Origin of the sequence: Corynebacterium sp. 11A (assembly GCF_008930935.1) — a bacterium.
Classification (GTDB): Bacteria; Actinomycetota; Actinomycetes; order Mycobacteriales; family Mycobacteriaceae; genus Corynebacterium; species Corynebacterium megadyptis.
In genome coordinates this window covers 55488-112746 of the sequence record NZ_PQMR01000007.1, presented here as the reverse complement: position 1 = coordinate 112746, position 57259 = coordinate 55488, and the positions used below count along the sequence as shown (strand labels likewise).

Sequence of the window (57259 nt, the reverse complement as noted above, 5' to 3'; positions counted from 1 at the left end):
TGATCGCTTTGCCCCTCGCTCCTCCTATCCGGAGATCGGCTTGAACGAAAAGCCCTTGCTGCGCCCAGTGGATGGTTCCCCCAGCCACTCCTACGCTGCCACCGATCAGCTACTGAATAGCTTGAAGGGAGCCTAGATCACGATGGCTAAGAAGAACGCTGCAGCTGCCACAGCGCCGCTGATTCAGCTCAAGGACATCAACGTTATTCACAAAACCCGCACGGGTAAGCTCTTCCGCCCCGATAAGGTGCACGCCAATAAGGACGTGAATCTGAGCATTCGCCGCGGCGAGGTCGTGGGAATCGTGGGCGAGTCTGGCTGCGGTAAATCCACTCTCGCCAGGGTGATGGTGGGGCTGCAAAAGCCCACCTCCGGGGAGGTGTTCTTCAGGGGGCAACCGATGAAGAACTCCGCCAAGATGCGCAAGGAGCTTGGCCGCTCAGTATCGGTGGTGTTCCAAGACCCAGCGACAGCCCTCAACCCGCGTATGAGCGTGCGCGATCAGCTGCTGGACCCGCTGCGTGTGCACAAGATTGGCTCCGAGAACGCCCGCCTCAAGCGAGTGAAGAAGCTATTGGATCTCGTGGGCCTGCCACAATCGGCTCTCGAGGTGCTGCCGCGGCAGATCTCCGGTGGTCAGCGCCAGCGCGTGGCGATCGCGCGCGCCTTGGCTCTCGAACCCGATCTGATCATCGCCGATGAGCCCACCTCCGCTCTCGACGTGTCGGTGCGCGCCCAGGTGCTCAACCTGCTCACTGATCTACGCAATGAGCTGGGCCTTGGCCTGGTGTTTATCTCACACGACATCAACACTGTCCGATATGTCTCGGACCGTATGTGCGTGATGTACAAGGGCGAGATCATTGAGGAGCAGCCCACCGACGATCTTTTCGCCTCCCCGAAGCAGGACTACACACGGACTCTGCTCGCCGCAACCCCTTCGCTACTGTAATTTTGTAGCGTCTAGAAAGGTAATAATGACTGCTATGTCGCGAATTTCCCACGGCATTATTCCGCCGCTGTTGACTCCGCTGAGTGCAACGGGCGACATTGATATTCCGGCGCTGAAAAAGCTGATCGATAGGCTCATCGAGGCGGGCGTAGACGCCATATTCGCTCTCGGTTCCTCCGGTGAGGTGGCTTTTCTTAGCGACGCCGACCGCACTCAGGTGCTCCGCACGACCGTTGAATACGTTGCCGGTCGAGTCCCCGTGTATGCCGGCTGTATTGATACCCAAACGAATCGCGTGATCGAGCACGTGCGCCAAGCCGAGTCCTGCGGTGTGGACGCCGTGGTGGTCACCGCCCCCTTCTATGCCATCACTGGCCCGGAGGAGATCACCCAGCACTTCCGTTTAGTGGCGCAGTCCACCGAGCTGCCGGTGATCGCCTATGACATCCCCGTGTGCGTGCACACCAAGCTTGCTCCGGAAATGCTCGTGGCTCTCGGAAAAGAAGGCGTGCTTGCGGGAGTGAAGGATTCCTCCGGCGACGATGTATCCTTCCGCCGCCTCGTGCAGCTCAACGAGGCCGCCGGCCACCCGCTGGTGGTGCTCACCGGCCACGAGGCAGTGGTGGATGGTGCCTTCGCCGCGGGGGCCGATGGCTGCGTACCGGGGCTGGGAAACGTGGATCCCGCCGGCTATGTGCGGATGTGGCAGGCCTATCAGGCCGGCGATTTCCCCACGGTGATCGCCGAGCAGAACCGCTTGGCCGCGCTCTTCGAGATCGTATTCCAGCCGGTGGGCAAGGTGGGCCCCGCCGCAGGAGTGGGAGCATTTAAGACGGCCCTCGAACTGATGGGCGTGTTCTCCTCCAACCTCATGTCCTCGCCCTTGCCACAGATCACGGATACCCCCTCGCGCGAGGCGATCCGCTCCATCGTGGAACGCGCCGGTCTGCTCTAGCAGCACACCGCTTATCGACGCACACCCTCCCGTTGCTCACGCTCGGGAGGGTGTGTGCAGGGTAGGCGGGGCCGACCTAGAATAATGAGCCATGTCCCAGCCAACCCGCACGTCATCCACCACCGGCCGGGTTCTCCGCCGGCTCCGCGTCCCCAGCAGTCTCTCGGGCCGCGTTAAACGCGCCATCACCCAAGGCACTCACCGCCTGAACGATTCGTGGCTGAGTATCGTTCAATCGGCGCTCGGCGCCGGCCTAGCATTCTTTATCGCGCTGCACATCACCCACCACAACGTTCCCTTCTTCGCCCCTATGGCGGCGGTGATCGTCACTGGTATCTCTGGGGTGGGACGTATGCGTCGTGCCATCGAGCTGATGGTGGGCGTGGTCATTGGCGTCGGTATCGGTGATCTTCTCATTGTGCAAGTGGGCTCGGGTCCCGTGCAGATCGCGGCCGCGGTAGTCATCACCCAAGCGGTGGCCCGCTTCATGGATAAATCCCCGCTGGTCTCTAACCAGGCGGCGATTGGTGCGGTGCTGGTGGCCACCCTTCTCCCGCCGGGCGACGCCGGCGGCTTCGACCGCATGATTGACGCGGTGATCGGCGGGCTGGTCGCCATCCTCATGATGGCACTGATCCCTGCCTCCCCGCTCAAAGCGGGGCGGCGGGAAATCGCCAAAGTACTCGGCATCGCCTCCGATGTCCTGGCCGATGTGGCGGCGGCATTGCGCACTAATGATGCCCGCGCCATCGCGGAAGCGTTGGACGAGGTGCGTGGCACCCAGGGACATATCAACTCCATGATTGCCGCCGCGAAGGAAGGCAAGGCCTCGGTAGAAGTATCGCCTTTCCTCTGGGGCGACGCTTCCCGCCGCGTCAATACTCTGCTGACTACTTTGGAACAGGTAGATAACGCGGTGCGTACTACTCGCGTGCTGGCGCGCCGGGCCCAAGTGCTCATTGAAGATGGTGATGCGGTCAGCGATGAGCAGCTTGCCCTCATTGATGAGCTCTCGGACATCACCCTGCAACTTTCCGAGCTTTTCGACCGCGGCGAGAAAAACGTTCGGTCCCAGCAAATCCCACAGGTGGTACGACGGCTCCGTCGCCTCGGTGCTCGCATGGGCCTCGCCGTGGCCGAGGGGCGCGTGCTCTCGGCTCACATGATGCTTGGGCAGTCCCGCTCGCTAGTGGTTGATTTGCTGCAAGTCTGCGGCCTGTCGCGTGATTCGGCACAGGCAGTACTTAAGCCCACCTCCGATACACCGCATGTGCCGCCCGAGCTCTGGGAAGACTAGGGCACACGAGTACCCGCGAGCAGCTTCTACGTGGCGGCCACACTAAAGACGAATAATCTGCGCATCACGTAAATGCCGATAGAACGTAACAGCCTCCACCGGCTTCGGGCGGGCCACCCCATCAATACTCACCCGCAGCTGCGGCCCACCGGCCTGCACGGCGCGACCCGTGAGTAGAGAGGAGGCATCGCGTTCACCGGCAGTGCTGCGGCGGAGCCACCAGCGCCCTCGTGCGGGTGCAAGGGAAGTACTCAGCCGTACCGCCGCTATCCCAGGCGCATCCACCATGGGAACCACGCGGGCACCAAAAAGCCCGCGACGGGCAGGGGAGTGGTTCTCGTTATGGTGCAGGCGAGCATCATCCACGATGATCTCTCCCACGAGTTGCAGATCCTCGGGGTCGCTGATCGTCGCATGCCCAGCTATCACGCTGCCTTTATCGTCGCGGATGAGACAGCTCGGCCGCGGCGAGCCATAGCACGCCAGCCGCCAGGCGGCCGTTGGCTCGGTGGGAATCCCGAAATTCCGGGCGGCCACCGAGTCCGGATCCGTGGGCACAAAACCGATCTCAGCCCAGAGCGCGTCGATCTTCATCAACCGGCTGAGCACAGCTGACAGGGCGGCATCGCTGCCTACCACGATGATCCGCCACGGCTCCGCTGGCTGCTGCGGGGCGGGTTGGGGCTGGCCAAGGTGCTCCACATCGGGGCGTGCCTGGATCTCGGCCAGGCTCGGGGTGGGATCCTCGGGCAGAATATCCCGCGCCCGCGCGCCGAGAAACATCAGGTCACGCCGTTGCGGCAGCGCCGGAAGCTGTATGAGCTCGCCGGCGTCGAGGGGGCAGGAGTGAGCACCACAATTGAGCACAAGGGTGGACATGACTGTCATAGTATCTGGCTACACTGGGGGACTATGATTTTGGTGTGGTACCGCGATGACCTGCGCACAATCGATCACGCTCCGCTCGAATGGGCAAGAGAGCAGGACGAGGACATCTGCGCGGTGTACGTCTGGGAAACCCCGCCACCGGGGCTGCGGCCGCTGGGGGAGGCAAGCCGCTGGTGGTTGGCCTATTCGCTGCAGGCTCATCGCCGCCGCCTCGCCGATCTCGGCATTCCTCTCCATATTGCATCCGGCGATCCCGCGCAGCGCATACCGCAGCTCGCGGCGGAGCGCGGTGCACACACGGTTGTATGGCAGCGCCGCTACGTGCCGCAACTCGCGGAGCGCGATGCGGCCATAAAATCCGATCTCTCCACCACCTATGGCGTGCGCAGCTTTCCCGGCTATCTTCTCTCTGAGCCGTGGGAGGTAAAGAATAATACGGGCACAGCCTATGCGGTGTATTCCCCCTATGCCCGTAAAGCGGGCGAGATGCTCGATGAACAGTTCGGTGTAGATCAGGTGCAGCCGCCGACGCCGCAGGAACCGTCGTGGCAGCTCGATGAGGATATTCGCACTCTCGGACTGGTCAGTGAGATCGACTGGGCGGCAGAGTTTCGGGAGCAGTGGCAGCCCGGCGAGGTGGGCGCGTGGGCGGCGCTGCGCCGCTTCGAGCAGCGCTGTGCATCCTACGGCGACTATGCAGATAAGCGCGACTACCCAGCCGTGCCCGCTACGTCGCGGCGTTCACCCCACCTGCGGTTTGGTGAGATCAGTCCAGCGATTCTGTGGCGGAGCATTTCTGATTCCACGTTCCGTTCCGAACTCTTGTGGCGGGACTTTGCTTGGACCCGGCTGTGGGAGCATCCGGATCTCGCTACTACTAATGTGCGGCGACAATTCGATTCCTTCCCATGGGCGTGGAACGGCAGCGCCACCGCCTTCCCGCTGACCCCGCCCCACGAGGAGTATGCGGACGAGCTCACTCAGTGGCAGCGCGGCACCACCGGCGTGCCCCTTGTAGACGCCGGCATGCGCGAGCTCTGGGCCACCGGCACCATGCATAATCGCGTGCGGATGGTGGTGGGATCGTGGCTTACAAAAAACTTGGGTATTCACTGGCGTCATGGCGAGGAGTGGTTCTGGAATAGCCTTGTCGACGCAGACTATGCCGCCAACCCCTTCAATTGGCAGTGGGTAGCAGGCTGCGGGGATGACGCTGCCCCGTACTTCCGTATTTTCAACCCCCTCACTCAGGAAAAGAAGTTCGATGCCGACCACCGCTATATCCAACGCTGGATTCCCGAATGGGGAACACCGCTGTATCCCGAGCCACATGTGGACGTGAAGGAGTCACGCGCCCGCGCCCTTGCCGCCTACAAAGACACCACACACCGCTGAGATAGAGGTGATGTAGACTGATTCCGGCTCTTCAGAGGGCTAGGACACTCCATACCTCTCAATAGACATAAAGGGAAGTGACACACCATGGCGGTTGTGGTCATCGTCGGCGCCCAATGGGGCGATGAAGGCAAGGGAAAAGCCACCGATATCCTCGGCGGACAAGTAGATTATGTGGTCAAGCCCAATGGCGGCAATAACGCTGGGCACACCGTGGTGGTGGGCGGTGACAAGTACGAGCTCAAGTTGCTTCCGGCGGGCGTACTGTCAGAGAACGCCACCCCTGTGCTGGGTAACGGCGTGGTTATCAACCTTGAGGCGCTTTTCGACGAGATTGATGGCCTTGAGGCGCGCGGCGCCAATGCCTCACGGCTGCGCATCTCCGCGAACGCCCACGTGGTGGCTCCCTACCATCAGATCATTGATCGAGTGGGGGAGCGCTTCCTAGGTAAACGTGCCATCGGTACGACTGGCCGTGGCATTGGCCCCACCTATGCGGACAAGGTCTCCCGCGTGGGCGTGCGAGTACAGGACATCTTCGATGAGTCCATCCTGCGTCAGAAGGTGGAGTCGGCCCTCGACCAGAAGAATCAAATCCTGGTGAAGATGTACAACCGTAAAGCCGTGGATCCTGAAGAGGTTGTGCAGTACTTCCTCTCCTATGCCGAGCGCTTGAAGCCCATGGTGATCGAGTCCGAATTGGAACTCAACCGTGCTATCGACGAAGGCAAGCATGTGCTCATGGAGGGCGGCCAAGCCACCATGCTGGACGTGGATCACGGCACCTACCCCTTCGTTACTTCATCGAACCCTTCAGCGGGCGGCGCCTGCGTGGGATCCGGAATTGGCCCCACCAAGGTCACGTCCTCTCTGGGCATCATCAAGGCCTACACCACGCGCGTGGGCGCCGGACCGTTCCCCACCGAGCTTTTTGATAAATGGGGCGAATTCCTGCAGACCACAGGTGGAGAAGTGGGAGTAAATACTGGCCGGAAACGGCGCTGCGGTTGGTACGACTCCGTGGTGGCTCGCTACGCCTCCCGCGTGAATGGCTTCACTGATCTCTTCCTCACCAAACTCGATGTGCTTACGGGCATAGGAGAGATCCCCATTTGTGTTGCCTATGACGTAGACGGCACGCGCTTCGACGAGATGCCGATGACGCAATCTGACTTTCATCACGCCACGCCCATTTACGAGACCATGCCGGCGTGGGAGGAAGATATCACCAGCTGCCGTAGCTTTGAGGATCTCCCTCCCAAGGCTCAAGACTATGTGCACCGACTGGAAGAACTGTCCGGGTGCCGCATCTCCTATATCGGTGTGGGCCCTGGGCGCGACCAAACCATCACGCGCCATCATGTGATAGAGCAAGCATAAAATTAGCCTAAGCAGCCTCCTCCCGTCCCCAAACGGGGGGAGGCTTTGTGCTACCTACAGTGGGGCGAGGGGTGTGGATCGAATATGCTTCGAAAGCTCCTATGGCTGAGAAGATGCAGGTGATAGCCCTATGTGTAGTGTTTTGTTAGCAGACTCTTAAGAAACTTGTCAGCAACATGAAACGAAACCGCACGTCTGCACGATCTACCCAGTAGATACGCCGTCGCTATACCTTAAAGAAAGATAAATTTTCTATCTTGTGGCTTCGTGTTGGGTGCTATAGCATGAGTGCCAACGCTGATTATTACAGCTACGAACTGCAGGAACGCTTAGTTCACCCAAGAATGTTTCATTCTTGGTGCTTTTTCGTGTTAATCCTCTAGCTTTCCGAGGTCAATAAATTGAATCCTTCACAACCCTCCAGGCAGCGGCTCATGAGCGCCATGGCGGTACTCATGGTGCTCATGCTTGTGGTCGGCGTAGTTACGTATGGTGCCGGTACTGCAGCTTATGCTGAGGATATTGAAGATACCTCCATAGCAACGGCCTCGGAGACCGAGAGTGACAACTCTGAGGCGGCTCAAGAAACAAAGCCCAGTAGCTCACCTGCGCCCGCTCCTTCCGTGACTAAGGCGCCCTCCACTACCTCCCAAGCTCCTCAAACTAAGCCCAAGGAGACGCGAGTAGAAGAGGGATCCACAAGCGACGAGGAAACTGTAGAGACCACGTCGAAAGAAACGGACGCCGTCGAGGATGAAGCTGACTCTGAGGATGAGCCCGTTGATATGCCACCCCTGAGGACCCTGAACCGCAAGCCGCGTGCGGCAGGTGATCCCTATCAGAAGCTGTGTGGCCAGAGAGTCGGCATTCTTGTCGATGTCTCCGGTTCGACACGCGACCATGTGGGCGAATATCAGGAGGCACTTAGAGCTGTGCGAGACAATCTCGCAGGTACCGGCACGGAAGTGGGTGTGCGTCCCTTCGCTACCAAATCACCCGCCATATCTGGAAGAGGGTTCGCGCCGCGGGAGCTGAATGACGCTGGTGTAGCCGAATTCAATTCGTTTATCGATAACCTCGGCAGTGAATGGCCCCTGCAAGAGGTTGACAGTGCCTCAAACTACGATCTAGCCCTTAAGAGTGCCCTCGGTACGGGCTATGACCAAATCATTCTCATTGGTGATGGAGCCATCGAAAGCGGTAGTGCTACTGGCAAACGGGCAGGAGTCTACAGCCATCGGGTCTACGACTCCTTTACCTATGCTGACCAGCTACGCGCTCAGGGTACCCGCCTCGTGGCTCTGAAAATGGGTAACGCCGTCACCGACGGAAACGCCGTATACTGGTCTGAAAGCCCTTATAAACTAGATACCTACTTCCGAGATGCGGAAAATCCTCCCCCGGGCTTTGAACGTGGCACTCGTGGCGCGGTGAAAAAGCAGAAAGAAGATCAGCTCGTAGCGGTCGAGTGGAGCAAGGTTCAAGGCCAAGTTGGTAGCCGAACTGGTTTTGGTGATGGCCATCGCGCACCTCTTTATGTCACGTGGGTATTTAAGAGTACGACCAAATATCTCGAGCGCTTGACTGATCGTGTGGTGGAGAGTGATTATCGCGAGTTGACTGAGGATCTAGACGAACTCACTTCCGGTTGTGTCGGAACTATCAACGTGCACAAGAAGATCGTTGATGCCAATGGCAAGGTTGATAATCAAGCCGATACCGGCGGTTTCACCTTCCGCGCGGACCGTGCCCTTGTTAACGACAGGGAACAGCGTAACGTGCAGCAGTCTACCGGTAATGACGGTATGACCGAGTTCAAATACCCAGTCGCCAAAAACGGGACGGCCACCATCACGATCCAAGAGATCCTAGATGAAGGCTCTTCCTATAAGCTGCGCCCCCAGGATGTCTCCGGTAACAAGAAAGCTGTTGCTACCTGCAAAGTGATCAACGCCGGCGCCAACGTCCCCGTCAGCTATGGCAGTGGCTCCGGCCGCGTGGTGACGTCCGATGTGTCCAACAACAGCTTTAGTATTAGCGGGCTGAAGGAAAAGGATATCGTCGACTGCACAGTCCATAACACTCTCGGTGACCCTGAGCTGAGCATCGCTAAATCGGCAAGCACTGAACCTCGAGTTATCACCGGTGACGGCCAAGAATTTAAAGCCGAATACCAAGTGGACGTGAAGAATGACGGCACCGCGGAGGGAACGCCCGACAGTATTCGGGAAGTCCCCGCCGCACCGCAGGGGCTTCGTATCCTCAAGGTTGAGGTGGATCATCCCGACAATGCGGATAACTCCTTGATCAAGAAGCCTATTGAGCTCAATAAAGACGGAGCTGCGTGGGTTCTGCCGAAGAGCGCCATGAAGAACGTCCCCGCGAAGCAGACGCGCTCGGCCAAGGTCAATGTGACCTACCGTGTGGACAATGTCAATGACCTGAAGGGCAACGTGGAATGCCCGGCTGGTGGACTGACTAACCGAGTGGAGTTGGACCGCGACCATAACGCTGAAGCCTGCGTTGGTCTCTCCATTCCCAGCGTCGCGATAGCGAAGTTCCTCAACGGTGAAGATGCAGACACCCGCGAAGACGCAGCCAGCACGACTGGCGGCGGCGACACAACTATTCGCTACGACATCCGCAATGACGGAACTGCTCCGCTGGAAAGGTTCACCATTGCTGATGCGCAATTGGATCCGGATACAACAACGCCCAACGGAAAAATTGTGCCTGAAGGGCTCAAATGTGATCGCGGCGCGCAAGTAGAAAAACAAGAGAATACGGTCCGAATTGTGCCCAACCGGCCTTTGGCTCCGAACGATGTCCTCACCTGTACGTGGACATCCCAGTCACTTGCCGCAGAACCGGGGCAGTATCACGCTAACCGCGCGACAGTGATGGCTAGCTTTAATGTGCCGAAGGGCCAAATGGTAAATGGAGACCCCATTAGTTCGGTCACCGATACCAATGATGCGTGGATGTTCACCCTGCCTATCTTGACGGGAAACATGCCACTTACCGGTGGCAAAGGAGTATGGCTGTTGCTTCTTGCAGGCGTAGCTCTCGCTCTCGGTGGAAGCCTAGCTCTTCGCCGCACACCCTAGAACGCAGCTGCTAATCGCAGTGGCAACACTATTAGCTTGATTAATTAAGGAGTGACAATGGGAATCGACCGCCCTCGGTGCAATAGCGAATGATAAGGGGCACCGCCTTGCCTGTATCCCTACATTCACCTCGTGGCCGTGGGGAACAGCTGGAACCATCCCGTCGGGATTTTTCGGCGGGGCCACCCATCGCCAAAATACTAGGTGTTTACAACCGGTAGCTCCTAGTACTATCTCCAACTTTCGAAGGAATATTTATGAATAAGTTTGCACGCAGCGCCTTCGCTGTCGCAGCCTCCGGTGTGCTCGTTTTTGGCTCCGCCGGAATCGCCGCCGCACAAGAGGCCCCAGGACCCGGAGGCCCGGGGACAGGCTTCGGGCCGACTCCGCCTGAAGGGTGCGAGGGCGTCATCTGTGAGACCATGGAAGCAGCTCAGACCGAGGGCATGCAGCTCCACGTCCACAAGTACGACAACGCCACCCCCGGCGAGGCCGGTAACGGTACCAAGATTGGTGATACCTCCAACCTCGGCCAGCCGCTCGATGGCGCAACCTTCAAGGTGGAGAAGGTCAACGAAGTTGATCTGACCACCACCGATGGGCAGCAGAAGGCCGAGAAGATCGCTAAGAAGGCGGAAGACGCTCCCGATTTCACCACCACCCCCGTCGGTACCAAGACCACCAGCGACGGCCAGGCTGTCTTCGATATCGAAGAAATCGGTCTCTATCGCGTCACTGAGATCGCTGCACCGGCCGGCTACGAGGCCAGCCAGGCCGAGCCCTTCTTCGTGGCTATGCCGCTGACTGATCCGAATGACCGTCAGGGCTTCCTGCGCGAGGTGCACGTCTACCCGAAGAACAAGAAGCAGGAAGACGTCGTCTCTAAGACCGTGAACGACGCCGATACTGTCACGGCCGGCGACACCATCAAGTACGACGTTACTGCCAAGGTTCCTTCTGCTTCCGAGTTGGCCAAGGTCGTATTGACCGATGAGTACCCCGCTGACCGCTTGGAGAAGCCTGTTGTTCAGCAGGTCTCCCTTGGTAGCGGCGACACACTCACTGAGAATACTGACTACACCGTCAACACCGACACCGCCGGCAAGGTTGTTATTGCGCTGACCAAAAACGGCATCGACCAGGTCGTTGCCCTAGAGGGCGCCGAGCGTACGGTGCAGGCCAAGATTGACTTCACCGTCAAGGCGGACGCCGCTGATCAGACCTCTCCGATCAAGAACAATGCCTCGATCACCACCTCCACCGATGAGGACGATGATGGCACCACTGTTGACATCCCGGACGAGGATCAGCCGGAGACCTACTTCGGTAAGGTGAAGATCAACAAGACCAACACCGCTGGTCAGGGTATTAAAGCAACCTTCGACCTCTACACCTGTAATGCGGATAAGGAGATTGTCGAAGACAATCAGGTCACCGAGGGCATCGAGGTGGCGGCCGAGGGCACGACCATCGACGGTCTGCACGTGAACGACTACGTGAACGGCGAGGCCGAAACCACCGATCCGACCGGCTACTGCCTCGTGGAGACCGCCGCCAGCGAGGGTTACGAGCTGCTCCCTGAGCCGGTGTACTTCACCGTGAGCAAGGATAAGATTGCCGAGGTCAAGGGCGTCGACATCAAGAACGTCGAGTCCAACGCTGGCTTCGACCTTCCGCTCACCGGTGGTCGCGGTGTGACCATGCTGCTGGTTCTCGGTGGCGTGCTGATCGTGGGTGGTGGCGCTTACGCCTTCTACTCCAACCGTCGTCAGAACGCTGCTTCCTAATAGGAGCTAGCCACTACGGCTGACATCTCTTTCGGGGTCAGAGACTAAACAGACCCCACCTAAACCTAGAAATTCCTAATTTCATAGCCCAGTACCAATAACTAGTTAAGTATTAAGGAGGCGCCGTGACTACTACCGTTAATTCGGACGCGCCGAGGCCGACACAGGCACGTGCGGGGTCGCTCCGGCGCCGCCTCGTTCCTCTGATCATTATCCTTCTTGGGCTGGCAATCCTCAGCTACCCAGTGGTGGCCACGTATCTAGCGAACTCGCAGCAGAGCTCAGCAGCACAGGCCTACTCTCGGTCGATTGTGGATAACACCACTCAAGAAGAACGGGACGACGCCATTCGTCGAGCACACGAGTGGAACGAGCAGCACGCAAACGGCCCAGTGCTCGATCCGTGGCTCGCGCGAGTCGACAAGTCGAATTCTCAATACCAGGAGTATTTGAAGCAGCTCGACCTCGCCGAAGTCATGGGTCGTATCGTCATCCCGAAGATTGAATCCGACCTCCCGATCTACCACGGAACCGATGAGGAAACACTTAATCGTGGTATCGGGCACCTCTATGGCAGTTCCCTCCCCGTAGGCGGAGAATCCACGCACACCGTACTCACCGGTCACACCGGCCTTTCCCACGCAACACTGTGGGATAACCTCACCGACGTGGAAAAGGGCGACGGTATTTATCTCAGCGTCTCCGGCCAGAAAATGAAGTATGTGGTGAGCGATATTAACGTCGTTCTTCCGGACGAAACCGATCTCCTCAAGCCAGAAATTGGCGCCGATAAGATCACCCTCATCACCTGCACACCCTACGGCGTGAACTCCCATAGGTTGCTGGTAACCGGTCAACGGGCACCGTTGGACGATGAAGAAGCCAGCCAAACATTGGACAAGACCTACACACCGTGGCAATGGTGGATGTCGCTGGTCGTGGCAATCATCGTGGCCGTGCTCATCGCAATGTTTGTGTGGATCATGAAACAGCGCCGGCGCGCCGCCGGACAAGGAGAGTAAGAGTATGCCCACCACTGCTCAACACCGCCTGCACAGTATCTGCGGCTGGATCATCGGAGCACTGCTTCTCGTAGTCATGTGCGCACCACAAGCGTGGGCTGCTGATAAACCGCATCCCTCCTTAGTCGATCCCCACGCCCGCGGCGAACTCACCGTCCACAAGGCGCTCGGCGATCCGCTCACCCAATTCGGCGATCCCACCAACCCCGATGCGGACCTCAGCAGGGAACCGATCAAGGACCTGCAATTCCAGATTCGACGGATCACCGATGTGGATCTCACGACGAACGAAGGCTGGCGCGTACGCGAAGACATCTACATTGCTGACTACTTCGAAGGTGGCAGGAAAGACGACAAATTGGGCCAAGTTTACACCGCATCCACCGATGACAACGGTGCGGCACATTTCAGCGGCCTGCCCATCGGCGCCTACCTCGTCCAGGAATTGCCGAGCGCTGCACAAAAAAATTCCCTCTCTTTGGTGAGCCCTTTTATCGTCACCATCCCGACGACGAATCCCGACAACCGCAGCGAATGGACCTATAGCGTCGAAGTTAACGCCAAGGACCAGCGCATCATGGCGAATAAGGATGTCTCCGCAACGTGTATCGAGGCTGGAGACACCATCACCTATGGCATTTCCTCCACCACTCCGGCTCCCGATCACAACGGTATGATCCACCGCTTCGAGATCGCCGACCCGATCTCCCCAGAACTGGAGTTCATCAAGCTGAAGTCGAAGGTCAGCATTCAGCGGCCCGGTCGGGATCCCGAGAACTTACACACCGATGAAGACTTCTCGGTCGTGCTCACCGGCGGTGTGGCAGTGCTGAAACTCCAGGACAAGGGTCTGGAGAAGCTCGCCAAGCTCCGCAGCGGCAATCCTGAAACCACTGTCTCGTGGACCTTCGAAGCTACGGGCCCCGCCGAGGCCACGGGCCAGAAGATTCACAACCGCGGGCACGTCCTCGTCGAGGGATATCCGCAGTTCGATCCCCTCACCACTCCGGGTGTCCCCACGAACCGCGTCACCACCCAAGTCGGGAACTGCACGCCCACCACCTCGGATGTACAGACCCCAGTCACCGATCCTGAGATGCCCGGTGACACCGACGAGCCCACGACCGGTAAGCCTGGCACGGATTCCCCCGGTAGTAGCGGCGGCAGCTCCGGCCCGCTCGCCAGCACGGGTGCTAGCGTGATCGGCCTCGTGATCGCTGGTGCACTCCTCGTGGCCATCGGTACCTGGCTCAGCACCCGCCGAGGACGCTCTGAATAAGAGCGAATAAACGGATACTCGTACTGCGGCCGCTTCCCCTCACAGGAAGCGGCCGCAGTCTTATGTTCAGCGTTCCTCCCGCAACGGCGAGAGCCGAACCCCGCCCGAGAGGCGGGGTTTAGGCATCATCGGTAATAGGTGTGACGGCCTTGGCGGCCCGGCGTGCATGGGTGCGAGCCTCCTCCACCGTTTCCGCGGTGGCCAGCGCGACTCCAAGGCGACGCCCAGGATAGCTATCCGCTTTACCAAAAAGGCGTAGATCCACTTCGGGGATACTCATGGCCTCAGAAATGCCGGTATAGCGCACGGCATGGCCATCCTCAGCACCATTAATCACCGCGGCGGCACCAGGCGAGGTGAGCGTGACATCGACGAAAAAGCCCATCACGGCCCGAGCATGCAATTCGAATTCCGAGAAACGCTGCGTAGCCATGGTGACCATTCCGGTATCGTGCGGTCGCGGCGCCACCTCTGAGAAGTACACATCGTCGCCTTTAACAAAAAGCTCGACACCAAATACCCCGCGCCCTGACAGCGCATTGGTAATGCGGGCGGCGATAGAGCGCGCCAGATCACGGGTGGATTCCGACATCGGGGCCGGCTGCCAACTCTCGAGGAAATCACCGCCCGATTCGGCGCTATCGCTCGCGCGTCCAGCACCCATGCCGCCTAATTCTGCGACTTCTCCCAGCCGGGTATGGCCAATGGGTTCACAGAACCACGTGGCCTCAGAATCCGAGTAGGGGTCCTTCGAGCGCACAGTGAGGATCGTCACCTCATAGTCGAAATCCACGAATTCCTCGGCGATCACCTGCGCTGGGCCGCCATCGATGGCATCCAGCGCGTTCGCCCACGCCTGCTCCACATCCGCCATCTCTCTCACCAGAGTCTGGCCGCGGGCGGCAGTGCCCTGATTGGGCTTCACCACGCAGGGCAGTCCCACGTTGAGTACCGCCTGTTTCAACTCTTCAAGAGAAGTAGCAAAGGCGAAACGACAGGTAGGCACCCCCAGCTCATAGGCGGCGAGCTGTTTGAGTGTTTCCCGCGAATTCGTCATCTTCGTGGCGTGAGTAGACGGCACCACAGTCGAGAGCCCCTCGGCCTCAATGCGCTCGAGAGTGGCGGAATCCACCTGCTCGGTTTCGGGCACCAGATAGTCCGGGCGCACCCTATTCACGAGCTCGTAGAGCGCCTCACCATCGCGCACATCGAGCACATAGGCGGCGTGGGCCACTTGGTGGGCGGGGGCGTTTTCATAGCGGTCCACGGCGTGTACTTCTACTCCGAGCCTTTGGAAGGCGATGGCCACCTCCTTGCACAGTTCGCCGGCTCCGAGCAGCATCACTTTCGTGGCGGTATCGGAAAGGGCGGTACCGATCCAGTCTTGGGAATACACGCAGTGCCTCTTTTCCACACGGGTCGTAGGAATTAATGAGCTCTATTCTAGTGGGCGGCGAAGCAATAGGAAGAAGGCACCGACACATAACGTAGGCAGAAATTGGTCGGCGCGGTAGAGTTTAAACATGGCTTATCACGCAGATTCAGCGGATCTACCCGAGAAAGAAATCCTCACCTGGGACGGTTTCGGCCGCGCTTCCCGCGAGCTCGCCCAGACGGTTGTCAATGACGGTTTCACACCAGACATCATTGTGGCCGTCGCCCGCGGCGGCCTCGTGCCGGCTGGGGCGCTGTCCTATTCCATGGGCGTCAAGCTGTCCGACGCCATCAACGTGGAATTCTATACCGATGTGCACGAGACCTTGCCGGATCCGGTGCTGCTTGAGCCGCTGCTGGATATCGAGGCGATTAGCGATAAGAAGCTGCTCGTAGTCGACGATGTCGCTGATTCCGGCCGTACTCTTTCCTTGGTGCTCAAGCTTTTGGCCACCCACGGCGCCGATGTGCGCTCCGCGGTGCTCTACGCCAAGCCGACCAGTGAAGTAGATCCCACCTATGTGTGGAAACGCACCGCCGAGTGGATCGTGTTCCCCTGGTCCGCGGAACCGCCGGTGGAAGCCGAATAAACGGCCGCGTCACTCTTGTCCCGATTGCGCCCTGCACCCTTATACTGCGGTGCGGGGCGCTCTGCGTTGCACCTCTGAGTCGCGAACGGGCGGATAAGAGTGCCCCGCATCTTCCACGAGGGGATACGTGTATTGGTGCTTGCTCGAGCGCTCTCTACGAGGCGCTAGCGGCGGCCTAGGCCGGCGAGGGACAAGAGCTTCGCTACGGCGTATACTAGCGCGGCCGTCAATCCGATACAGCCGCCGGCGGAGAGCTGGAACATCACAGCTACCGCCAGACCACTCAAGCCCATGACTATGCCCATCACTGGTGCAAAGAGCAGCAAGGTACTGGGCCGGGTGGCGAATATGGCTACCGTGGCAGCGGGTGCGGCCAGCAAGGCGATGGACAAAATGGTGCCCACTGCCGGAATCAGCGCCACCAAGGTGAGCACGATGAGAGCGCTGATCAGCGCTTGGGTGAGGCTGCGTCGATGCGCCACTCCAAAACCGGCTGGGTCGAAAGCAAAGAACACCAGCCGCCGCCATCCTCCAGCGAGCACGAGGAGAACGCTGGCGAGCAGGATCAGCGCGAGAGTCACATCGGTGCGGGTCACGGTGAGCACGCTGCCCACGAGGAAGCTCTCCACCTTGATCGGTAGCGGCGCGAAGAGCTTATTGAGGAAATAACCCAAGGCGAAGCCGGTGGTGAGTACGATGCCCGCCGCAGATTGGGAGGTGCCCACCCGGGAGAGCGAAAACAGGGCGCCAATGGGCCAACACATCACCAGTGCGCCGATAAAGAGCGCGAGTGACAGCTGAGATTGGTTCAAGCCTAGGGCGGCACCAATAATCACGCCCACGACAGCACCGGGAAAGGTGGCGTGGGTGATGGCCTCTGCAAAAAAGATTTGCTTATTCAATAGGGCGAGGCTGCCGACCAGGCCGGCGAGCGCACCTACGACAATGAGCTCCACAATGGGAAGCATGAGAATACCGAGCATGAGTGGCTCACCTCCTTGTCGCGGTGCGGCTGCGACGATCCTGCAGCAAACGAATGAGCAGAAACACAAAGTACATCGCCACCACAGACAGTGCTACGACTGCCTGGGGCGAGATCGGTCCTAGCGGAACCAGGCTCAACCCGACGACGCCGGAGACCACCGAGATACCGATAGCGAGGGGAATCATGTGCTGGACGCGGTGCACCACCAGCCGCGCTGCGGCGCCGGGAACGATGATGAAGCCGATCACCAGCAGCACGCCGATGGCGGCGGCGGAAGCCACCACCACAGCGGCGATGGCGACGTTGATCGTGAGGTCCACGATCCACAGATTCACCCCAGCGGCCTGGGCGCCATCGCGGTCAAAGGCGGTAAACACCTGGGTGGACCAGGTGGCAATCAGCAACGCGAGTGCCAGGGCGAATACCGCGAGCGCCGTGGTGAGGCGGTCATCGGTGATCTCGAGGAGGCGACCAAACATCAACGCCTCTAGCTGCCCAGAGCGATCTCCCTTGTAGAGGGAGATGATCACGCCGAGCGAAAAGAACCCAGTGAGCACAATGGCCACCCCAGATTCGCCGACGCGGGCGCGGGAGACAAGGGTGAGCACAATGGCCACCACCACCGCCACGGCCGAGGCGGTGGGCATGATCATATCGATTCCGCCGAACACCGCTCCGGCCACCACTCCGGGGAAGATGGCGTGCACGCTGGCCTCGGCATTGAACTCGAGGCTGCGCAGGTTCACAATAACGCCCAGCACGCCACTCACTACGCCGAGGGCGAGCAACAAAATGAGGGGCCGAAACATGAAAGGGGCCATGCCCACTTGGTGAGCTAGCTCAGTCCACATAGGCCGCAACCACCTCATTCACCGGTCCGAACTGCGGGGGATTCAACAGCGCCAGAACGTTATCGCACGCCCCCTCCGCCAGTTCATAGTCGTGGGTGGAGGCGATCAGGGCCGTGCCCGTGCTCTTGAGCTCGTTGAGTAGCGTCAATAGGATCTCGCGATTAGCCGTATCAAGGCCATTGAAGGGCTCATCGAGTAGCACCAGATCGGGTTGGGTCACGATGGCGCGTGCGAGAAGCACGCGCTGTTGCTGGCCTCCCGAGAGGCTGCCGAAGTGGGAGCCGGCGCGGTCGCCGAGGCCCACCTTCTCTAGGGCAGCGTGCACCCGGCGCTTATGCTTGCCCAGCGGCTGGAAAAAACGCAGCTGGGCGAGCACTCCCATGACCACTACGTCGAAAGCAGTGACGGGGAAGGTGCGGTCAATATCAGCCGTCTGCGGCACATAGGAGATGCGGGGGGCCTGGACCTCCAGCTCGCCGGAGCACAGTCGGGCAGTGCCGATGATGCCGCGCAGTACCGTGGTTTTACCGCAGCCATTGGGGCCGATGAGGGCCAAGCCCTCGCCGGTGTTGACATGGGCGGTGACAGAATCGACAACGGTGGGGCCGCCATAGCTGAAGGAGGCGTCGCGGAGCGACACTATCATTGCAGCTGCTCCGGCAGATCGGCGACCTGGCCATCCCATGCAGTCACCAAGGTGTTCACGTTGTGCTTGATGGAGCCAATGTAGGTCTCGCCATCAGTGCCGGCCGGGCCGAGCGAATCGCCATAGAGGGCGTCATCGCCCACCACGGCCTTCACTCCGGCGGCCTTGGCGACGGCCTCGATGGACTTGGAGTTATTGGAGTTCTCCGCGAACAGCACGGTAGCGCCAGACTCCTTCACCGTCTCTGCGGCTTCGTTGATGTGGCTGGCGGTGGCGTCCTGCTGATCGGAGAAGTCGCTCAGTGCGGCGCCAATGAAGTCCACGCCGTACTCCTTAGAGAAGTAGCCGAAGGCATCGTGGCTGGTGAACAGCACTGGGTTATTCACGCTGCTGATGGACTCGCGGGTCCACTGATCCAGCAGCTCGAGCTTGGCGTTGTAGTCCTCCACCTTCTGGTGGATTTCGTCCTTCAGCTCAGTGTTGCCGCGCTCATCGGCTTCCTTTTCCAGAGCGTAGCCGATGTTTTCCACCTGAACCTTGGCGTTCTTCGGAGAGGTCCACACGTGTGGATCGTAGGTGAACTCTGCCACCTCGCCGGGCTCCGGGGCGAAGGGCCACGGGGCGACGTCCACTTGAGCGATGCCGCGGTCGATGTCATAGCGGCCGCTCTTAGACTTCTCCAGCTCCGACTTCTTATCGGTGGGTGCTTCATCCACATCGCTGGCCGTGAGCACGCCGGTGGTGACCAGCATGGTGCCAGAGAACTCACTGGAATCGATGGCCGAATCGAGGAAGTGCTCGAGATCAACACCGTTGACCATGACAAGATCAGCCTCGGAGGTCTTGACGAGCTGCTCGTGGGTCATCTCCAACTGATGCGCGGTGGCATTCGGTGCCAGCAGGCAGGTGAGATCCACCTGGGCAAGATCGAGCTGTTTCACATAGTCACAAATTTGGGTGGTGGAGGCCACCACCTTGATGTCGTCATCTGAAGATGCGGAGTCGGAACTGCAGGCGGCCAGGCCGCTGCCAAGCACGGCTGTGGACGCCACAGCTGCGAGTACGCGCCTAGAGTAGATGTTCATTGTTGTCCCATCGAGTGGAAGAAATCAGTCAAATTCGCGCCGATGCCGCCCTGAGTGACAACAAGGCGGATCTATCATCGACCTTTAAAGTTTTGCATATTGATAGCCTAAGTTCAATGCACTGAATATCTAGCTGCCGGTGTGTTTGCTCACGTACACACAAACCCCCGTCCCTCCGGATGGAGGAACGGGGGAACGATGCGGTGCGCGTATTAGGACTCGAGCGGCTGCGGCTCGATCTTCCATACCTCTTCTGCGTAGTCGCGGATGGTGCGGTCAGAGGAGAAACGGCCGGAGGAGGTGATGTTGATCCATGCCTTCTCGGACCACGCCTGCTGATCGGCATAGTCTGCGGCCATGCGGTCGCGGGTGGCGCGGTAGTCGGCGAAATCGCCCAGCAGGTAATAGACGTCCGCCGGCTCCCAGTTGTTGGAGTTCAACAGGGACCAGTGGAGATCGTGGAACCAGCCGGAGCCGGAATCGTCCAGAGTACCGTCGACAAGCGCATCGAGCACCCGCTTCAGCCCAGGCACAGTTTCATACTCGTGCCGCGGGTCATAGCTCTTGCGCAGTTCGGGAAGCTCCTCTTCCTTTGCGCCAAAGATATAGGCATTCTCATCACCCACCGAGTCGAGGATCTCCACATTGGCGCCGTCGAGGGTGCCCAAGGTGAGCGCGCCGTTCATCATGAACTTCATATTGGAGGTACCCGAGGCCTCCTTACCGGCGGTGGAGATCTGCTCGGACACATCGGCGGCGGGAATGATCTTCTCGGCGGGGGAGACGTTGTAGTTCTCCACGAACACCACCTTGATGGTGTCATTCACCGCGGGATCATTGTTCACCATACGGCCCACCTCGTTGATGAGCTTGATGATGGCCTTGGCGCGCACATAGCCCGGGGCGGCCTTCGCACCGAAGATGAAGACGCGCTTCGGCACCTCCAGCTCCGGGTTGTCCTTGATACGGAAGTACAGATCCAGCACATAGAAGATATTGAGCAGCTGGCGCTTGTACTCGTGGAGGCGCTTGATCTGCACATCGAAGATGGCGTCCGGGTCGATCTCCACGCCGCTGCGGTTGCGGACCCACTCCGCAAAGTCCACCTTGTTGGCGTGCTTGATCTCACTCAGGCGCTGGTAGATCTCCGGGGTGCCCTTCTCGCGATAGTCGGCGAGAACATCCAGCTGTCGCACCCACTCATCTGAGCCGGTGACCTCAGTGAGCAGCTGCGCCAAGCGCGGGTTGCACTGGTTGAGCCAGCGGCGCGGGGTGACACCATTGGTCTTATTGTTGAACTTCTCCGGCCAGATGTCGTGCCACTCGCCCAAGGTTTCGCGCTTGATGATCTCGGTGTGCAATGCGGCCACGCCATTGATGGAGTAGGCGGCATAGCAGGCGATCCACGCCATGTGCACCGAGTTATTAGACACCGGCGCCATGTAGTCGATGGTCTCCTGGGACAGGCCGCGCTCCGCCATGTCGATGCGGAAGCGGCGATCGATCTCGCGCACGATCTCCATGATGCGCGGGAAGAGACGATCGAAGATCGAGCACTCCCACGTCTCCAGGGCTTCGGCCAGCACCGTGTGGTTGGTGTAGGCGAAAGTCTCGGACACGATATCCCAGGCCTTCTCCCAGCCCATGCCGTGCACGTCCATGAGCAGGCGCATGAGCTCCGGGATGCCGAGCACCGGGTGGGTGTCATTGAGCTGCACCGAGTTGTACTTAGCGAAGGTGGAAAGATCGCCGTGTTGGGCCAGGTGGTTCTCCACAATCTCCTGCAGGGAGGCGGAGACAAAGAAGTACTGTTGGCGCACGCGCAGCACCTTGCCCTCGAAGGTGGTGTCGTTGGGGTAGAGCACGCGCGAGATGTCCATCACGGCTTCGCGGCCCACGATGGCGTCGGTGAAGCGCTGGGAGTTGAAGGCATCGTAGTCGAACTCCTGCATCGGCTCGGCCTTCCACAGCCGCAGGGTGCCCACATTGTCGGTGCCATAGCCGGTGATCGGCATGTCATAGGGCACGGCGCGAACCTGCATGTCGTTATAACTAATGATGCGCTGTTCGTGGATGCGGCGAATGATGAAGGGGTAGCGCTCCTCCATCCAGGAATCCGGGTGCTCGGTCTGGAAACCATTATCGAACTCCTGCTTGAACAGGCCATAGCGGTAGAGAATGCCATAGCCCACCACCGGCAGGTCTTGGGTGGCGCAGGAATCCAAGAAGCACGCGGCAAGACGCCCCAGGCCGCCATTGCCTAGTGCGGCGTCCGGCTCCTCTTCCAGCACCTCAGAGAGGTTCAAGCCATAGTTCTTGGCGGTGGCGGCGGCCTCATCGAACAACCCCAGGTTAAGCAGGTTATTCAGCAGGGCGCGGCCCATGAGGAACTCGGCAGACAGATAGTGCTGCCGGCGGCCCTTCTTATACAGCTCGGTGGTGGCCGCCCAGTTCTCAGCCAGGGCGTCCATTACCGTGGCGGACAGCCCCTGCCAGAACTCCATGGTGGTGGAATCCGTGGGGGTGCGGCCAGATACCGAGCGGATATGCCCGCCGGCTGCCTCGTGGAATGTCTGCGTCATCTCTATAAACCTTCTCTCACACTATGGGTAAATCAACGCAGACCACCTTAGCTGAGAGCCAGCTACTTGTAGAGTTGTCGCGAGCCGCAGGCCCATGGATATTACCCAGCTCACAACCTGTGACGTCGTGGAGATACACAGCAGCGCCCGCCACCACCTACGCAAGGGGCGGCAACGGGCGCGATGTGAGCTGTGGCTGATGCCTAGATCTCGTATTCCGGGTGGGCATGGCGCACCATGTCATCCCACTCCACAATCTTCTTGCGTTCGCGGCCCTCGGCTTCACCGGCGGCGCGCTCGGCGGCATCCAGGTTATGCCAGCCCGCCCAGGTGGTATAGGGCACCTTGCGTTCCTCGAGCAGCTCAATAATGGCATTCTCGCCCGGGTGGGCGGGGGCCTCGAGGGTGCCGGCCTCATAGTCCTTAAGCAGCATAGCGGTGGTTTCCTTGGCATCGGACTTGGTATTGCCGATCAGTCCCACGGGGCCGCGCTTGATCCAGCCGGTGGTGTACAGCTTCGGCAGGGGCTCGCCGGTCTCGGAGTCCAGTACGTGGCCGCCATCGTTGGGGATCACCGCGCGCTGGGAGTCGAAGGGTACATCCTTCACCTCATCGGAGCGATAGCCGATGGCGTGGTACACGGCCTGGGCCGGCCACACGGTGTACTCGCCGGTGCCGGTGACCCCACCATTGCCGTCGAGCTGCATGCGCTCGGTCTTCAGGCCGCTCACGTGCCCATCCTCGCCGAGGATTTCCACGGGGGACTCGAAGAAGTGGATGTAGAGCTTGTGCGGCGCATCTTGGGGATCACGGATGGCGTATTGCTCCAAGGTGGAGCACACGAGATCCTGCGACTTGGAGGTGCGGCGGGCCTCGATGGAGGCTTCGTCGTAGTCAATATCCTCCGGGTTCACCACAACCTCGATGGTGGGGGAGTGGTCCAGCTCCTTCAGTTCCAGCGGGGTGAACTTGGCCTGGGCGGGGCCGCGACGGCCAAAGATGTGCACCTCGCGGGCCTGGTTGGCCTTGAGGTTGTCATAGACATTGTCCGGAATCTCGGTTACGTGCAGCTCATCGCCGGTCTTTGCCAAGATGCGGGCGATATCGAGGGCCACGTTGCCCACGCCGATCACGGCCACCTGCTCGGCGTCGAGGTTCCAATTGCGCTCGAAGTCCGGGTTACCGTCATAAAAGCCCACGAACTCGCCGGCGCCATAGGCCTCGGGCAGGTCCGCGCCGGGCACCTCGAGGGCGCGGTCGCCGGTAGCGCCGGTGGAGAAGATGATGGCGTCATAGAAATCGCGGAGCTCATCGACGGTGACGGTGCTGCCCACCTCGATATTGCCGAGCAGGCGCAGCTGCGGCTTATCCAGCACGCGGTGCAGCGATTGGACGATGCCCTTAATGCGCGGATGATCCGGGGCCACGCCATAGCGGATCAGGCCGAAGGGGGCGGGCATCCGCTCGAAGAGGTCGATGGAGACCTCGTGACCGGACTTCATGAGTAGGTCAGAGGCGTAAATGCCGGCGGGGCCGGCGCCAACTACGGCGACGCGAATCGGGCGAGACATCGTATCCTTCACTTGTGCTGGTTGGGGGCGTTATCTGCGGCGTCGCCGGCGCAGAGAAAGGGTGCGGCGGCGACGCTAATCCGCATTTACCTTACGCTGGGCAAACACAAACTGCCAGTGGCCTGCGTCGTGGCGTGTCAGGCAAGCCTCACTCCGCCATGGTGTGTGTTTCGCCACAAATATAGTGTGGGTAGGTGCGTGCACTCGCCTGATATGTCCAGCGCGCACCGGTATTGTGTGTCCCAGTAAGGTTTAGCAGCCTAATCGATAGATGTACTACGTTGCCGCTAGACTTATGCGGTGAATCACATACAACGAATCACAAGCGATGTGCCAGAAGGAAAGGCTCGATTATGACCGCCGTACTGTTGAGTGCCCTTGGTGTCAATCTCGCCACCTATGATCCCACTCTTCTCGCCCAGCATCTCAACCTTAAGCCCCATTCGCTTATCGACGGCGCCCCGCAGCTGTCCACCGTGCTCGGTAGCAGCTATCCCGAGGACGCCCTGTTGTGCGGCACCGGCGATCTCGATTTTGATGCCCGCGCTGCCGCCGGCCTCGGCCTGCCATTGCTCGTGCTCGCCGACGCCCCCGCCGCCACCATCGAGCTGGCCACCAAAAAAGCAGCCGACCATCACGCGCCCGCTGCCGCGGTGTTCGCGTCGGGCGAGGAGGCCTCTATTAATAAGGAGGAGTTGGTTGCTACGGAGCCGGTGATGAGCCCCGAGCTCTTCGAGCACTCCCTGCTGCAGCAGGCCCGCGCCATCGGTGCGCGGATCGTGCTGCCCGAGGGCGATGATGATCGCGTGTTGCAGGCCGCCGCGCAGCTGCTCGCCGCCGAGGTGTGCGAGCTGACCATTCTGGGCGATCCGGAGGATATTTCTTCCCGCGCCGCCGCGGCAGGGCTCGATCTCTCCCGCGCCGAGCTGGTGAATCCGCTCACCACCCCCCGCGCCGAGGACTATGCCGCCGAGTTTGCTCAGCTGCGCGCCAAGAAGGGCGTGACTATCGAGCAGGCCCGCGAGCAGATGAAGGACGTCTCCTATTTCGCCACCATGATGGTGCACTGCGGCGATGCCGATGGCATGGTCTCGGGCGCGGCTCACACCACCGCCGAGACGATTCGTCCCGCCCTGCAGATCATTAAAACCACCCCGGATGCCTCCGTGGTCTCCTCCGTGTTTTTCACGGTGCTGCCCGGACGGATCTGGGCGGTGGGCGATTGCGCGGTGAACCTGAACCCCACCGCCGAGCAGCTGGGTGAGATCGCCGCGATTTCTGCCCGCACCGCCCGCCAATTCGGCCTCGATCCCAAGGTGGCCGTGCTGTCCTATTCCACCGGCTCCTCCGGTGCCGGCCCCGATGTAGATCGCGCCATTGCTGCCGTGGAGGCCGCCCGAGATATCGACCCAGAGCTGCGCATCGATGGTCCGCTGCAGTTCGACGCCGCCGTGACCGCCTCCGTCGCTGCCAAGAAGGCCCCAGATTCCCCGGTGGCCGGCGCGGCGAATGTGTTGATATTCCCTGATCTTGAGGCGGGCAATATCAGCTACAAGGCTATCCAACGCACCGCTGGCGCCCTGGCCGTGGGCCCGGTGCTCCAGGGGCTGAACGCACCCGTCAATGATCTTTCCCGCGGCGCGACTGTGCCCGATATCGTCAATACCGTGGCCATTACCGCCATCCAGACCGGAGGACACCGCTAACTATGAGCTACTCTCTCGTTCTTAACTCTGGCTCCTCCTCCATCAAGTTTCAGCTGGTGGATCCCGCCTCCCACGCCCAAGATGAGCCTTTTGCCTCTGGGCTGGTGGAGCAGATCGGGGAGGACTCCGGCCGCGTCACCCTCAAACACCTGGGGGAAAAGCATGTGGTGGAGGCACCGATTCCCGATCACTCGGTGGGGCTGAAGCTGGCCTTCGACCTCATGCGCGAGCATGGCTGCGGCATTGAGGATGTGGACATCTCCGCAGTGGGCCACCGCGTGGTGCACGGCGGGCTGGTGTTCTCCCAGCCGGTGATCCTCACCGATGAGGTCATCAGCATGGTCCGCGATCTCATCCCGCTCGCCCCGCTGCATAACCCGGCCAATATCGACGGCATCGAGGTGGCACAGTCGCTGCTGCCGGACATCCCGCACGTGGGCGTGTTCGACACCGGTTTCTTCCATTCGCTGCCGCCCGCAGCCGCCCTCTACGCCATCAACAACGAGGTGGCTGGCGAGTATGGGGTGCGCCGCTATGGCTTCCATGGCACCAGTCACGAATATGTGTCGCAGCATGTGCCGGCGTTGCTCGATAAGCCCGCCGATATGGTCAATCAGATCACCCTGCACCTGGGCAATGGTGCCTCCTGTGCGGCTATTCGCGGCGGGCTGGCCATCGACACCTCCATGGGGCTGACCCCGCTGGCCGGTCTGGTGATGGGTACCCGCTCGGGTGATATTGATCCCGGCATCGTCTTCCACTTGGCCCGCCAGGCGAATATGAGCATCGATGAGATCGATGAGCTGCTCAACCGCAAGTCCGGTGTGAAGGGCATCGCTGGGGTGAATGATTTCCGCGTGCTGCGCGAGCGCATCGAAGAAGGCGATGATGACGCCTGGCTGGCCTACAATATCTACATCCACCAGCTGCGCCGCTATATCGGCTCCTACATGGTGGCCTTGGGCCGCGTGGACGCCATTACCTTCACTGCCGGTGTGGGAGAAAACGACAAATTCGTCCGCGCCGATGCGCTAGAGAACCTCGAGTGGTTTGGCATCAAGATCGATCCCGAGCGCAATGAGCTGCCGAATGACGGCCCGCGTGAGATCTCTGCCGATGATTCTCAGGTGAAGGTTTTTGTGGTTCCCACTAACGAGGAACTCGCCATCGCCCGCTACGCAGATCAATTGGCGCAGAACAGCTAGCACCAAAAAGCACTGTGGCGGTACCGAAAGGGTACCGCCACAGTCGTGTATTTAGCTGTGTTCTTGGGTGTGTAGCTTGAATAGGCCATTGGCCCAGAACATGCAGGAGAGGGCGAGCATGATGCCCAGTACTCCCCCCATGCTGAAGAGGCCAGTGACCACGATAAACCACACGGAGCAGACCACCGTCAGCAGCGCAGAGAATCTCACTGTCAGGCACATTGCTCGGAGGAAGCGCGTGGTCGACCACCCAGTGATGGACAGATACAGGGAGTACACAATGAGTGCGGTGACGCTCAAGCCCGCGAGAAGAAAACACACGGAATAGGGCAGACCGCCGTTGTGGACCTTGCTGGCTGTATCCAGCTCTTCTTTTACCGTGATGGCCGCAGAAATACTAAGCAGGGCGCAGGCCAGGGCGAAAAAGGAACCTGAGATGAGTGGCCCTTCACGTAGCATCGGCTAAACGTTCTCCTTGTGGTTCTTGGAGGATAGCGAGTATCCCAAACGGTTGAGTATCCGAATCGCCCTGTGGCGCGTGGTTTCCGGAGGTTGCTTTCGGTAGTGAGCTAAGTCAAACATTACCTGTGGGGGATGCGAGAGAATCCGGCGTGGCCTGTTGGTTTCCCCTCTATGGGGTGGTGCGGCTGTGCCTATCCACGGGCCGCCTCGTGGCCTCTACAGCCAAGTGGTGGGGCGCACTTTATTGGCCATGTCGATGAGCTCATAGCGATGCAGGGTGTGGTGGGCGCTGCGGGCCAGGCCGCGGAGCCAGCGAGCAAGGCCGTAGCGCAGACCGGTTTGGGTGAAGGGGTCGTCGAAAAGCTCATTGGGCGAGCATGCCTCACTGAGGTCATTGCTCCGCAGCCAGTAGAGCCCGGCGGCCGTGACTGCAGCCTGGAGCTGTAGGTAGCGGGGCTCGTTGGTGGGGATCTGTTCCAAGCGGCGGGCGGCGCGGCGGATGGCGGACTCGGTGGACTCCCCAGAAATGAGCATCATGATGGTGCTCAGCTGCGCCATACGCTGATGCCGTGAGGCCTGCGGTACCCGATCGAGCGCCGCCACCGCCAAGTTGGTCTGGTCCTCGGCATAGAGCTGCCGGGCCAGGCCGAAGGCCGAACTCACCGTAGTGGGGTTGGTGGCCCACACCAGTTGATAGAGCTGAATAGTGTGAAAGCGCAGCTTCGCCGGCACGCTCGTGACATAGTTCCAGTCATCGCTAATGGAGCTCATCTGCTCCGGTGTCACCTCCGCCGCATCGGGGCCGAGGAGCGCGGCCTTCAGCGCGGTGTCGCTGAGCAGGGCGACATGGTCGTGGGAGCTTTCCTGCAGCAGCATGTCATTGACCGCCGCCAGCGCCAGCTTCGGCGCCGGCTCCCCGGGCAGGATGTGCAGCACTTGGTTGAAATGCCGTTGTGCGGCCAAGAGATCCCCGGTGAGCATGGTGGTCACCCCAGAAAACCACTGGTGGCGCCAATCGTTGCCGAGTCGTTCTTCCAGCGACTCCAGCCAGGATTTCGCCTCGTCCCGGAAACCCAAGTCCAAAAGGGCGCGCACCACCCCGAGGGGGATCTCGGTGGAGTGTTCATACTCGCTAGACTGCATGGCTTGGTGGAGGGTCTCCAGGGTCTCTGTGGGCTCGGAATAGGAGCTACCCGAGAGCAGCGCCGCCCCAGGATCGGAACGATCAATCAGTGGCACCGGTAGCGCCGAGATCACCTCGTCCGGGGTGATGCGCACCGTGCGGTCCACGCCATCAATGAGCTGATCGGTTTGGAACACCAGATGCTTGGTGCCGAAGGTTGTACGCTGCGGGGAAAAGGCCGAATGGTGCGAGGGGTATTGGATGTCATCGCGAATGGCGAGGATTTCCCGCAGCACACCATAGAGCTGGATTTCCAGCTGGGAGATGTCCGTGAAGCGCTGGGCGGGATCCTCGTGGGTACAGCGCAGCAGCAGCCGGTAGAAGCTCAAGTAGCGGCGCAGCAGCGGTTCCGCGGTGGGGGAGGGGATCCCTGGCTCGTACACGCCCTCGCTCATTGGCAGGGGCAGTGTGAGCGCGGCCAGGGTGCGCCCGATGGTGTAGATGTCCGAGGCCACCGATGGCCCCTCGGTGGCGACCTCGGGGGCCTGAAAACCCTTGGTGCCATAGATATAGCCGAAGGCCCCGATGCCGGAGACCGCGCCGAGATCAATGAGCTTGACTTGGTCCTCGGCGACGATGATGTTATCCGGCTTGAGGTCGTTGTACACCACGCCGCGGGAGTGCAGATAGGCCAGCGCCGGCAGCACTTCGAGGATATAGCCGATGGCCACGTCGATATCGATGGTGCCGCCGGAGCGCTTCGCCCGGTCCCGCAGCGAGGGCCCGCCCACGAACTCCATCACAATGAAGCCGCCATCCACCCGCGGATCGTCGATGAAGTTGAAGATCTTCACAATCGCCGGGTGGGTGATATCCGCCAAGAATTCGCGCTCGGCCTCGGCCACCCCCTGCGAGGGGTGCGAGGTCTCCACCATCATGCCTTTGAGCACCACCCAGCGGCCCGAGACGTTGCTGTCCTCGGCGAGATACACCCAGCCCATGCCGCCGTGGGCGATCACGCCCAGCACGGTGTACTGGTTGGCCACCACATCGCCGGGGCTGAGCGCGGGCGGCTCGGTGCCGTTGGCGATGTCCTCGCTGGGGTCAATGAGGGCTCGTTCGGGATCGTGCAAGGGCACGAAGGGAAGTTGCACCATGCCCTCGGCCACCAGCCGGCCCACACGGGTATGGGTGCGCCGCTCGCGGAAGGTGGACAGCGCCTCGCGGCGGCTGCGCTCAGAGGGGTCGTCCTGCACTTTGGTGGGGGCGGTGGGCTGATTCGGCCCATCGCGCAGCGCCCCGAGGTCCGCGAGCAGCGCCTGAATGGAGCTATCGGAATCGAGCTCCTGCTCCTCCTCGCCATCGTCCGCGAAGGGGTCAAAGGGCACGGCCTCGGTGCCCATGACGGGATAGTCTTCATCGCTCATCAGCGTTCTCCCTCCTCATCCACATAGTGGGGCGTGGGCGGAGACACCGAGGTTTGGTAGGGGCCGAGGGTCTGCGCATACATGTCTTGCCACGTGCCATCGCTGATAATGCGCTCGATCGTGGAATTGACTTGCCGCACCAGCCCCGTGGTGTCGTGGCCTTTCTCGGCCGGCGGGATGCCCACCCCATAGCTTTCCTTATCAATGGGCCGGCCCACGATCTCCGTGGTGGGGTCTTGCGCGGCGATGCCGGCGAGAATCGAATCATCCCCCACCACGGCATCCACCTGGTCCTGTTGCAGGGCCACGAGGCAATCCGCCCAGTTCCGCACGCGCAGAATATCGGCATTGGGCGCATAGGTGCGGGTGTGCTGCAGTGCCGTGGACTCGTCCACTACGCAGACGCTGCGCCCATGGAGTGAGTCCACCCCCGTGGTACCGGAGCCCTTGTGCACCAGCACCCGAGTTTGGGAGGTGAAATAGGGCGCCGAGAACTCCACCTTCCCCTGGCGTTTGGGGGTGATCGTCATGGTACGGATCACCATGTCCACGGTGCCGCTATCCAGCGCCGAGACCCGATCAGAGGCGTCGATGAAGCGAAAATCTACGGCATCGGGATCGTCGAAGATATCGCGGGCGATCTCCCGCGCGAGGTCTATCTCGAAACCGGAGAGTTCCCCCGTGGCGGGATCGCGGTAGGAGAGCAGGTTCTGGGATTGGTCTACGCCCACGATCAGATAGCCGCGCTGCACAATGTCCGGAACGCGCTCCTCGGGGGTGCGCTTATCGGGGCGCAGGGAGGCAAAGCTCTCGGCCTCGTCTACCTGCACCGGCGGCTGGCTGCCGGCCTTTTCCCACTGGGCGCCGGCGGGAAAGGAGCGCTGTTCATGCGCCAGCTCCTGCACCCACGTGGGGGCGGGGTTGCGCTCGGGTTCCACATCGGAGCACCCGGCGATCCCGGCGCTCAGAACAAGGCCCAGCGCCAGAAGGCGGCGGTGCGGTGCGGGCGGGCGCATCAGAGGAACTCCAAGAGTCGGGGGCGAATACCTATCCACACCAGTACCACAGAGAGCACGGAGCAGATACTCACCATGATGGCGAGCAGGCGGGTGGCGCGCAGGCCATCGGCAATATAGTCGCGCATGGTGGCGCGGGCATCGCTGATGAGCGTGGAGAGGTTTGCATCGAGCTCATCGAAGGCGGTGGCCGCGGAGCGGGGATGATTACCGAGGGTCACATCGAGGGCGGTGTCATAGTTGCCGGAGGACTGGGCGTCGCGCAGCCGCTCGTGATACACCCGCCACTGCTCCACGGACTGCTCGGCTCGGTTGGTGGCCATCTGATCTTGCGCGGAGTCCAGCAGGGGCGAGGAGCGATAGCTGTCGATCGCGTTATCGATGCGGTCCATGCTGGCATAGAACAGAGTGGCATTATCGGCCACGGATTGGCGCCGCACCAACGCCAAGGTTTCTTTGGTGCGGGCCTGCTGCGCGGCGATACGCGCATTGGTTAATTCACTCATCGGCCCGGCCGCTTTATTAAAGCCCTGCTGCCCAGCATTCCACGTGGCCCAATTGGCCGATCCCACCCACAGCAGTGCGGCGAGCATGAGCACGGTGGCAGCGGCAAAACCACGGTTGAGGATGCGGCGGGTGCGGTTATAAAGCCACGCCTGCGCCAGCACCAGCAGCACAAACGCAGCCACCAGCCCAGAGATCGGCACCCATTGGGGGCGGGTGAGGTCCTGCTGCTGCTCGGCCACCGTGGCCGAGGTGAGCTCGTAGAGCCGCGAGGCATTGGGTAGGATCTCGCTGCGCATGAGGCTCGAGGCCTCGGCCAGATAGGCCGTGCCCACTGGGTTACCCATGTTGTAGTTCGCTCGGGCGGTTTCGATCAGCCCGGTGTAGACCGGCAGTTTCTGATTGATAGCGGCCAGCAGGCGCATTTCCTCGCTATTGCTATCGCGTACCTCCCCCATGGTCTGCGCCGCGGCGATACTGGCCTGCGAAATCGCATCATTGTAGCGCTCCCGCACCCGCGGCGATCCGGCGCGATTCTCCACAAAGCCGGTGGTGGCGGAGGTATCGGCGATGGAGAGCGAGGTATAGAGATTCAGCGCCGAATAACTCATGGGCTCCACATGGTCGAGCAGCTGATTCAGATCGCGCTCTTGATCCTCGGAGGAGCGCGCGATCGACAGCCCCGCCGCCAGCAGCGCCACGCTGAGGATGACGCACATCAGCGTCATAAGCCCAGGCGGGGTGCCCACGAAGCGAATAAAGCGCCGCAGTTGCAGCAGCGGCACATCCACCAATTCGCGGGTGACGTCGGCGAATCGCCGTTCGGCGGGTTCTGGCTGATCGAGCCAGGCATCGCCTTCGCTTGTCGACGTCGCCCTCAACTCCGTGACAGCTTCTGCCACGCTGTCACCCGTGGGGCCGGCTTTCTGGCCCGTACCGGAAAGAGTCATGTCCACAAGTCTAGCGAGGATATCTCGCCATACCCAGTACTCGAACTACACTCGCGAACATGGATGGAGACGGAAACGGTTGGAGCCTTGCCCCCGATGGCTCGCGGCGCTGGGGACTCTTTGGCGCGGCGGGGCTTTTTCTCATTGCCTCGCCCCACACCGCGCCCCGGGTATTGCTGCAGCACCGCGCCCAGTGGACGGCCGAGGGCGGAACCTGGGCCCTGCCGGGCGGGGCGCGGGATTCCCACGAAACCGCGGTGGCGGCCGCGTTGCGTGAGGCTCGCGAGGAAACCAGTATCGATACCGCGCAGGTGCAGGTGGTCGACGCCATCACCACGGCGGGGCCGTATGTGTCTGGCTGGAGCTACACCCAGGTGCTGGCCACCTGCCCGCAGCCGCTGCCCACCGCCGGCAATGAGGAATCCGTGGAGCTGCGCTGGGTGCCCTTGGCCGCGCTGGAGTCCTATCCGCTCATGTCGGCCTTCGCGGAGTCGCTTCCCTTGATGCGTTCGGTGATCGCTGCCGGCGGGATGGCGTCGACAAGCTAAGGGCAGCCCTAGCACTGCGGGCGGGGCTGTGCCACACTGTGCTACATGATTGAAGTAACTGGGCTGAGCAAACGCTATGGCTCCACGCTGGCGGTGGATAATCTCACGTTCAGCGTGAAGCCTGGCGTCGTTACCGGATTCCTGGGGCCAAATGGCGCCGGCAAATCCACCACGCTGCGCATGATTCTGGGACTGGATAGCCCCAGCTCTGGGCAGGCCACGATCAATGGGCGCACCTACGCCGAGCTAGAGAATCCGCTGCGCACGGTGGGCTCGCTGCTGGATGCGAAGGCGGTGCACCCCAAGCGCAGCGCGGCGAATCACCTGCGCTGGATGGCGGCCTCCAATGGCATCGATACCCGCCGCGTCGACGAGGTACTAGGACTCGTGGGGCTGAGCGATGTCGCGGGCCGCAAGGCGGGGGGCTTTTCCCTCGGTATGGCACAGCGCCTGGGTCTTGCCGGGGCGCTGCTGGGCGATCCGGAGTATCTCCTGCTCGATGAGCCGGTCAATGGCTTGGATCCGGAAGGTATCCGCTGGGTGCGCACCTTCCTGCGCTCCCTGGCCGAGGAGGGCCGTACCATCCTCGTCAGCTCCCACCTGCTCTCCGAGATGTCCCAGACCGCCGATCACCTGCTGGTGATTGGTCGCGGCCGGCTCGTCTCGGATTCCCCCACCGAGGACTTCATCCGCCAATCCGCGCAGTCGACGGTGCTGGTGCGCACCGACCACCCGCAAGAATTGGCCGCCGCGCTGCAGGAGGAGAATGTCCACGCCGAGCGCTCCCACGACCCCCACGGCCGAGAGATCCTGGTGGTGCAGGAGACCACCACCGATGTGGTGGGCGGGCTGGCCTACTCCATTGGGGTGGCCGTGCACGAACTCACCGAGCAGCGAGGCTCCCTCGAGGATGCCTTCATGCGCAGCACCGGCGACTCCGTGCAATACCAATCCCACACCACCACCGCTGCGCCGCAGCGTCCGGAAGGGGAGATCTAAACCATGTGGAATGCCATTCGTGCAGAGTTCATCAAGCTCATCACCACTAAGTCCTTCTACATCACCTCGCTGCTCTATGTGCTCATCGCCGCCGGTTTGGCCGGTATGTCGGCCTATGGCACACGGCAACTAGCGCAGAATCCCGAATTTGCTGGATCCGAGGTCGAGTTCATCGTCGAGCCCCGCGGCCTGATCTTCACTCTCGATGTCGTTGCCGCCATCGTGATGGTCCAGGCGGTACTCATGGTGACCTCCGAGTACAGCCGCAATCAGTCCACTGCCACCTTCACCGCCATGCCGCGCCGCTGGAGGGTGGCCGCGGCCAAATGCGTGCTCTACGCCGTGGTGGTGGCGATCCTCTCATTCCTCACCCTGATCCTTGTCCTCTACGTGGGCAAAATAATGGGCGGCGAGGCCGCCAGCTCCATGCAGATCTGGGGCGATGACTACGTCCAGCACGCCCTCTGGGCCAAGCCGGTGGCGCTCGTGTTGAGCATCGTTTTTGCCATGGGTTTCGCCTGGTTGCTGCGCAACACCGCCGGCGCCATGTTGGTGGTGCTGGTATGGAGCCTCGGACTCGAGCTCATCCTCGGAAATATGCTGCCGCGGGTGGGTACCTATATCAGCGGCTACGGCCCCTTCAACCATCTCACCGCCTTCCAGACCACCGAGCCCGTCGTCGAGGGCCCGGATTGGGACCCGATTCTCAGCGGCCTCTACTTCGCTGTCTGGGCCGCCGTGATCCTCGTGGCAGGGCTACTGGCGATGAAGAAGCGCGACGCCTAGTTCAGCAGCACATACAGCGCCACCACCGCGCCGGGCAGCGCCAGATAATAGGCCAGCACCGCCGCGGTGCTCAGCGCCGGGTGCGGCTGGGCCACCCCAGCCAGCCAGATGGCGAAACGAATAATGCCGTCCGTGGCCGGCGGGATGAGCATCACCAGCAGCACCCCGACGAGGTTGAAGAGCACATGCACCAAGGCCACCTCGAGGCCCGTGGCCCCCGCCGGCCCCTGTACCGCGAGCGTGGCCATGAGCGTGGTGAGCGTGGTGCCGATATTCGCCCCGAGGGTCAGCGATAGCGCCTCCCGGGTAGTGATGGAGCGCACCGCGGCGAAGGGCACGATTGAGCTGGTCACCGTGGACGAGGAATGAATCAGCGCCGTCAGCGCCGCCCCGGCCGCCACCCCAGTGGCTTGGGAATCGCCCAGGGCCCGCTCCATGAGCGTGCGGGTGGCTTGGGCCATAAGCACATGCAGCTGCCGAGTAGTCAGATAGACAGCGCTGAGCAGCAGCGCCGCCCCCAGCACAAGCACCACCCACGGGGCGGCATGCGCGCCGACAAGCGCCCCGGCAGCACCGCGGGTGCCCACCAATTCCACGAGGGGATCGCTGAGCCGACGCACGAACTCAGCGGTGGGGATTTCCTGGTGGGAGCCCTCGTGGAGGATCTGGGTGCTCAGCCAGTGGCTGCTGCGCTCCAAGGGGTGAAAGAGCAGCTCGAGGGGGAAAAGTACCGCCACACTGGCGCTATTAAAGATGCCCTGCACATTGGCGGTGGCGAAGGCGCTCCGAAACTCCACCGGCGAGCGCACAAAACTCAAGGCCACGATCGCGGAGGTCATCGAGGTGCCAATATTCGCGCCCATGATTATCGCGATCGCCAAAGGCAAAGGCACCACCCCAGTGGCCACCGCGGCCACGGTCACCGTGGTGATGGTGGTGGAGGATTGCACGACCGCCGTGGCGGCGATACCCAGGCACAGCCCCACCACGGGGTGTGCGGCCACCGCGACCAGGGTGGCGATGGTGTCGCGGGAGAGCATCGAGGTGGCGTCGCCAAGCAATGCGAGCGCAAAGAGGAGCAGCACCACAGCCCCCGCTACGCCCGACCAGCGCACCGCCATGCCCAAGAGGGAGGGCGCGAGAACATCGGAATCGGAGGTGGTGATCCGCGGATTGCGGGGATGAGTGGTGCCCGGCAGCCGGGTGGGTGAGTCAGCTGCCACCTCGTGAATCCTCCTCCTGCGCTGCCGATTGCTGTGACCTCAACATTAATGGGGGCTGGTGGGAAGCCCTAATTTCCTCCCCCTATGCCAAACCTGAGGTGAGCTTGCAGGCATTATCCAGATACTTGCGCCAGAAACCGCGGGTAGACCACTCCTCGAGCTCAATCTGCGAGGAACTGGCGATGTAGCTATCGGCCAGCTCGCTGAGCCGAGTGGTGAGCGAGCCGCGCGCCACCATCAGCGAGATCTCGTAGTTGAGGTTGAAGCTGCGCATATCCATATTGGACGAGCCCATCACCCCGATGGCATCGCGGTTGGAGGAGGCGGGATCGGCCACCATGAACTTCGAGTGCAGCACATAGGGCTTGGGATAGGTGTGGATGCGCACCCCGGCCTCCAGCAGGGCCTGGTAGTAGCTGGACTGGGCGTGGTGGACGATGAAGTTATCGGCACGCTCGCTGACCAACAGATCCACCTGCACGCCGCGGTAGCAGGCGCTGGTAATGGACTCAAAGAGGGACTCGTCGGGGATGAAATAGGGCGAGCACAGGATCAGCCGCTGCTTAGCGTGGTGGGCGATGGAGTTAAAGAGGCGCAGATTCGGCGAGGTGGGAATACCCGGGCCGGAGGGCACCAGCTGCAAAATATTGATATCCGAGTCCGGTTCCTCCGGCAGCTCCGGGCTGGGTTTTTCCTCTAGCACGTTCAGCGCCTCGCCGGTTTCGAAGTACCAGTCCATGGCGAACACAGCGCGCAGCGAGTTCACCACCGGCCCCTCGAGCTCCACCATGAGATCGATCCAATGGCGATCGGCCTCAATATTGGCGTCCAGTAGATAGCTGGTATCGATGAGGTTTTGCGAGCCCATGAAGGCCACCTCGGAATCCACGATCACCATCTTGCGGTGATTGCGCAGATCCGGGCGACGCCAGCGACCAAACCAGGGCCGCAGCGGGAGCATCACGTGCCACTCCACCCCGATGGAATCCAGCCTCTTGCCCAGCCGCATATAGCCGGGGTACTTCCACGAGCCCACGTGATCAAAGAGCAGCCGCACCTTCACCCCGCGCTGGACGGCGCGTTCGCAGGCGCGGAAGAACGGATCCGTGGTGTCATCCCAGGCAATGATGTAGATCTCGATATGCACATACTCGCTGGCATTATCGATGGCCTCGGCCATGCGGCGCAGGCTGTTGTAATAATCCGGCAGCAGCCCCTTGGTGGTGCCGGTGACGGCGGGGATATTGGTGAGTCGGCGATTGAGCTTGACTATGGATTCCAGCTCCGGGCTGAGCGTGGTGTGCTGCGGATAGTCGGGGGCCTCGGACTGCACGGCCTCAATCGATTGATTGGCCTCCTGCTGCAGCCGGTGACGGCGGCGGTTGATATAGGCCGAGCCCATGAGCAGAAACAGCGGCAGACCCACGATGGGCAGCACCAGAATGATCAGCAGCCACGCTGTCGATGCTGCGGGACGACGTCCTTCCGGCACGATGCCGATGGCCAAGATACGGATGGAGTAGTCGATGATCAGACCCGCCGTCTGCCACCACTCCAAGTGCACGCTAATCACACTCTGCGCCCCCGCTAGTCATAATCCACCACCACAGGCACGTGATCCGAGGCGCCTTTACCGGCGCGCTCCTCGCGATCAACAAAACCGCTGCGGGCGCGGGCCACCAGCGCGGCGGTGGCCACCTGAAAGTCAATGCGCATGCCCTCGTTCTTGGGGAAACGCATGGCCGTATAGTCCCAGTAGCTATAGTCGCCCTCGCTAAAACGGCGGGAGGTTTCTTCCACCCCCTCGCTGCACAGGAACTCGAAGGCGTGGCGCTCTGGTTCGGTGAGATGGGTTTTGCCCGCGAAGAAGGAAGGATCCCACACATCGCTATCGCGGGGAGCGATATTGTAATCGCCCACGAATACCGCCGGGGTGTCTAGGCTGTGGGCATAGGCGCCGAGGGTATAGAGGAAGCGCAGCTTGTAGTCATAGTGCGGGTGGGCGATCTCGCGCCCATTGGGCACATAGAGGCTCCACACCTCCACACCGCCGCAGCTAGCACCGATCGCGCGGGCCTCGATATCCTGCGGCTCCGCAGGATCATTGTGATAGCCGGGCTGCTGCGGGAAGTGGGTGCGCACATCCGCAATGCCCACGCGGGAGATCAGCGCCACGCCGTTCCACTGATTGAGCCCATAGTGCGCCACCTCGTAGCCGGCCTCGGTGAAGGGATCGGTGGGGAAGGCCTCGTCTTTGACCTTCGTCTCTTGCAGCGCGAGCACGTCCACGTCGTGGCGCTGCAGAAAATCCACGGCACGCTCGATGCGCGTGCGCACGGAGTTGATGTTCCACGTGGCAATTCGCATGCCCACTACAGTAGTCGTTGGAACAACTGGGGGTAATCCGACGTTGCAAGGGATAAGAACGGAGATTCGCGCCGTCTTCGGCGGTGCCTCAACCAAGGAGTGATGTGGTGTTCATGGAGGATGAGTACCTACGTACTCAGCAGCTGCAGCAGCCGCGGCGAGGCTTTCCTTTCGCGGGTGTGCGCGATGCCATGAGCCCGCCGGTGGCCTATTCCGAGCTGGAGCGCTACCAGGCCTTCGGCCCGGGCCGAAATCGCGGCCGCCGTGATACCTACTGCGCCCCGGTACTGCGGCGTATGGCCGCGCACGCACTCGATGCCGCAGGCGTCACTCTGGCGCTGCTGGCCATGCTTCTTGTCGTGTCCACCGGCAGTGTCAGCACCGTCGCTCTCTTGAGCGTCCTGCTCGGCTGGCCGGCCGCCTATTATCTCTATCAGGTGGCCGGCGATGTCTGCGGCGGCAGCGTGGGCAAGCGGCTACTCGGTCTGCGGGTGGTGGCCCCGGCCGCCCTGCCGGTGAGTATCACCTCTGCTTCTCGACGCAACCTGTGGATCTTGCTCAACTACATCCCCATCGCCGGCCCGGTGGCGGCGCTCGGTGTGGCGGGATGGCTCGGCGCCGATGCCGCCACCGATGCCTTCGGCATGGGGCCGCACGATCGCAGCGCCGAGCTGCGCGTCATCCGCCCCGACTAGCCCCTAGCCTCTGGTCTCCAAGCTCTGTGGCATAGCGGTGGCGGTGATGTTCGATGAAGCCGAGCCGCTCATAGAGCCCGATACCGGCGGTATTGGAGGCGATCACCTGCAAATAGGCGTCTGTGGCCCCATTCTCCGCGCCCCAGTGCAGCACTGCGCGTCCGAGCTGGGTGCCTAGCCCGCGGCGGCGCCACGCATCCTTGACCTCCACGGCGGAATAGCCCAGCCAGCGCCGCCCATCCGGGGATTCGGTGATGGTGGCACGGGTAATCGCCACCGTCTGCTCGCCCACGCGGATCTGGGCGAATCCCATGTGCCCCTCGATTTCTCGCATGAGTAGCTCCAGGGCGTGCACCGGCAGCGCCTGGCCGCGGAAATGATATTGCTCCAGCCAGGCCGCATCGGGCTGCTCCTCCACGCTCACCGTCATGCCCGCGGGGAGTGTCGGTGGAGTGTCGGTGTCGTAGTCGTTGAGCGAGCGGCTCATCACAATAATGTCCGGCCCCAGCTCCCAGCCGGGCGGCTGGCAGAGCCTTTCGGCGTTGCGGGCGATACGCTCCGGCAGGTGCACCCGCACCGGCAGCTCGTGGCGGGCATAAAACTCGCAGATCTCCGCCAGCGGCGGCAGGCTAAACCCGGCCGCCGCGCCCAGCGGGGTGGCGGAATTGGAGCGCTCGGTAATGCCATCGCCGGCGCGCATCAGCCACTGCCCGTCCTCGCTCCAGGCGTGCTCGATGCCCGGGAACGCGAGGGCGGTGGCGTGCTCGATGGCGCGGATATCGGAGTTCATCACCCGGCGCGGGCTGAGCACTTTCAGGATTTTCACCAGGGAAGCGTCGATAAGCACTGTCGGCGCAGAGGACGGCAGCCCGCCTACTGACTGGGGGCGCAGGATCAGCGGCTCTAGGCTCACCACATGCCCGATCACATCCGTCAGATGCCCGGGCGTGTTGGGGATGCGGCGGCGCACAATCACCCGATCGCCCACTGTGGGGGCGCGGCCACTAAAGGGGAAACTCAGCATTAGTTGTCGAAACCGAAGGGGTCGGGGTCGGTGCCGGGCAGCCAGGTGCGGCCCGCCTCCGTCCAGCCATTGCGCTTCACCATCTTCTTCGCGGCACGCTTATTCCGGCCGATGAGCATATCGGTGTAGACGTAGCCATCGAGATGGCCCACCTCGTGCTGCAGGAGGCGTGCGAAGAAGCCATAGCCTTCTACCGCGATCTCCTTGCCGTTTTCATCGAGGCCGGTGACCCGCGCCCAATCGGCGCGGCCGGTGGGGAAACCCTCGCCCGGCAGGGAGAGACAGCCCTCATCCTCGGAGCCATCCTCGGCAGGCATGGTCTCCGGGATCTCGGAGGTTTCCAATACCGGGTTGATCACGCAGCCCACCCGAATCCGGCCGCCATCGCGGGCAATATCCGCCGCGGATTTATCGCTGCCCTCAGGGCCATCGATATCAGGGCAGCGGTAGACAAAGAGCCGCTTGTTCACGCCCACCTGATTCGCCGCCAGGCCCACCCCATTGGAGGCCACGAGGGTTTCGTGCATATCGGCAATGAGCTCGGCGAGCTCGCTCACCGGCTCGGTCACGGGCTCGGTGGGGGTGTGCAGGACGGGGTCTCCGTAGATCACAATCGGGCGAATCGTCATGCAATAGAGTGTAGACCCATGAGTCAGTTGAGTGAGCACGACAAAGCGATCCTGGAGTTGGAAAAGAAGCGCTTCGTGCAGTCCGGGCGGAAAGAGGAGGCCATTCGCTCGCTCGGCACCACCCCGGTGCGCTACTACCAGCGCCTGAATGAACTGATCGATCTGCCGCTCGCAGCCGAGCGCGAGCCACTGCTCATCGCCCGCCTGCGGCGGCTGCGGGAGCGGCGATCTTAAAACACTTTCAGCTCTACCAATAGTTCACGTTAAGATGGCAGGCGTGTCTGAGATGAACTACTCCCCCCACGAGTCCACCGAACACGATTCCGTGCTCGACGAGCGTGCCGCCGCCCATGCTGCCGGTTCTTCGCGCGGTTCCGAGGCGCCCATCCGCGGCCTAGCGATGATCCTCATCAGCGTGGCAGTGCTGCTGGCGCTATGGGGAGTCTTCACCCTCATCGATTCCGATGATCCCAATGACACCGTGGTGGCCGATCCCGGCTCCTCCAGCTCCGCAGCGCCATCCCCCGCGCCGAGCAGCTCCGCCGAGCAGGCCCCGCCGGCTCGCCCCGAGGGGGAGAAGCCGGCGGGTGACAAGCCGGGGGGCGAGAAGCCGGCCCGCCCAGCAGAGCAGGGTACTGCGGTGGATCCGAAGACCGTGCCGGTGACCACCCTCAATAACTCCACCATCACCGGCCTGGCCGATAGCGTGGCGACGAAGCTGCGCGATACGGGCTGGAATGTGCGCGAGGTGGGCAACTTCGCCGACACCCCGCTGCCGGAAACCACCGTGTTCTTCACCCCGGGTAATGCCGATGAGGAGCGCGCCGCCCGCGCGCTCGCCGAGCAGCTCGGCGTTCAGGCCCAGCCGCGCTCGGAGGCTGTCGCCACCGCCCCGCAGGGCGTCGTCCTCATTCTCACCAAGGACCTCCGCACTCCTTAAAGTCGGCGATCTTTTCACCCTGTGGGCTCGTCCGCCTGCTGGAATCGAGTAGTACTTCACCATGACTCAGCCTTCGACAAGCTCACTGTCTGCCGGCGAGAAGCGCCGTTCTGTCTCCCACCACCAGAGCTTTAAACGCGGCGGCCCCCACACCCTCGGGGTGGAATGGGAGATCGGCCTGATTGATCCCGCTACCCGCGATCTGGTGCCCCGCGCCCATGAGGTGGTGGCCTATATCAACGAGCACTATCCAGAGGTGCACGTGGAGCGGGAGTTTTTGGCCAATACTGTGGAGCTGATTACCGGGGTGGGTTCCACCGTGCCCGAGGTAGTAGAGGAGCTACGCTACGGGCTGGCCGCCTTGCAGGAGGCTGCCGAGCACCTGGGCGTGAAGCTCTGGTCGGCCGGCTCCCACCCCTTCGCGGACTGGCGGGAACAGCCCGTGTCGGAGAAGGGGCCCTATTCCGAGATCATCGAGCGCACCCAGTACTGGGGGCGGCAGATGCTCATCTGGGGACTGCACGTGCACGTCTCCGTGGAACACGAGGACAAGGTCTGGCCGCTGATTAACGCGCTCATGACCACCTTCCCGCATCTTCTGGCCCTGTCGGCCTCCTCCCCGGGCTGGAATGGGCTCGACACCGGCTATGCCTCCAATCGGACGATGCTCTATCAGCAGCTGCCCACCGCGGGGCTGCCCTTCGTCTTTGACACCTGGGAGCAGTGGTCGGAGTACATGGAGGATCAAGACACCTCCGGGGTGATTAGCCACACCGGCTCGATGCACCTCGATATCCGCCCTGCCGGCAAGTGGGGCACCATCGAGGTGCGCGCCTGCGATGCCCCCTCCACGATCACCGAGCTCGCTGCCCTCGTGGCGCTCACGCACACCCTGGTGGTCTATTTCGACCGCCAGCTCGATGCGGGCGCGGAGCTGCCGCAGCTGCCGCTCTGGCACAACGCGGAAAACAAGTGGCGGGCCGCCCGCTATGGCATGGATGCGCTGGTGATCACCGGCCGCAACACCGAAGAAGAATGGGTGCGCGACTCGTTGCGCGGAATTATCACCACCCTCCGTCCGCTGGCCGCGGAGCTGGGCTGTGCTGAGGAGTTCACCGAGCTCGAACGTATGGTGGATCGCCCGGCAGCCTATGCCCGGCAGCGGGCCATCTTTGAGGCCAGCGGTGATTGGAAGGACGTGGTAGACCTCAGCATCGAGGAACTCTACCGCGGTCGCCCCTAGCCTTCTGACTGCTCCGAGCGCCCCCGCTGCTCCTTGCGGCGGCGCTGCTCTTCCTTCTGCCGCTGCTGTTCCTTCTCCCGCTCCTTGCGCTGCTTCTCGGCGGGCTCGTCGCTGGTCAGCAGCTCGGCGTCATAGAGCTTTTCCTGCCGTGCGATCCTGCCGAAGCGCTGCGCCACCACCGGCGCGGTGAGCAGGGCGAAGAAGATCACCAGCACCATGGCGGTGATATCGCCGCGCTCTGCGGAGCCGAAATCTTCAATAGCGATCACCCGCAGAATCGCCCCGAGCATCACCAGGATCAACCCGAGGGTTTGGGGTTTGGTGATGGCGTGCAGCCGCTGCATGGTGTCGCGGAAGCGGGCGAGGCCGAGGCTCGCCGAGAGCGAGAGCAGGGCGCCGAAGGTGAGGCACACAAAAGAGGCGATCAACAGGGCGGAGGTCATCGGCGGGCGTCTCGCTTCCGGAATCGGGTGACGGCCACGGTGGAGATGAAGCCGAGCAGCGCCAGCACCATCATGGCGTTCGACACGGTGGTGTCGAGGGTGTAGCAGATATACAGCGCCAAGGCCGCTTGGGACATGGCCACGATCGCATCGAAGCTGAGTAGCCTGTCCAGAGAGTTCGGCCCCACGAGGATCCGCCCCAGCGCGATGAGCGCCGAGACCGAGAGCATGATTGAGGGGATGATGAGCAGGGCGGTGTAGAGATCATTATCCACGAGGGCTCACCTTCTCCTTCTGCGTCCCGGTTGTCTGCATATTGCTCTCGAAGATGGCGATCAGCCGCTTCTCCAGGGCGCGCACGCTCTCCTTGGCGGCGGCGATCGCGGCCGGGGAGCGGCCATCGAGCACGTGATAGACCATGCGGCGATTGGCCACATCGAGATCACAGACCGAGCCACCTGGGGTGAGGTTCAAGATGGTGGCGGCGAGGGCAAAAACGAACTCGTCTTGGACGCGCATGGGCACATAGACAATCGCGGAGCGCGGCGGCTCACTGGGGCGCAGCGCAATCCATGCCACCCGAGCGGAGGAGACCACCAGATCCCCCACGAAGGCCCCGGCCAGCCGGAGGAGCTGCCACCAGGCGATGCGGGACCACGTCATGGGCACGCTCGGTAGCGGCAACAAGACCGTCACAGCTAGGCCGATGCCGAGGCCGGCGAGAATATTGCCGGGGGTGATCTCGCCATAGAGCATCACCCAGATCACGGCCAGCACCACCACGGAGAGCGGCCGGAAGCGGCGTTTGAATCCTTCGATCATCACTGGCCTCCTTGGAGTGCGGGCTGGCGGCCCGGCTCATCGTTGCCGCTGTCATGGCCGAGCACGGCGCTGCGATAGTTCGCCAGATCCTGTGTGGACTCCGCGGCGCGGGTGGTCACCTCGGACAGCGGCCCGGCGAGCACCGTGATGGCGAGGGAGGCGGCTACCAGCAGGGAGGTGGAGGCCACCATGCCGCTGGGCATCCGGCCCACGTCGGAGCGCTCGGTGATCTCGATGGTGTCGGTGCTTTCGATCAGCGTGGTGGGGCGGGCAAAAGCTTGGTTGCCCTCGGGGGCATCGGAGCGATCGCGCCAGAAGGCCTTGGACCACACCATCGCCATGGTGTAGAGCGTGAGCAGGCTGGTGAGCACTGTGCCACCAATGAGTAGCCACACCAGCGCCCCGGAGCGGGTGGCGCCGGCCTCGATGAGCAGCACCTTGCCCAAGAATCCGGAGAAAGGCGGGATGCCACCCAAGTTGAGGGCGGGGATGAGAAAGAGCGTGGCGAGCACCGGTGAGGTCCAGGCGAGCGAGCCGAGCCGCCGCAGGGAGGAGGAACCCGCCTGGCGCTCGATCAGCCCCACCACCAAAAACAGGGCGGTTTGCACCAAAATGTGGTGCACGGCGTAGAAGATCGCCCCGCTCAAGCCCTCTGCGGTGCCGAGGGCGATGCCGAAGATCATGAAGCCGATGTGGCTGACCAGAGTGAAGGAGAGCAAACGCTTGATGTCGTTTTGGGCCATCGCCCCGAGGATGCCGAAGAGCATGGTGAGCAGCGCCGCCCACATCAGCAGGGTATCGAGGCTGCCATCGGGAAACACCACGGAGCGCATCCGAATGATGGAGTACACGCCCACCTTGGTCAGCAGCCCCGCGAACACCGCAGTCACCAAGGCCGGGGCGGTGGGGTAGGAGTCCGGCAGCCAGGAGTAGAGGGGAAAGACTGCGGCTTTGACTCCGAAGGCCACGAGCAGTACCGCGAAAATGGCGGTGCGCACCCCGGAGGGCACCTCCTCCATGCGGATGGAGATATGCGCCAGGTTTAGGGTGCCCACGGCGGCATAGGTGAGGGCGATGCCGATGAGGAAGATCACCGAGGAGAGCATGTTCACCATCACATAGGCGATACCGGCGCGGATACGTTCCCGCGCCGCGCCGAGGGTGAGCAGCACATAGGAGGCCACGAGGAGTACCTCGAAGCCCACATAGAGATTGAAGAGATCCCCGGCGAGGAAGGCGATATTCACGCCCATGCTCAACAGCAGATAGGCGGGCAGGAACACGCTCACCGGATCTTTCTCCGAGCCATCGCGCATGCCTTGGGAGATAGCAAACCACATCACCGCCAGCAGCACCAGCGAGGAGACGGTGAGCATGAGCGTGGAGATGCGATCGGCCACGAGGGTGATACCGATGGGTGCATCCCAGCCGCCGACTTGCAGGCTCTGCACCCCAGCTTGGTCTACGTAGACCACCATGAGGGTGCACAGCGCCAGCAGCAGAATGAAGGTGCCCATGGCCACCACGTGTTGCACCCGCCGGCTGGAGAGCAGGTGGATGAGCGCGGTGGCGATCACCGGTAGCAGAATCGGGCCTGGGATTAGATAAGGAAACAGCGGCGCGAGGGTATCCATCACTGCTCGTCTCCTTCTTTTTTGCCTTGGCCGTGCACCGGCGCCTCGAAGCTGGAGGGGCCGAAGAGATCGCCGCGCTCCGTCGGCTCGCCGGTGAGCGGATCATCGGAGGCGTCGTGGTCCGGCGCGGCCGAGGCGGCCAGCGGCCGGGTGGCCACGGCGGTGTCCTCGGTGTCATCCTCCACCAGGTCGGCGGTGCCATAGCGATACTGCCGGTAGGCGAGGCCGAGAATGAAGGCGGTCATCGCCATGGAAATCACGATGGCGGTGAGGATCATCCCTTGGGCGAGGGGATCGGAGTCGGCGTCGTCAAGCGCCGAGCTGCGCCCCATAATCGGCGGCGCTCCCGCGGGGCCGCCGGCGAGCAAAATCAGCAGATTCACGCCATTGCCCATGAGAATCAGCCCCATGAGCATTTTGGTCATGGCGCGCTCGAGCAGCAGGAAGGTGCCCGCCGCCACCAACACCCCAGCGGCGAGGACGAGCGAGAGATTAACTACCATGGCGCGCCATCTCCTTCCTAGCGGTCTCCTTCTTCACGGCCTTGCGGCGGCGGCTGCGCTCATCGCGATCCAGCTGCCCGCCCAGCGATTGCAGAATGTAGAGCACCAGCCCCACCACGATGAGATACACCCCGAGATCAAAGATCAGCGGGCTCACCAGGTGCATCTCGCCGATCAGCGGCACATGCAGATCCAGCACATAGCTGCGCAGCGGGGCATCGCCGAGCAGCAGCGGGGCCACGGCGCTTATCGACGCCAACCCCAAGCCACTACCGATGATCTTGCCCGGATCCACCGGCATGGTCTGCTCCAGCTCCTCTGGGCCGCCGGCCAGGTAGCGCAGGGCAAAGGCCAGCCCCGCCACCAGGCCGCCGGCGAAACCGCCGCCCGGGGCATTATGCCCAGCGAAGAAAAAGAACACGCTGAGCACAATCATCGCCGGGAAACTCAGCCGGGTCGCCGCCTCAACCACCAGGGCGCGGTTGCGTTCGCGCTCATGCGCGCTGGGGGCGGACAGCCACTGCCCGCCGAAGGTGCTCTCGTGGAGCACCGGCCGCCGCGAGACGCGGGAAAAGCTGCGGGTGCGATAGACCAGCGAGGCCACGCCGGTAGCCACAATCACGATCACGGAGATCTCGCCTAGGGTATCCCAGGCGCGAATATCCACCAGCAGCACGTTCACCGCGTTCGCCCCGTGGGCGATGTCCTTGGCTAGGGCGGGGATCGCCTCGGAAATCGGGGCCACGCTGCGGGCGTTCATGGCGAAGACCCCCAAGACCACGGTAGTCATGCCCACCGCGGCGGCCAGCCACGCCCGGCCGCGCAGATACCCGGTGCGGGTGCGCGCCGAGGTTTCCGCCGGCAGCTTCCGCAGCACCAGCATGAACACCACCATGGAGACGGTTTCTACGAGCAGCTGGGTGAGCGCGAGGTCCGGGGCGCCATAGGTGGCGAAGATCAGCGCCAGCCCATAGCCGGTCACCCCCAGCAGCACCACCGCGGAGAGGCGGTTATCCATCCGGGTGGTGGCGATGGCCACCACAATGATGATCAGCGCCAGCACTCCCTGCACCGGGGTGTCCCAGAGCGTCATGCGCACATTGGTGCGCTCGCCCAGCAGGATTGCCACCATGGGCAGCACGCAGAAGGTCAAAAGAATCACGGCCTCGTTGATGGGCAGCGAGCCGCGCTGCGTATTCGCGGTGATGCGCAGCGACAGCCGCCGCAGCGTATCCAGGGTGGAATCATAGGCGGCATCCGCCGAGCCCAGCGCGGGCTTGTCGAAGTGGAAGCGCTCGAGGGTTTTGCGCTGCCAGTGCATGATCGCACCGGCGGCGATAATCACCGCGGTGAGCAGCAGCGGGATGCCGAAGCCATGCCATAGCGCTAGCTCGCCGGAGGGGGCGACGGCGCGCATCTCGGCGTCATCGTAGACGGTGCCCGCGTGAATGCTGATCGCCTGATCCAGCAGCTCTGGGCGCAGCCCGAAAAACAGTCCCGCCAACGCCAGCACCAGGGGCGGGGCCCATTGGGTGAAGCTCAGCGTATCCATGGTGGCCACCGCCGGGGAGATGCCGCCGCCGCTGGGATGATCGGGGCGTTTGCGAAAGAAGGCGGCGTGGAAGAAGTACAGGGTATAGGCCACGGTGAGCACCGAGCCCACCACCAGGCCCAGCAGGGTGGCCTGGCCGGGTAGCCCCACCAAGAGTGGCTCGTGCAGCAGGGTCTCAAATACCGCCTCTTTGGCCACGAAGCCGAAGAAGGGCGGGAGCCCGGCCATAGAGGCCCCAGCGAGGGCGGCGATCAGCGCCAGCCCGGGCTTCTTCCGGCCCAGCCCGGAGAGCTTATTTTTATTGCGGGTGCCGGTGCAGTGGTCGATGGCGCCCACCACCATAAACAGGGTGGCCTTGAACATCGAGTGCGCCAGCATCAGCGCCAGGCCGGCGATGAGCGCGGCTTTCGCGCCCACGCCCATCACGGTGATGATGAAGCCCAGTTGGGATACGGTGCCATAGGCCAGAATAAGTTTCAGGTCCTTTTGTCGTAGCGCCATCCAGCCGCCGAGCAGCATGGTGAAAATGCCGAGCGGCAGCACAATCAAGTGCCAGGCGGTAATGCCATTGAGCGTGGGCGAGAGCCGCGCCACCAGGTAGATGCCGGCCTTCACCATCGCCGCCGAGTGCAGATAGGCCGAGACCGGGGTGGGGGCGGCCATCGCGCCGGGCAGCCAGAAGTGGGCGGGGGCGATCGCGGATTTACTGAGCGCCCCAGCGAGAACGAGGGCCACGGCCGCGCCCATCCACGGCGCATCCGGGCCGATACCGTGGCTGACCAACCCAGAGAGCGTCCATTGCCCGGAGCGGGTGCCGAAGACCACGATGCCCACCAGCATCGCCAGCCCGCCGAGGGAGGTGACCATCAGCGCCTGCCCGGCGGAGCGGCGGGAGGAGGCGCGCTCGCCGTAGTAGCCCACCAAAAGGAAGGACAGCACGGAGGTGATCTCCCAGAACACGTACATGAGCAGCAGGTTGTCGGAGATCACCAGCCCGTACATGGCCATACAAAAGGCCACCATGCAGCCGCCGAAGGTGGCGAGCCGGCGCGGGTTGGCGTTGAAATAGCCCCAGCAATAGAGCAGCACGAGGGCGCCGACGCCCAAGATGATGAGCGCAAAGAGCGCGGAGAGGCTATCGAGGCGGAAATCGAGGTCCAGGTGTGCGCCGCTCATCCACGGAATCTCCGCGGTGCGCGTGGTGGGTTCCGGGGTGGTGAAGAAGGTGGTGAGCACCCACCAGAACCCGGCGGCGGGAACCAGTGCGACCACGCCAAAGGCCGGCCGCCCCAGCACCCGCAGGAGCGCGGGCGTGAGCAGCGACGCGGCAATTAAGCAGAGGAGCAGAATAAGCACACATCCACCTCATCTAGTAGAGGAAGCAACGTGTCTCATTCTAAACGAGGCCTCGGACACCAACCGCAGCCTTAGGGGGCGTTGAAGAACAGCACAAACATCAGCAGCACCATGAGTGGCCACAGTACGGCCACCACCACGCCCCACGCGAGCGCGGTATTTCGCAGCCATGCCGCACACCCCACCGCCGCGGAAATGAAGATCCACGGCCACGCCTGCCCCAGCATGGATATCGAACCGATCGTCTGGATCGCAATTGAGATCACGATGGCAGCCCAGCCGAGGATGAGAATCAGCTTGTCTATTGCGCCAGTATTCATTAGTGCCACGTACAACTCTTGTGGTCAAGCCAGAAAATAATCACTTCGGCCGCGATCTGACCTTTTTTACCTACCCCTGGGGCTTAGTGGTCACGGTCCACTTCGTTCCGGAGATTCCGGTCGCAACCGCAGTCCCCGAATCCATGCCTTGCATAGCACCAATCATGCCGCTGGCATGCTGCATCGATAGCATCAATCGGCGCCCCTAGGTCGCTATGTCCCTTGCCATACCAGTTGCCGTACCGCGGCCACGTGGATGGATCGAACCAGCTCCGATAGCCTATGTCTCTCTCCCGGTAGAGCTCGTTGAGTGCTTCTGCCACGTCCAAAGCTTCATCAGATACCCCCGTACTACGCGCCCTAGAAGTATCTATATGGATACTGTCACCAGGTCCGGGTTCGACAAATGGTTGCAATTCCTGCTCAATCTTGGTGGGCGTCACGCCTGGATTGATGTCCACCGACACTGAGCAGCCAGTACTAGCTTGGGCAATACCACCTCCGGAATAGATGGCAATACCGCACAACACAGCGGCAGCTTTTTTAGTAAAGCTGTTCACCATAGTAGCCCTCTTCGGTAGCTAAGCTCCTAGTTCTAGTGTCATTACCTCAACTGATTCCACGCCGCTATTGGGGGATTTTTTACCTTGTGCATTTCAGGCATGTGACGGCTTGGCTACCTAGCCGGTGGTGTGGAGTAGAGACGCGGCAGGAAGCCTTCGAGGGCCGCAAGAGGGAAGCCGCCAATCAACCCATGTGACACCCTCGGCTCCCGGGGAGGATTGTGACAGTGCCGTGCCTCTGGACAGTGAGAAAGTAATCGGCGGCAAGTTCGATCTCCTGCGGAGAGCACGTGTGGCTTCGCAGAACAAGATAAACACACCCTCAAACAAGAGGAACCGCGTGCCGAATGCTTTTAGCCGTGCAGGCGAGCAGCAGCTGTGCTCAGTGCTGCGGCAACGGAAGCCTCCGAGGTCGGGCCGAACCCCATGGCCCAGGCCCGCTTGTTGTTCTCGCAGGTGTAGATGAAGGTGACGGTGGCTTCGAAGATTTCGAACTGGTGGTAGCTGAGGATCTCGACGCGGCGGCCCATATCGGCCAGCAGGTTGGTGACAGCAGAGCAGGCGCCGGTGGCGATGATCTCGTGGGTGGAGTCGATGCGGGCCCCAGAGCTGGTGTCGGTGATGTGGGCGGTGTAGCGGTAGCGGCCGCCGCGCAGGTTCTCACTCTCCAGGTGAGTGATGCGCATATCGCCCAGCGGGGCGTAGGTGGCGGCAAAGGTGCGCCATTCCATGCCGCGAGCCTCCTCGCGCAGACCGCGCGGCAGGCGGTGGCCGAAACGGGCGCGGAAGGGGTCCTCGGCAAAAGTGCGGGAGGTGGTGCGCTCGGCGGGGATCGGAGTGTGCGTGCTCGCCGGGGTAGGACGGCGGTGGTACTCGATGATGGTGGAGCGCTGAGACTGGGGAGCGTAGGTGGTGGTGGGCATGACGCCGGATCACATTCCTTTACAACGGAGCGAAAAACAACGGTGTGAAGGACTGAAAATTTCATCGCCTACGATGAGGCGGTTCTGGGGGTCTTAACGACTACTGCCTTGTGCGGAGGTTTCAGTCCTCGCTGTGCGCTCCTCCGCCAAGGTGCGTAGCCTTCAGTACTCGTACGCCCTTGAGTCCGGCGGCTCGAAGGGCCACGCTCTCACGGGGTGCGCGTGCGTTCGCGGCTAGGGCGCGAAGGCTGTGTGCTTGGCGGATGATCATGTGGGGCATAGTAAGCCGTGTCACATGACGGTGGCAAATGTTAGTCAGACGTAGAATGGGATGGGGGTACCCACAGGGTGGGATGGCGTGGTCGCGTCTCGGTCCCTGTGGCCCCTCGTCCGGCCGCGCTTTAGTGGCCGTAGTTCTGCAGGAAGAGCGTCTCTGCAACGGCGATGGAGAGGATCTCCTCCGGATCGACCGACTCATTGGGGGAGTGAATGGTGCAGGAGGGCTCCTCCACGCCGAAGAGGGCGATCTCGGCCTCGGGGAACTTCTCCTGCAGCTTCGAGGTGAGCGGAATCGAGCCGCCGGAGCCAATCACCACGGTCTCCTTGCCCTCATAGGCTGCAGAGAGGGCCTCGCCAAGCACGCTGAGTGTGGTGCTTTCCGGGGCGGTGGAGAAGGGCGAATTCACGTCAAAGACGCTGATGTCCACGTGCGCGCCCCAGGGGGTGTGGTTGATCAGGTGCTGCTTCAGAGCCTCGGCTACCTCCGCGGAGTCCAGTCCGGCGGGCACGCGCAGATTCAGCTGCGCCTCGGCGGTGGCGGGCACGGCATTGACGGCCTCGCTCACTGGGGTGGAGGTGAAGCCGATGATGCTCACGGCGGGACGCGCCCAGAGCATGTCCGCGGGGCTATCGTCCTCGGTGCCCATGATCTGGGTGCCCTCAAGCATGCCGGCGTCGGTGCGGAAGGTCTCGCGATCATAATCCATGCCCTGCCACTTCGCGGTGCAGTCCACGCCCTCGATCACGGTGCGGCCATGCTCATCGCGGAGCGAGTCCAGCATGCGCATGAGCGCGGCCACCGCGTCCGGTGCGGCGCCGCCGAAGGAGCCGGAGTGCACGGCTGTGGCGAGCGTATCGACCTTCACGTTCAGTAGTGCTCCGCCGCGCAGCGAGGTGGTGAGGGTGGGCACGCCCACGCCGGCGTTACCGGAGTCCGCGATGAGGATGGCGTCAGCGGCGAAAAGCTCGGGGCGTTCGTCGATAAGCGCATCGAGGCCGGCGCCGCCGCGCTCCTCGGATCCTTCGATAACCACCTTGATATTGCAGGACAGTCCGCCGATCTCCGCGAGGGCGCGCAGCACGGCGAGGTGCATCACGAGGTTGCCCTTGCAGTCTGCGGCGCCGCGGGCGAACCAGCGGCCGTCCCGCTCGGTAAGGGTGAACGCATCCGAGGCCCAGGCGCTCGGATCGCCGGCGGGGACCACATCATAATGCGAATAGAGCAGCACCGTGGGCGCGGAATCATCGATCACCTTGGTGCCGATGAAGGTGCGCGTGCCGTCGATGGTGTCATAGGCGGTCACGTCCAGCCCGTGCTCGCGTAGGGCGGCCAGCACCCAGTCGCCAGCGGCGGTGTGCTCATCTTTGAGCTCCTCCACGCTGTGCACAGAGTTGAAGGAGCAGAGCTCAGACAGATCGGAAAAAATACGGCTTTTTTGCTTCTCGACGCTTGCTCGCGCCGCAGTAGGTGTAGTCATGGTGACCAGCGTACGCGGCACTCCGGTGTTCTTGCACTCAGTAGGGTAGAGTGCTAAAACAGGTCTTAGCACTTGGACATTTCGAGTGCCAGCCTAGAACAAAAGAAACAACGATAAACGCGGGTGAAGTTGGCATCACCAACACTCACCAACTGCAGCCGTCGCGGGCGCCCGCCGATATCGACGCTTGAGTGTCGTCCCTTAACTTGTATATAAGGAGCACTAAAACAACATGGCAAAGATCATCGCTTTTGATGAGGAAGCACGCCGTGGCCTAGAAAAGGGCCTGAACACCTTGGCTGACGCCGTGAAGGTGACCCTCGGCCCCAAGGGCCGCAACGTGGTTCTGGAGAAGAGCTGGGGTGCGCCGACCATTACCAATGACGGCGTGTCCATCGCGCGCGAGATCGAGCTCGAAGAGCCTTATGAGAAGATCGGCGCCGAGCTGGTCAAGGAAGTTGCGAAGAAGACTGACGATGTCGCCGGTGACGGTACCACCACCGCTACCGTGCTGGCCCAGGCTCTCGTCTCCGAGGGTCTGCGTAACGTCGCCGCTGGTTCCAACCCCATGGGCATCAAGCGCGGTATCGAGAGCGCCGTGAAGGCCGTGACCGAAAAGCTGCTCGAGGGTGCTAAGGAAGTAGAAACCCAAGAGCAGATCGCCGCGACCGCCGGCATCTCCGCTGCGGACCCCGCTATTGGCGCCAAGATCGCCGAGGCTATGTACGCCGTCGGCGGCGGCAAGCTGAACAAGGAATCCGTCATCACCGTCGAGGAGTCCAACACCTTCGGTGTGGATCTCGACGTCACCGAGGGTATGCGCTTTGATAAGGGCTACATCTCCGGCTACTTCGCTACCGACATGGAGCGCCAGGAAGCCGTCCTCGAGGATCCCTACATCCTGCTGGTCTCCGGCAAGATCTCCAATATCAAGGATCTGCTGCCGCTGCTGGAGAAGGTCATGCAGTCCGGCAAGCCGCTGCTCATCATCTCCGAGGATGTCGAGGGCGAGGCCCTGTCCACCCTCGTGGTGAACAAGATCCGCGGCACCTTCAAGTCCGTCGCCGTGAAGGCCCCGGGCTTCGGCGATCGCCGCAAGGCCATGCTGCAGGATATGGCTATCCTCACCGGCGGCCAGGTCATCTCCGAGGAGGTCGGCCTCTCCCTCGAGACCGCCGACATCCCGCTGCTGGGTACCGCCCGCAAGGTTGTGGTGACCAAGGACGAGACCACCATCGTTGAGGGTGCCGGTTCCGCCGAGCAGATCGAGGGTCGCGTCAACCAGATTCGCGCCGAGATCGAGAACTCCGACTCCGAGTACGACCGCGAGAAGCTGCAGGAGCGCCTGGCCAAGCTGGCCGGTGGCGTGGCAGTGATCAAGGTCGGCGCCGCCACCGAGGTGGAGCTCAAGGAGCGCAAGCACCGCATCGAGGATGCCGTGCGCAACGCCAAGGCTGCCGTGGAAGAGGGCATCGTTGCCGGCGGTGGCGTGGCCCTGCTGCAGGCCGCCCACGTGCTGGACTCCGACCTGGACCTCAGCGGCGACGAGGCTATCGGCGTGAAGATCGTGCGCGCCGCACTCTCCGCTCCGCTGAAGCAGATCGCCGAGAACGCCGGCCTGGAGCCGGGCGTGGTGGCCGATAAGGTCTCCAACCTGCCCGTCGGCGAGGGCCTGAACGCCGCTACCGGCGAGTACCAGAACCTCATGGAGGCCGGCATCAATGACCCGGTGAAGGTCACCCGCTCTGCGCTGCAGAACGCTGCCTCCATCGCGGCTCTGTTCCTCACCACCGAGGCCGTCGTGGCCGACAAGCCGCAGCCCGCTGGCTCCGGTATGCCGGACGCCGACGCCATGGGTGGCATGGGCGGCATGATGTAAGCATCACCGCTCACACGCACTAACAAGCCTCAGATCCCGCACGGGTCTGGGGCTTGTGTGCTGTGCGCTAGCATCGGCAATCATGAACGCACCACGCATGAGGGTATCCATTGTGTCCGCGGGAGCAGTGGGCACAGCCATCGGGGAGAAGCTCGCCGCCGTCGGCCACCGCGTCGATTACACGGCCGCCCCCGCCACGGCGGCGGAGAACGCCCAGCTGCTGGTGCTCGACGTTGCCGATAGCGACCTAGAGGCGGCGGTGGCCGAGCTCCTGCCACACGTGCAGCCGCGGCAGATCGTGCTGCACACCGCCGCCAGCCACGGGGTAGGGGTGCTGCAGCCGCTGGCCGAGCGCGGCGCGCTGACCATCGCCGCTCATCCCGCCATGATCCTCACCGATACCACCGCCGCTGCGGCGCGCCTCGATGGCTGCGGCTGGGGTGTGAGTACGCGCGATGAGCTCGCCGCTACCGTCGCGGAACTCCTCATCACCGAGATGAATGGCCATGCCATCGCCATCGCCGAGCAGCAGCGGGAACTCTACGCCGCCGCCATGACCCACGGCTCCCACCATGCGGCGGCGATCGCTGCCCAGACCGCCGAGCTTCTCGAGCAGTGTATGGATGCCCCCTCGACTCGGGGCGCGCAGCTGCTCAGCGAGCCGCTTGTGCAACAGAGCATGAGCCTCGCGCTCAAGGGAGCATTCGTGCCCGCCGCCCCTGCGGATGCCGCCACCGTAGAGCGCCAGTTGGCTGCCATCGGCGCTGGTCCAGCCCGTGACAGCTATGTGGCCTTAACCCGGGCGCTCGCGGCGCAGAGCGCTCCGGCAGCGGTGTGGGAGGTGCTCGAGGCGGCGTCGACAAGCGAAGAAAAGGATTTCCGCTTTTGTCCAACGCAGCAGCGATCTCGGGACTAGACTGATTGGTATGGCTGACAAGAAAAAGAAGGATGAAGAGCTGCCCGTCATCGACCTTGCGGCAACCGAGGGTTATTACGTTGATGACTCGGATGAGGATGATCCGGTACTCGTTAAGCCCGATGGCAGCCCGGTGGATACGTGGTTTGAGAACTATCCCTATGACGACCGGATGAGCCGCGATGAGTACGAGCACGTCAAGCGCGCTCTCCAGATCGAGCTCTTGAAGTGGCAGAACTGGACTAAGGACACCGGCCAGGCGCACATCATTCTTTTCGAAGGCCGCGACGCCGCTGGTAAGGGCGGCACGATTAAGCGTTTTAATGAGCACCTCAACCCCCGCGGTGCCCGCACTGTGGCCTTAGAGAAGCCCTCGCCGCGCGAGTCCACCTCCTGGTATTTCCAGCGTTATATCGAGCACTTCCCGTGCGCCGGCGAGATCGTATTCTTCGACCGCTCCTGGTACAACCGCTCCGGTGTGGAGCGCGTGATGGGCTTCTGCACCGAGGCGCAGCACGCCGAGTTCCTCCGCGAGGTGCCCATGCTGGAGAACATGATCATGGGCTCCGGTATTTCCCTGACCAAGCTGTGGTTCTCCGTGACCCAGAAGGAGCAGCGCACCCGCTTCGCGATTCGCCAGGTCGATCCCGTGCGCCAGTGGAAGCTCTCGCCGATGGACCTCGCATCTTTGGATAAGTGGGATGATTACACCCGCGCCAAGGAGGAGCAATTCCGTTACACGGACACCGATGAGTCGCCGTGGATCACCATTAAGTCCAATGACAAAAAGCGCGCCCGCATCAACGCCATGCGCTATGTGCTGAGCAAGTTCGAATACACCGGCAAGGATCACGAGCTGGTGGGCGAGCCCGATCCGCTGATCGTGCGTCGCGGCCGCGATCAGATCGGGGACTAACCCCTATTCACGACACCAGGCGCCACCTGTCGGTGGCGCCTGTGGCGTTTCTCGAGTGTTTCTCGAGGGCCGGCTCAGCGGGTCTGCGGTTCGATCGGATTGCCCTGCCAGCGGGAATGGGGCGGCACCTGATCGCCGCGCATCACCAGCGAGGCTGGACCCACGGTGGTGCCTTCGCCGATCGTGCTGGCGGGCAGCGCCACGGAGTGCGCCCCCAAGGTGGCCCCGTCGCCAATGCTGACGGTATCGAGGCTCATCACCCGGTCTTGGAAGAGGTGGGTCTGCACCACGGTGCCCGGTCCCACAGTGGCTCCGGCCCCCACATGGCAGAGATCCGCCTCGGGGAACCAATAGGACTCGATCCACGCGCCGCGGCCAATATCCGCCCCGAGGCTGCGCAGGCACAGCGAGAGCGTTCCCGTGCCGAGAGCGTGGGTGAGAATCCACGGCGCCGCCACTGTTTCCACGAAGGCGTCTTGCAGCTCGTTGAGCCACACAAAGCGGCTCCACAAGGGATGGTCCTCGGCGCGGATGGCGCGCACGCACAGCCATTTCATCGCCGCGGTCACCGCCATGGCCACCGCCCCGGCGGCCATGAGTAGCAGCCCGCCGCAGAGAACGAGCACCACCGCAGCGCCCGGGCCCAGCGCGAGCAGCAGGGCCTGCAGCGCCGCCGCCACTGCCACCGCGAGTGTCGCCGAGGTCATCGGGGCTAATAGCCGCAGGGTTTCCACGACACCGCGGCGCGCTTTGAGCGAGGTGGGTGGATCATAGGTCACGGTCGTGCCCCCGCCGGCGCAGGCCTCGACGCGGCGCATGCGCTCGGGCGGGGAGCCCCACCAATTGGATCCTGCCTTCGGCTTCTTCGGCGTGGAGGACAACACCGCCACCAGGGAGTTCTTGCTTAGCTTCCGGCCGGGCCCGGTCACACTGGAGTTGCCGAGGAAGCTTCTCTTGCCCACCTTGCAGCGATCCACATACAGCCAGCCGCGGCCGAGTTCATAGCTGGCGATGGAGGTGTC

The 57259-nt window shown here is 62.3% G+C and carries 50 protein-coding genes (2 of these 50 only partly in view); 23 read left to right on the top strand and 27 right to left on the bottom strand.

All coding sequences use genetic code 11. The features are described 5' to 3' along the window. The 4 genes from GBB18_RS06935 to GBB18_RS06920 all read left to right on the top strand — a co-directional run. On the top strand, window positions 1–136 hold the end of the coding sequence (locus tag GBB18_RS06935) for a dipeptide/oligopeptide/nickel ABC transporter permease/ATP-binding protein (protein ID WP_151641192.1). 1850 nt of this gene lie to the left of the window's left edge; only the last 136 of its 1986 coding nucleotides appear in the window; its start codon lies beyond the left edge, outside the window; the stop codon is at window positions 134–136. A gap of 6 nt (window positions 137–142) precedes the next feature. Then, window positions 143–952 carry an ABC transporter ATP-binding protein gene (locus tag GBB18_RS06930; RefSeq protein ID WP_151549948.1) on the top strand — a complete coding sequence of 270 codons (810 nt, stop codon included), beginning with the start codon at window positions 143–145 and terminating at the stop codon, window positions 950–952. Between the two features lie 34 nt (window positions 953–986). Further along, window positions 987–1907, top strand: coding sequence for a dihydrodipicolinate synthase family protein (locus GBB18_RS06925; RefSeq protein WP_151641191.1), 921 nt, complete (start codon window positions 987–989; stop codon window positions 1905–1907). 91 nt (window positions 1908–1998) lie between these two features. Next, window positions 1999–3204 carry an aromatic acid exporter family protein gene (locus tag GBB18_RS06920; RefSeq protein WP_151641190.1) on the top strand — a complete coding sequence of 402 codons (1206 nt, stop codon included), beginning with the start codon at window positions 1999–2001 and terminating at the stop codon, window positions 3202–3204. Window positions 3205–3246: 42 nt separating this feature from the next. Here GBB18_RS06920 and GBB18_RS06915 read toward each other — a convergent pair whose 3' ends face one another. Continuing rightward, window positions 3247–4083 carry a hypothetical protein gene (locus GBB18_RS06915; protein ID WP_151641189.1) on the bottom strand — a complete coding sequence of 279 codons (837 nt, stop codon included), beginning with the start codon at window positions 4081–4083 and terminating at the stop codon, window positions 3247–3249. Between the two features lie 33 nt (window positions 4084–4116). On the opposite strand from GBB18_RS06915, the gene GBB18_RS06910 reads away from it, so the two are divergent. The 6 genes from GBB18_RS06910 to GBB18_RS06885 all read left to right on the top strand — a co-directional run bounded on the left by GBB18_RS06910 (window position 4117) and on the right by GBB18_RS06885 (window position 14062). After that, the gene (locus GBB18_RS06910) at window positions 4117–5487 is read left to right on the top strand and encodes a deoxyribodipyrimidine photo-lyase (protein ID WP_151641188.1); all 1371 of its coding nucleotides are present in this window, start codon (window positions 4117–4119) and stop codon (window positions 5485–5487) included. Between the two features lie 87 nt (window positions 5488–5574). Then, a complete protein-coding gene (locus tag GBB18_RS06905; RefSeq protein WP_151641187.1) occupies window positions 5575–6867 on the top strand; it encodes an adenylosuccinate synthase in 1293 nt (430 codons plus the stop codon). Window positions 6868–7301: 434 nt separating this feature from the next. Then, the gene (locus tag GBB18_RS06900) at window positions 7302–9974 is read left to right on the top strand and encodes a hypothetical protein (protein ID WP_151641186.1); all 2673 of its coding nucleotides are present in this window, start codon (window positions 7302–7304) and stop codon (window positions 9972–9974) included. A gap of 257 nt (window positions 9975–10231) precedes the next feature. Next, on the top strand, window positions 10232–11761 hold the full coding sequence (locus GBB18_RS06895; RefSeq protein ID WP_151641185.1) for a SpaH/EbpB family LPXTG-anchored major pilin: 1530 nt from the start codon (window positions 10232–10234) through the stop codon (window positions 11759–11761). A 125-nt stretch (window positions 11762–11886) separates the two neighbouring features. Beyond that, a complete protein-coding gene (locus GBB18_RS06890; protein WP_151530149.1) occupies window positions 11887–12783 on the top strand; it encodes a class C sortase in 897 nt (298 codons plus the stop codon). Window positions 12784–12787: 4 nt separating this feature from the next. After that, window positions 12788–14062: a SpaH/EbpB family LPXTG-anchored major pilin gene (locus GBB18_RS06885; RefSeq protein WP_151641198.1), complete on the top strand. Its 1275-nt coding sequence runs from the start codon at window positions 12788–12790 to the stop codon at window positions 14060–14062. Window positions 14063–14180: 118 nt separating this feature from the next. On the opposite strand, the gene GBB18_RS06880 is transcribed toward GBB18_RS06885, so the two are convergent. Continuing rightward, window positions 14181–15458 (bottom strand): phosphoribosylglycinamide formyltransferase 2, encoded by a 1278-nt coding sequence (locus tag GBB18_RS06880; protein ID WP_151641184.1) that lies wholly within the window; start codon window positions 15456–15458, stop codon window positions 14181–14183. A 127-nt stretch (window positions 15459–15585) separates the two neighbouring features. On the opposite strand from GBB18_RS06880, the gene GBB18_RS06875 reads away from it, so the two are divergent. Next, on the top strand, window positions 15586–16086 hold the full coding sequence (locus GBB18_RS06875) for a phosphoribosyltransferase (RefSeq protein WP_151530152.1): 501 nt from the start codon (window positions 15586–15588) through the stop codon (window positions 16084–16086). Between the two features lie 164 nt (window positions 16087–16250). On the opposite strand, the gene GBB18_RS06870 is transcribed toward GBB18_RS06875, so the two are convergent. The 6 genes from GBB18_RS06870 to GBB18_RS06845 all read right to left on the bottom strand — a co-directional run bounded on the left by GBB18_RS06870 (window position 16251) and on the right by GBB18_RS06845 (window position 23806). Further along, window positions 16251–17069 (bottom strand): metal ABC transporter permease, encoded by an 819-nt coding sequence (locus GBB18_RS06870; RefSeq protein ID WP_151641183.1) that lies wholly within the window; start codon window positions 17067–17069, stop codon window positions 16251–16253. Between the two features lie 7 nt (window positions 17070–17076). Beyond that, window positions 17077–17922, bottom strand: a complete 846-nt coding sequence (locus GBB18_RS06865) for a metal ABC transporter permease (protein WP_151641182.1) — start codon at window positions 17920–17922, stop codon at window positions 17077–17079. Beyond that, window positions 17912–18568 carry a metal ABC transporter ATP-binding protein gene (locus GBB18_RS06860; protein WP_151641181.1) on the bottom strand — a complete coding sequence of 219 codons (657 nt, stop codon included), beginning with the start codon at window positions 18566–18568 and terminating at the stop codon, window positions 17912–17914. Before GBB18_RS06860 ends, GBB18_RS06865 begins: the two co-directional genes overlap by 11 nt. Continuing rightward, complete coding sequence (locus GBB18_RS06855; protein WP_151549961.1) at window positions 18565–19653, bottom strand: metal ABC transporter substrate-binding protein; 1089 nt, start codon at window positions 19651–19653, stop codon at window positions 18565–18567. Before GBB18_RS06855 ends, GBB18_RS06860 begins: the two co-directional genes overlap by 4 nt. A 212-nt stretch (window positions 19654–19865) precedes the next feature. Next, on the bottom strand, window positions 19866–22235 hold the full coding sequence (locus GBB18_RS06850) for a glycogen/starch/alpha-glucan phosphorylase (protein ID WP_151641180.1): 2370 nt from the start codon (window positions 22233–22235) through the stop codon (window positions 19866–19868). Between the two features lie 203 nt (window positions 22236–22438). Further along, window positions 22439–23806 carry an FAD-dependent oxidoreductase gene (locus GBB18_RS06845; RefSeq protein ID WP_151549963.1) on the bottom strand — a complete coding sequence of 456 codons (1368 nt, stop codon included), beginning with the start codon at window positions 23804–23806 and terminating at the stop codon, window positions 22439–22441. Window positions 23807–24159: 353 nt separating this feature from the next. On the opposite strand from GBB18_RS06845, the gene pta reads away from it, so the two are divergent. Both pta and GBB18_RS06835 read left to right on the top strand, forming a co-directional pair. Then, window positions 24160–25512 carry a phosphate acetyltransferase gene (gene pta / locus GBB18_RS06840; protein WP_151641179.1) on the top strand — a complete coding sequence of 451 codons (1353 nt, stop codon included), beginning with the start codon at window positions 24160–24162 and terminating at the stop codon, window positions 25510–25512. A gap of 2 nt (window positions 25513–25514) precedes the next feature. Continuing rightward, window positions 25515–26717, top strand: coding sequence for an acetate kinase (locus GBB18_RS06835; RefSeq protein WP_151641178.1), 1203 nt, complete (start codon window positions 25515–25517; stop codon window positions 26715–26717). Between the two features lie 51 nt (window positions 26718–26768). Here the strand turns inward: GBB18_RS06835 and GBB18_RS06830 are convergent, their stop codons facing one another. The 4 genes from GBB18_RS06830 to GBB18_RS06815 all read right to left on the bottom strand — a co-directional run bounded on the left by GBB18_RS06830 (window position 26769) and on the right by GBB18_RS06815 (window position 32199). Beyond that, entirely contained in the window at window positions 26769–27176 is a 408-nt protein-coding gene (locus tag GBB18_RS06830; RefSeq protein WP_151641177.1) for a hypothetical protein, read from the bottom strand. Window positions 27177–27395: 219 nt separating this feature from the next. Further along, window positions 27396–29729, bottom strand: a complete 2334-nt coding sequence (locus tag GBB18_RS06825; protein WP_151641176.1) for a serine/threonine protein kinase — start codon at window positions 29727–29729, stop codon at window positions 27396–27398. Continuing rightward, window positions 29729–30745, bottom strand: a complete 1017-nt coding sequence (locus tag GBB18_RS06820; RefSeq protein ID WP_151549968.1) for a glutamate ABC transporter substrate-binding protein — start codon at window positions 30743–30745, stop codon at window positions 29729–29731. Before GBB18_RS06820 ends, GBB18_RS06825 begins: the two co-directional genes overlap by 1 nt. Then, window positions 30745–32199 (bottom strand): hypothetical protein, encoded by a 1455-nt coding sequence (locus GBB18_RS06815; protein ID WP_151549969.1) that lies wholly within the window; start codon window positions 32197–32199, stop codon window positions 30745–30747. Before GBB18_RS06815 ends, GBB18_RS06820 begins: the two co-directional genes overlap by 1 nt. Before the next feature lie 59 nt (window positions 32200–32258). Here GBB18_RS06815 and GBB18_RS06810 point away from each other — a divergent pair, with 59 nt between their 5' ends. Genes GBB18_RS06810 through GBB18_RS06800 form a run of 3 tightly spaced genes read left to right on the top strand, consistent with a single transcriptional unit; the run spans window position 32259 to window position 34532 of the window. Continuing rightward, the gene (locus tag GBB18_RS06810; RefSeq protein WP_151549970.1) at window positions 32259–32747 is read left to right on the top strand and encodes an NUDIX hydrolase; all 489 of its coding nucleotides are present in this window, start codon (window positions 32259–32261) and stop codon (window positions 32745–32747) included. A 45-nt stretch (window positions 32748–32792) separates the two neighbouring features. Further along, window positions 32793–33746, top strand: a complete 954-nt coding sequence (locus tag GBB18_RS06805; protein ID WP_151641175.1) for an ABC transporter ATP-binding protein — start codon at window positions 32793–32795, stop codon at window positions 33744–33746. 3 nt (window positions 33747–33749) lie between these two features. Continuing rightward, entirely contained in the window at window positions 33750–34532 is a 783-nt protein-coding gene (locus GBB18_RS06800; RefSeq protein WP_151641174.1) for an ABC transporter permease subunit, read from the top strand. Here GBB18_RS06800 and GBB18_RS06795 read toward each other — a convergent pair. The 3 genes from GBB18_RS06795 to GBB18_RS06785 all read right to left on the bottom strand — a co-directional run bounded on the left by GBB18_RS06795 (window position 34529) and on the right by GBB18_RS06785 (window position 38122). Then, the gene (locus tag GBB18_RS06795; protein WP_151641173.1) at window positions 34529–35755 is read right to left on the bottom strand and encodes a Na/Pi symporter; all 1227 of its coding nucleotides are present in this window, start codon (window positions 35753–35755) and stop codon (window positions 34529–34531) included. The two genes, GBB18_RS06800 and GBB18_RS06795, sit on opposite strands and share 4 nt — an antisense overlap. An 82-nt stretch (window positions 35756–35837) precedes the next feature. Further along, a complete protein-coding gene (gene cls, locus GBB18_RS06790) occupies window positions 35838–37328 on the bottom strand; it encodes a cardiolipin synthase (protein ID WP_151549974.1) in 1491 nt (496 codons plus the stop codon). Between the two features lie 14 nt (window positions 37329–37342). Continuing rightward, entirely contained in the window at window positions 37343–38122 is a 780-nt protein-coding gene (locus tag GBB18_RS06785) for an exodeoxyribonuclease III (protein ID WP_151641172.1), read from the bottom strand. Window positions 38123–38235: 113 nt separating this feature from the next. Here GBB18_RS06785 and GBB18_RS06780 point away from each other — a divergent pair, with 113 nt between their 5' ends. After that, a complete protein-coding gene (locus GBB18_RS06780) occupies window positions 38236–38817 on the top strand; it encodes an RDD family protein (RefSeq protein WP_151641171.1) in 582 nt (193 codons plus the stop codon). On the opposite strand, the gene GBB18_RS06775 is transcribed toward GBB18_RS06780, so the two are convergent. Together GBB18_RS06775 and GBB18_RS06770 are read right to left on the bottom strand one after the other, a co-directional pair. After that, complete coding sequence (locus tag GBB18_RS06775) at window positions 38801–39841, bottom strand: GNAT family N-acetyltransferase (RefSeq protein ID WP_151641170.1); 1041 nt, start codon at window positions 39839–39841, stop codon at window positions 38801–38803. The genes GBB18_RS06780 and GBB18_RS06775 overlap by 17 nt on opposite strands. Next, on the bottom strand, window positions 39841–40470 hold the full coding sequence (locus GBB18_RS06770) for a peptide deformylase (protein ID WP_151549978.1): 630 nt from the start codon (window positions 40468–40470) through the stop codon (window positions 39841–39843). Before GBB18_RS06770 ends, GBB18_RS06775 begins: the two co-directional genes overlap by 1 nt. A gap of 18 nt (window positions 40471–40488) precedes the next feature. Here GBB18_RS06770 and GBB18_RS06765 point away from each other — a divergent pair, with 18 nt between their 5' ends. The 3 genes from GBB18_RS06765 to GBB18_RS06755 all read left to right on the top strand — a co-directional run bounded on the left by GBB18_RS06765 (window position 40489) and on the right by GBB18_RS06755 (window position 42653). Next, window positions 40489–40704, top strand: coding sequence for a DUF3263 domain-containing protein (locus tag GBB18_RS06765; RefSeq protein WP_151549979.1), 216 nt, complete (start codon window positions 40489–40491; stop codon window positions 40702–40704). Between the two features lie 52 nt (window positions 40705–40756). Then, on the top strand, window positions 40757–41410 hold the full coding sequence (locus GBB18_RS06760; RefSeq protein WP_225990258.1) for a LytR C-terminal domain-containing protein: 654 nt from the start codon (window positions 40757–40759) through the stop codon (window positions 41408–41410). A gap of 61 nt (window positions 41411–41471) precedes the next feature. Continuing rightward, window positions 41472–42653 carry a glutamate--cysteine ligase gene (locus GBB18_RS06755; RefSeq protein ID WP_151641168.1) on the top strand — a complete coding sequence of 394 codons (1182 nt, stop codon included), beginning with the start codon at window positions 41472–41474 and terminating at the stop codon, window positions 42651–42653. On the opposite strand, the gene GBB18_RS06750 is transcribed toward GBB18_RS06755, so the two are convergent. From GBB18_RS06750 to GBB18_RS06710, 9 genes are all read right to left on the bottom strand, one after another. Then, window positions 42650–43096, bottom strand: coding sequence for a monovalent cation/H(+) antiporter subunit G (locus GBB18_RS06750; RefSeq protein ID WP_151641167.1), 447 nt, complete (start codon window positions 43094–43096; stop codon window positions 42650–42652). The two genes, GBB18_RS06755 and GBB18_RS06750, sit on opposite strands and share 4 nt — an antisense overlap. Further along, window positions 43093–43371 carry a monovalent cation/H+ antiporter complex subunit F gene (locus GBB18_RS06745; RefSeq protein WP_151530177.1) on the bottom strand — a complete coding sequence of 93 codons (279 nt, stop codon included), beginning with the start codon at window positions 43369–43371 and terminating at the stop codon, window positions 43093–43095. The genes GBB18_RS06750 and GBB18_RS06745 overlap by 4 nt, the downstream gene beginning before the upstream one ends. Continuing rightward, entirely contained in the window at window positions 43364–43918 is a 555-nt protein-coding gene (locus GBB18_RS06740) for a Na+/H+ antiporter subunit E (protein ID WP_151641166.1), read from the bottom strand. Before GBB18_RS06740 ends, GBB18_RS06745 begins: the two co-directional genes overlap by 8 nt. Next, entirely contained in the window at window positions 43918–45552 is a 1635-nt protein-coding gene (locus tag GBB18_RS06735; protein ID WP_151641165.1) for a Na+/H+ antiporter subunit D, read from the bottom strand. The genes GBB18_RS06740 and GBB18_RS06735 overlap by 1 nt, the downstream gene beginning before the upstream one ends. Further along, a complete protein-coding gene (locus GBB18_RS06730; protein WP_151530180.1) occupies window positions 45552–46055 on the bottom strand; it encodes a Na(+)/H(+) antiporter subunit C in 504 nt (167 codons plus the stop codon). Before GBB18_RS06730 ends, GBB18_RS06735 begins: the two co-directional genes overlap by 1 nt. After that, window positions 46045–48963, bottom strand: a complete 2919-nt coding sequence (locus tag GBB18_RS06725; protein WP_151641164.1) for a Na+/H+ antiporter subunit A — start codon at window positions 48961–48963, stop codon at window positions 46045–46047. Before GBB18_RS06725 ends, GBB18_RS06730 begins: the two co-directional genes overlap by 11 nt. 71 nt (window positions 48964–49034) lie before the next feature. Beyond that, on the bottom strand, window positions 49035–49283 hold the full coding sequence (locus GBB18_RS06720) for a hypothetical protein (protein ID WP_151641163.1): 249 nt from the start codon (window positions 49281–49283) through the stop codon (window positions 49035–49037). 916 nt (window positions 49284–50199) lie between these two features. Then, window positions 50200–50769: an acetyl-CoA acetyltransferase gene (locus tag GBB18_RS06715; RefSeq protein ID WP_151641162.1), complete on the bottom strand. Its 570-nt coding sequence runs from the start codon at window positions 50767–50769 to the stop codon at window positions 50200–50202. Window positions 50770–51170: 401 nt separating this feature from the next. Beyond that, window positions 51171–52526, bottom strand: a complete 1356-nt coding sequence (locus tag GBB18_RS06710; RefSeq protein ID WP_151641161.1) for a dipeptidase — start codon at window positions 52524–52526, stop codon at window positions 51171–51173. Between the two features lie 232 nt (window positions 52527–52758). Between GBB18_RS06710 and groL the strand changes: the two genes are divergently transcribed. The 3 genes from groL (at window position 52759) to ppk2 (ending at window position 56237) form a co-directional block, all read left to right on the top strand. Next, on the top strand, window positions 52759–54405 hold the full coding sequence (gene groL, locus GBB18_RS06705) for a chaperonin GroEL (protein ID WP_151549988.1): 1647 nt from the start codon (window positions 52759–52761) through the stop codon (window positions 54403–54405). Window positions 54406–54487: 82 nt separating this feature from the next. After that, a complete protein-coding gene (locus GBB18_RS06700) occupies window positions 54488–55321 on the top strand; it encodes a DUF2520 domain-containing protein (RefSeq protein WP_151641160.1) in 834 nt (277 codons plus the stop codon). Window positions 55322–55331: 10 nt separating this feature from the next. Then, window positions 55332–56237, top strand: coding sequence for a polyphosphate kinase 2 (ppk2, locus tag GBB18_RS06695; protein ID WP_151530189.1), 906 nt, complete (start codon window positions 55332–55334; stop codon window positions 56235–56237). A gap of 74 nt (window positions 56238–56311) precedes the next feature. On the opposite strand, the gene GBB18_RS06690 is transcribed toward ppk2, so the two are convergent. Further along, window positions 56312–57259, bottom strand: the 3' end of a protein-coding gene (locus GBB18_RS06690; RefSeq protein ID WP_370513265.1) for a Pls/PosA family non-ribosomal peptide synthetase. It continues 2886 nt past the right edge of the window; 948 of the gene's 3834 nt are visible here — the last part of the coding sequence; its start codon lies beyond the right edge, outside the window — the gene reads right to left on this strand; the stop codon is at window positions 56312–56314.

What these genes read in the sequence shown, in the direction of transcription:
- pta (WP_151641179.1), top strand. Translation starts at nt 24,160, where the DNA reads ATGACCGCCGTACTGTTGAGTGCCCTTGGTGTCAATCTCGCCACCTAT.
- GBB18_RS06805 (WP_151641175.1), top strand. Translation starts at nt 32,793, where the DNA reads ATGATTGAAGTAACTGGGCTGAGCAAACGCTATGGCTCCACGCTGGCG.
- ppk2 (WP_151530189.1), top strand. Translation starts at nt 55,332, where the DNA reads ATGGCTGACAAGAAAAAGAAGGATGAAGAGCTGCCCGTCATCGACCTT.
- GBB18_RS06885 (WP_151641198.1), top strand. Translation starts at nt 12,788, where the DNA reads ATGCCCACCACTGCTCAACACCGCCTGCACAGTATCTGCGGCTGGATC.
- GBB18_RS06920 (WP_151641190.1), top strand. Translation starts at nt 1,999, where the DNA reads ATGTCCCAGCCAACCCGCACGTCATCCACCACCGGCCGGGTTCTCCGC.
- GBB18_RS06870 (WP_151641183.1), bottom strand. Translation starts at nt 17,069, where the DNA reads ATGCTCGGTATTCTCATGCTTCCCATTGTGGAGCTCATTGTCGTAGGT.
- GBB18_RS06915 (WP_151641189.1), bottom strand. Translation starts at nt 4,083, where the DNA reads ATGTCCACCCTTGTGCTCAATTGTGGTGCTCACTCCTGCCCCCTCGAC.
- GBB18_RS06815 (WP_151549969.1), bottom strand. Translation starts at nt 32,199, where the DNA reads ATGACTCTTTCCGGTACGGGCCAGAAAGCCGGCCCCACGGGTGACAGC.
- GBB18_RS06800 (WP_151641174.1), top strand. Translation starts at nt 33,750, where the DNA reads ATGTGGAATGCCATTCGTGCAGAGTTCATCAAGCTCATCACCACTAAG.
- GBB18_RS06825 (WP_151641176.1), bottom strand. Translation starts at nt 29,729, where the DNA reads ATGAGCGATGAAGACTATCCCGTCATGGGCACCGAGGCCGTGCCCTTT.
- GBB18_RS06750 (WP_151641167.1), bottom strand. Translation starts at nt 43,096, where the DNA reads ATGACCTCCGCCCTGTTGATCGCCTCTTTTGTGTGCCTCACCTTCGGC.
- GBB18_RS06700 (WP_151641160.1), top strand. Translation starts at nt 54,488, where the DNA reads ATGAACGCACCACGCATGAGGGTATCCATTGTGTCCGCGGGAGCAGTG.
- GBB18_RS06860 (WP_151641181.1), bottom strand. Translation starts at nt 18,568, where the DNA reads ATGATAGTGTCGCTCCGCGACGCCTCCTTCAGCTATGGCGGCCCCACC.
- GBB18_RS06925 (WP_151641191.1), top strand. Translation starts at nt 987, where the DNA reads ATGTCGCGAATTTCCCACGGCATTATTCCGCCGCTGTTGACTCCGCTG.
- groL (WP_151549988.1), top strand. Translation starts at nt 52,759, where the DNA reads ATGGCAAAGATCATCGCTTTTGATGAGGAAGCACGCCGTGGCCTAGAA.
- GBB18_RS06785 (WP_151641172.1), bottom strand. Translation starts at nt 38,122, where the DNA reads ATGCGAATTGCCACGTGGAACATCAACTCCGTGCGCACGCGCATCGAG.
- GBB18_RS06850 (WP_151641180.1), bottom strand. Translation starts at nt 22,235, where the DNA reads ATGACGCAGACATTCCACGAGGCAGCCGGCGGGCATATCCGCTCGGTA.
- GBB18_RS06845 (WP_151549963.1), bottom strand. Translation starts at nt 23,806, where the DNA reads ATGTCTCGCCCGATTCGCGTCGCCGTAGTTGGCGCCGGCCCCGCCGGC.
- GBB18_RS06720 (WP_151641163.1), bottom strand. Translation starts at nt 49,283, where the DNA reads ATGAATACTGGCGCAATAGACAAGCTGATTCTCATCCTCGGCTGGGCT.
- GBB18_RS06810 (WP_151549970.1), top strand. Translation starts at nt 32,259, where the DNA reads ATGGATGGAGACGGAAACGGTTGGAGCCTTGCCCCCGATGGCTCGCGG.
- GBB18_RS06780 (WP_151641171.1), top strand. Translation starts at nt 38,236, where the DNA reads ATGGAGGATGAGTACCTACGTACTCAGCAGCTGCAGCAGCCGCGGCGA.
- GBB18_RS06775 (WP_151641170.1), bottom strand. Translation starts at nt 39,841, where the DNA reads ATGCTGAGTTTCCCCTTTAGTGGCCGCGCCCCCACAGTGGGCGATCGG.
- GBB18_RS06730 (WP_151530180.1), bottom strand. Translation starts at nt 46,055, where the DNA reads ATGGTAGTTAATCTCTCGCTCGTCCTCGCCGCTGGGGTGTTGGTGGCG.
- GBB18_RS06910 (WP_151641188.1), top strand. Translation starts at nt 4,117, where the DNA reads ATGATTTTGGTGTGGTACCGCGATGACCTGCGCACAATCGATCACGCT.
- GBB18_RS06715 (WP_151641162.1), bottom strand. Translation starts at nt 50,769, where the DNA reads ATGCCCACCACCACCTACGCTCCCCAGTCTCAGCGCTCCACCATCATC.
- GBB18_RS06760 (WP_225990258.1), top strand. Translation starts at nt 40,757, where the DNA reads ATGAACTACTCCCCCCACGAGTCCACCGAACACGATTCCGTGCTCGAC.
- GBB18_RS06895 (WP_151641185.1), top strand. Translation starts at nt 10,232, where the DNA reads ATGAATAAGTTTGCACGCAGCGCCTTCGCTGTCGCAGCCTCCGGTGTG.
- GBB18_RS06735 (WP_151641165.1), bottom strand. Translation starts at nt 45,552, where the DNA reads ATGGATACCCTCGCGCCGCTGTTTCCTTATCTAATCCCAGGCCCGATT.
- GBB18_RS06875 (WP_151530152.1), top strand. Translation starts at nt 15,586, where the DNA reads ATGGCTTATCACGCAGATTCAGCGGATCTACCCGAGAAAGAAATCCTC.
- GBB18_RS06865 (WP_151641182.1), bottom strand. Translation starts at nt 17,922, where the DNA reads ATGTGGACTGAGCTAGCTCACCAAGTGGGCATGGCCCCTTTCATGTTT.
- GBB18_RS06855 (WP_151549961.1), bottom strand. Translation starts at nt 19,653, where the DNA reads ATGAACATCTACTCTAGGCGCGTACTCGCAGCTGTGGCGTCCACAGCC.
- GBB18_RS06835 (WP_151641178.1), top strand. Translation starts at nt 25,515, where the DNA reads ATGAGCTACTCTCTCGTTCTTAACTCTGGCTCCTCCTCCATCAAGTTT.
- GBB18_RS06740 (WP_151641166.1), bottom strand. Translation starts at nt 43,918, where the DNA reads ATGATCGAAGGATTCAAACGCCGCTTCCGGCCGCTCTCCGTGGTGGTG.
- GBB18_RS06710 (WP_151641161.1), bottom strand. Translation starts at nt 52,526, where the DNA reads ATGACTACACCTACTGCGGCGCGAGCAAGCGTCGAGAAGCAAAAAAGC.
- GBB18_RS06765 (WP_151549979.1), top strand. Translation starts at nt 40,489, where the DNA reads ATGAGTCAGTTGAGTGAGCACGACAAAGCGATCCTGGAGTTGGAAAAG.
- GBB18_RS06900 (WP_151641186.1), top strand. Translation starts at nt 7,302, where the DNA reads ATGAGCGCCATGGCGGTACTCATGGTGCTCATGCTTGTGGTCGGCGTA.
- GBB18_RS06820 (WP_151549968.1), bottom strand. Translation starts at nt 30,745, where the DNA reads ATGCGCCCGCCCGCACCGCACCGCCGCCTTCTGGCGCTGGGCCTTGTT.
- GBB18_RS06830 (WP_151641177.1), bottom strand. Translation starts at nt 27,176, where the DNA reads ATGCTACGTGAAGGGCCACTCATCTCAGGTTCCTTTTTCGCCCTGGCC.
- GBB18_RS06905 (WP_151641187.1), top strand. Translation starts at nt 5,575, where the DNA reads ATGGCGGTTGTGGTCATCGTCGGCGCCCAATGGGGCGATGAAGGCAAG.
- GBB18_RS06930 (WP_151549948.1), top strand. Translation starts at nt 143, where the DNA reads ATGGCTAAGAAGAACGCTGCAGCTGCCACAGCGCCGCTGATTCAGCTC.
- GBB18_RS06770 (WP_151549978.1), bottom strand. Translation starts at nt 40,470, where the DNA reads ATGACGATTCGCCCGATTGTGATCTACGGAGACCCCGTCCTGCACACC.
- GBB18_RS06755 (WP_151641168.1), top strand. Translation starts at nt 41,472, where the DNA reads ATGACTCAGCCTTCGACAAGCTCACTGTCTGCCGGCGAGAAGCGCCGT.